The organism is Streptomyces sp. NPDC051664, assembly GCF_044453545.1.
GTDB lineage: Bacteria > Actinomycetota > Actinomycetes > Streptomycetales > Streptomycetaceae > Streptomyces.
In genome coordinates, this window is the sequence record NZ_JBITCU010000027.1 from 54184 (window position 1) to 103509 (window position 49326).

Consider the following 49326-nt stretch of genomic DNA (forward strand, 5'->3'; position numbering starts at 1 on the left):
GAAGCAGCACACGGCGATGGTGTGGTCGGGGAAGTGGTCGGCGTAGAAGTGCAGGAGATCCGGGTCGAGGTCGGGGCGCCGGTGCGGCGGCACCTGCCACAGCGCGGCGGGGACCGCGGTGGGGTCGTCTGCCAAGAGCACCGTGTAGACGTCGTGGTCGAAGACCTGGACGGGCCGCGGTTCCGCGCTCATCCACGCGATGCCGTCGGCTGGGGCGGCGACGTGTTCCGCGGCCGCGACCATGCGGTGCAGGATGTCGCCGGCGCGCCCGGCGGAGAGGAAGTGCCGGGGTGTGAGCTGCCTGGTGGGAAGGTGCAGCAGCATGGCGTTCGGGCCGTCCGCCAGGTTGACGGCCGTGTTCTGGTAGCCCAGGACGTGGACAAGGCCGTGCACGCGGTGGTGCTGACGCCCGCAGTACACGATCGTGCCGGAGAACGCGGCCTCACCTGTCGAGATACACATGGCGGCAAGGTATCGCCCCTGTCCGGCGGGCGCCGAGGGCGTCTGGCCTGCTGAGGACCACTACCGCCGACTGACGGCCCCGACGCGGAGTCTAGATGCCCGGCCGGCCAGGTGGTGCTGCTCTGCAGGTCGGGGCGGAATCGTCGCCTGCGTGATTCTCTCGGGACCCGCACCAGTCAGCCGTCCAGGATGAGTCCGGTGCCAGCCAGTCAGCCGTCGACACGCCTCCGAAGCCACGCCCTCGCACTCGGATGACGGGGGTCTGGCCGATCCGGCCCCAGGTCCTGGCACGACAGTGGCGTTCCTGCGCACCTGCGCCCACCGGCCCGCATCCCTCGTCTGGCTGAAGGGCACGCCCTATGCGCTCCTCGCCCGTCATCCGACCTGCAAGTCTGTTTACGGAGCCGCGCGGGCTCGCGCAGGCCGCCACGGTCATCAGCGTTCGGACCGATGAGTCTCTGCGCGCCACGGCGTCCAAGGAGTGGAGACGGTCGCGTCTCCCCGCAGAAGCGGCTGAATCGGCCTCGCGGTCGAAGTGGTCGAAGTGGTCGAAGTGGTCGAAGAGAGAGTGGTGCGCGATGAAGCTGGTTGTACAGGAGTTCCTGACGCTCGACGGTATCTCCCAGGGGCCGGGGTCCCCGGACGAGGACACCAGCGACGGGTTCACGCGGGGTGGCTGGTTCGTGCCGCACCTGGACGAGGAGTTCGAACGGCTCGTCGGCACCTGGCTTGGCGAGGCGGACGCATTTCTGTTCGGCCGCCGTACTTACCAGAACTTCGCGCGGGACTGGCCGAAGATGACCGACCATCCTTTCGCCGGCATCTTGAACGGACTGCCGAAGTACGTGGCCTCTCACAGCCTGACCAAGGCGGAGTGGACCCCGACCACGATCCTGTCCGACGACATCCTCGCCCAGGTCGCCGAGCTGAAGCGGCAACCCGGCCGGGAACTGCAGATCCACGGCAGCGCCCAGCTGGCCCAGTCCCTGCTGGCCGTCGGGCTGATCGACACCTTGCGGCTCGTGATCGCCCCGGTCGTGGTGGGCCAGGGCCGACGCCTGTTCCCGGACGGCGGAACACCGGCCGGCCTGCGGCTCGTCAGCCATCGGACGACGCCGGGCGGCCTCTCGGTGCACACCTTCGAATCGACGGGGCTTCCGGAGTACGCGACCTACGGGGCCGACGCGTAGCCCCCTGGTGCCGGATCGGCATCGACGGAAGTGATCGCCGGTCGAACTCCCGTACCTCGACTGGCGATCACGGTTGAGCCCATGTACACGCTCCGCAGAACGCGGCGGTCCCAGGCCGCGGGCACGCACGCGGTCTTGTTGGCGTGTCCATGACCTGGGAACCTCTCTTCGCGTCGGCCTGCCGCCCGAGTGGGCCCATCGACACCAGGAGTGTGCATGCACCCCCACTCTGCCCACCGCCCGGCGCTCATCGCCGCGATCGCCGCCGCCCTCGCCGGGCTGCTGATGGCGCTGACCCCCCATCCTGCCGAGGCCTGGGGCTACGGCGTCAACCGGATCCAGAGTGCCGCCGAGGACGGCCACGCCCAGACCGGAATGGGCCCCGGGTGGGTGCTGCTGAGCTACAAGGCCAACGGCCCGATGGTCGGCTACCTGTTCGGCCAGGACTTCGCCTTCGCCGACGGCAGCGTCAAGCCCGGCCCCGACCACATGGACATCCGCGACACCGGCGACGCCACCGCCGGCAACACCGAGGGCATCGACCGCTGGCCCTGGGGCTATGCGGGCGGCAGCTTCGATGGCTGCGCATACGCATACGGCACCAGCAAATTCGCCTTCGAGCACGGCGGCTTCACGTCCGGCAGCTGCGCCGGTGGCCCGAACGTCAGCGGCTCCAGCAATGCCGACAGCAGCCCCGACCAGCTGAACTGGTGGCATTCCGAGAACGTGTTCTGCACGGACACGGCCGCCGATGCGCTGTGTAGTCCGTGGGGCGTATGGAGCGAGAACAAGGGCGGCGGCCTGAAGGTCACCACCTCCATCACCTCCTGCACCGTCTATGGCAACATCGGCGCCGCCGCGGCCTACGGCTCCGGCGCGGCGGTGCCCGCACACCCGCTCGGCACCGTGCCGCCCGGCCAGCAGATCGACGTGCGCTATGTTGCCAAGAGCCGCCAGTGGGTGATGGCGAAGTGGAACGGCCAACGCCTGGCGGGCGGCATCGCCTGGGCGTTCTTCCCCCGCAACTGCCTCGCCTGAGCGGGTGGGTGACTTCACGCCGGGGCTCAGCCTTCGTTCCTGTATCCAGACCCGCACTTCGCAGGCGTTGACTGGGGCCGGAGCGCTGGGTGCCAGCACGTAATGCGCTTCGGGGTCCCGTTCCTTCCCTCATCGCCTGCCGTGGACAGCACGGACAGCTCCGCTGCTGCGGGTTCGATCGATCAGTTCACCACCGCAGGACGGGCACGTATCCATGGCCTCAGCATGACTCACGATCTGAACACCTTCGGGGGCGGGCATGGAGAACATCGATCGGTAGCAGCGCCGCAGCAGCGGAAACGCTGATCTGAGGCGTCGGCCCAGCTGGAGTCGGGACGTCGGCGAGCCGAGCGAGGAGCTGGTCGAGGGCGAGCTGGACGTCGTCGCTCAGGTGCGGCCGTATGCGGCGGGGCGCGGGTCGACATTGATGATGGGCGTACTGCTGTTGCGGGTGGCGGTGCCGTCGATGCAGGAAGCTACGAGGAAGTCCTGTCCGACGGCACGGCCCGGGGTTGTGGCCGCTGGCCCGCGCATGCGACCCTCGCCCCCTACGGGCAGGGCGTCGACGACGTCTGGCGCACAGTGCACGAGTGCCGCCTCAGCGACTCCGCCCTCCCCCGCCGCAGCACGCGACACCAGCTGACCGGGTACGCTGCCCGTCGCTGAGAACCGCTCCGACGAGGAGCAACAAGGGGTGCGACCATGGGCAGAGCTACGGAAATCAGGCAGAGGGGCATAGTGGCCGTCGCCGTACTGGCCGTTGTGCTCACGGCTGCCGGGTGCGGCACGGACTCCGAGTCGACCGGCTCCCGGACCACCGGCTCCGCCGACACGGCAGACCCCGGCGGCAAGGAATCCCCGCCGAAGGCCCCTTCGAGCACCCTCACTTGGGAGTTCGAGCACATCGCGGACTTCAGCGGAGAACTCACCGACCTCGCCGTCCTTGCCGCGGACGACATCTGGGCGGTCGGAACCGAGAACAACGGCGCGTCCAACGCCCACCTGCTGCACTACGACGGTACGCAGTGGAAGCGCGAGCCCCTTCCCGAAGCTCTCGGCACCACCGACTACCCGCCCACGCTCGAAGAGGTCGGCGAGGAAGCCCTGTGGCTGCGACCGCAGACCTTCAAAAAGGGCACCGGCGTGACCCCGTGGGCGAGGTGGGACGGCACCCTCTGGTCCGCAGTGCCGAACCCCCCGCCGGGCCCTGTCGGGGACTTCGAGGCCGCGGGCCCGGACGACATCTGGGCCCTCAACGGCGAGCAGACCGCCGAGCACTGGGACGGCACCCGCTGGACCACGACCCGGCTGCCGTACGGCGCCTCCGACCTCGCGATGGTGGGACCGGACGATGTCTGGGCGGTCGGCAGCCGATCGACCGGGCCGGGCACCGAGCTGAGCTACGGCGAGCCGTACAGCCAGCCCGTCTCGATGCACTGGGACGGCACCTCCTGGAAGTCGGTGGAGACGCCACAGGCCCGCTTCGAGGAGCCGATCCCGCCGGAGCCCAGCGCCGGTCTGGGCCAGGTCTTCGCGCTCGACAGCGGTGAGGTGCGCGCGTACGGCAACAACACCTTCAACCACGGCGAGGTCGATAACGAACCCGCGGACGAGTCCATCCGGCTGCGCTGGGACGGCTCCCAGTGGGTCGAGCAGGAGCGCGCGCCCGGCGGGTGCGCTCTGCGGACCCCGGTGGGCCAGGACGACGAGGGCCTGTTCCTCGACGGCAATTGGTACCTGACCGATGACGGCCGGTGCATGAAGATCAAGCGTCACCGTCTGCCCGTGTCAACAGGTGCCCGTAAGGGGTCGAACCAGTCGCTGTGGCTGAAGGAGATCCATCGGGTGCCCGGCACCGACGAGTGGCTGGGCGCCGGACACGTCCAGGTCAACCAGTCCGGCGACCCTTTCGGCGCGCCCGTCGTCGTACGCCTGAAGCGCGGCGGCTGAACCTCTGATTTCCCATGGGGGCATCCCGCCGAGCGTCGACCCCTCGAAGCGCCCGGCGCCTCCTTGGGCGAACCTGCCACGCAGGCAGTCGCGGTCCACGGCACGGTCCGCGGACGGCACGACTTCGCCGGCCGCAGAAGGACCCGGCGGCAGCTGGCCGGCACCCCGCCGCGGGTCCTGCTGCACGCCATCGGCGGCATCGGCAAGACGAGCCTGGCCGCCGAACTCGTCCGCCGTTTCACGGCTGCCGCAGCGGACGGCGTCGGGTGGCCGGCGCCGGCACAACGCCCGCCGTCCCCGAGGCCGTTGCGCGCTCGGTGGACGGCGGGGGCCACTGACGTTACGGCGTGGCATCAAGGTCGCGGGCGAGAAGTGCGGCCAGCTCCTCGACCGCGGCTTCCGCGCCGTCGCCCTCCGCGGCCAGTACCACTGAGTCGCCGTACTGGGCCGCGAGGGCGAGCACAGAGAGGAGACTCCGGGCGTCGACCCCGCTCTGACCGTCCCGGCTGATAGTCACCTTGACCTGCTGCCGAGTCGCTGCCCGGACGAGCAATGAGGCCGGGCGGGCGTGCAGACCGCTGCGGGAACCCACGGCGACAGTGCGCTGATGCATGGTGAACTCTCCTGTTTGGTAGTGGGGGAACGGAGTTACGTAGCAGGCCGTCAGGCGGCGACCGAGATCTTGGGCTCTTCGATCGCCGGGGCCGGCGCCTCCGCGGTCCTGCGCATCCCCTTGAGGAGGACAACCAGCGCGGTCGCGACGGCCGTGCCGGCGGCTATGGCCAGCAGGTAGAGGAACGGATCGCCGATGAGTGGTACGACGAAGATGCCACCGTGCGGGGCGCGCAGTGTGCAGCCGAAGGCCATCGACAGGGCACCGGTCACCGCGCCGCCTGCCATCACCGACGGGATCACCCGGAGAGGGTCGGCCGCCGCGAACGGGATCGCGCCCTCGCTGATGAAGGATGCGCCCAGGACCCAGGCAGCCCTGCCGTTCTCCCGCTCGGTCTTCGTGAACAGCCTGCCGCGCACGGTGGTTGCGAGTGCCATGGCCAGCGGCGGCACCATGCCGGCTGCCATGACTGCGGCCATCACCTTGAGGCCGCCGGGCGTCGGGGCGGCCAGGCCGCCGACTGCGAAGGCGTAAGCCACCTTGTTGAGCGGCCCGCCCATGTCGAAGCACATCATCAGGCCTAGGACGATGCCGAGAATGATCGCGTTCGAGCCGGAGAGCCCGTTGAGGCCGTCGGTCAGGGCCCGTTGGAGCGAGGCGATCGGCTTGCCGACAACGATGAACATCAGGAAACCGACAACCACCGAGGCGATCAGGGGAATCACCAGCACCGGCATGATGCCGCGCAGCGTGGGATGGACTTTCACCCGTTGGATCGCCATCACCACCGCACCGGCCAGCAGACCCGCCGCGAGGCCTCCGAGGAAGCCCGCGTTGATGGTGAGAGCGATGGCACCGCCGACGAACCCGGGGACGAGCGCGGGACGGTCCGCCATGCCGTACGCGATGTACCCGGCCAGTACCGGCACCAGGAAGGCGAATGCGGCGGTGCCGATCTGGTTGAGCAGAGCGGCCCAACTGTCGGCTTCCCCCCAGACGAAGTGGTCCGCGACGGATTTGGCACTGGCGATTTCGTAGCCGCCGATGGCGAACGACAGCGCGATGAGGAGGCCGCCCGCGGCGACGAACGGCACCATGTAACTGACGCCGGACATCAGGTAGGTCCGCAACCGGATCCCGAAGTGCGCGCGGTCACCGCCGGTCGTGACTCCGTCGTCCTGCTGAGCGGAGCCACCCGCGACCGTGCTGGTAGCGCCGCGCTCCGCCTGCCGCTTGGCTTCGGCGATCAGAGCGGCGGGTCGGTTGATACCTGCCTTGACCCCGGTGTCGACGATGGGCTTGCCGTCGAACCGTGCCTTCTCGCGCACCTCGACGTCATGCGCCCAGATGACCGCGTCGGCAGCGGCGATGAGCCCTGGATCGAGCCTTTCGAACCCGGCTGAGCCCTGCGTCTCGACGTCGAGCACCACGCCTTCGGCGCGGGCCGCGGCTGCCAGCGACTCGGCGGCCATGTAGGTGTGTGCGATGCCCGTCGGACATGACGTGACGGCGACGATCCGGAAGGGTTCGTCGGCGGGTGCGGCGCTGTCCGCGGCAGGGCCGTCCACTGCTGCACCCTCCGAAGGCGAGGCGTCCGAAGTGGAGCCGGCCGACGTGGCCTCCTCGCCGCGGATCAGGGCCGCGGCCGCGTCCGGGGTGCGCTCCGCGCGCAGTGCGCTCGTGAAGTCGGGGTCCATCAGCCGTCGTGCCAGGGCAGAAAGGATGGTGAGGTGGTCGTCGTCGGACCCGGCCGGCGCCGCTATCAGGAAGATCAGATCCGCGGGACCGTCCGCCGCACCGAAGTCGATGCCCCGGTCGCTGCGGCCGAAGGCGAGCGTGGGCGCGGTGACATGCTCGCTGCGGCAGTGCGGGATGCCGATGCCGCCGTCCAGACCGGTCGGCATCTGTGCCTCACGGGCCGCGACGTCGGCGAGGAAGCCGTCGAGGTCGCTGACGCGGCCCTCGGTGACCATCCGCTCGGCGAGCGACCGGGCGGCGTCGTACTTCGTCTCGGCAGACAGATCGAGATCGACCAGTGCCGCGGTGATCAGTTCACTCATCGCGGGGCTCCTTGCTCGTGGACCGTCCTGCGGGCGGCTCGGGGGACTCGGGGCGGTGCGGGCTGGGTAGCGGATGCACGGCAGTCATGAGGCCGGCTCCGTCAGGGGGCGGTCCAGGGCGATGTCGGTGGTCGTGGTGACCGCCGACAGGTCGAGTTCCGCGGGTGTCGGCATGACGCTGCCCGGCAGCTGCACGGCCGCCGCGCCGTGGGCGACCGCCGCGGCGAGCGCAGCCGGGCCTCGTCCACCCGCGGTGAGGAAGCCCGCCAGGGAGGCGTCGCCGGCTCCGACATTGCTGCGGACTGCGTCCACCCGGGCGCTGCCGAAGTACGTACCCGTACCGTCGACCAGCAGCTGTCCGTCGGCCCCGAGGCTGGCCAGAACGGACCGGGCACCGCGCTCGCGGAGCTCCTCCGCCGCCTTCACGGCGTCGCCCACCGTGTCCAGGGGGCGACCGACGGCCCCGGCGAGCTCCTCCGCGTTCGGCTTGATCACATCGGGGCGCTCCCGCAGCGCCGCTATCAGCGCTGCGCCGGAGGTGTCAAGGGCGATCCGGGCCCCGGCACGGTGGCTCCGCGCCACCAACTCGGCGTACCACTGCGGGGACAGCCCGCGCGGCAGACTGCCACAGCAGACGATCCAGTCCGTGGTCTCCGACCGGGTACGTACGGCATCCAGCAGGGCCTCTGCCTCGGCCCCAGTGATCTCCGGGCCTACCGCGTTGACCTTGGTCAGCGTTCCATCGGGTTCGACGAGCGTGACGTTGACACGCGTGCTGCCGACGATCGGCACTCCGGCCGCCTCGATGCCGTGCTCGCCGAGCAGCCGGGCGAGCAGTGCGCCCTCAGGCCCGCCGAGCGGTGCGACAGCGATCGTACGGTGGCCGGCTGCCGCAACCGCGCGCGAGACGTTGATGCCTTTGCCGCCGGGGTCGACTCGGTCGTAGGTGGCCCGCAGCACGGCACCGCGGGTCAGCCCGGGCAACTCGTACGTACGGTCCAGGCTGGGATTGGGGGTGACGGTGAGGATCATGCGCGTACCACTTCCGTGCCCTGGCCCTCGACGGCGAGGACGTCGTCCGAGCCGAGTCCGGTGTCGGTGATGAGCAGATCGACCTGCGCGAGATCACCGAAGCGCGCGAAGTGTTCCTGGCCGAACTTGGCGGAGTCGGCCAGGAGCACGACCCGCCGGGCGGCAGAGATCATGGCGCGCTTGACGGCGGCCTCGGCCAGGTCCGGCGTGGTCAGGCCGCCCTTCGGTGAGAAGCCGTTGGTGGCGAGGAAGGCGACATCCGCGTTGATCTCGCTGTAGGCGTTCAACGCCCAGGCGTCGACGGCGGCGCGGGTACGGTGCCGCACACGGCCGCCGACGAGGTGCAGGGCGATGCCAGGGTGGTCGGCGAGCCGGGCGGCGACCGGCAACGCATGGGTGACCACGGTGAGGTGGGCGTCGAGCGGGATCACCGCCGCCAGCCGGACGGCCGTGCTCCCCGCGTCGATGATCACGCTGCCGTCGGTGGGGAGCTCACCGAGCGCGGCGGCCGCGATGCGCTCCTTCTCATCGATGGCCACCGCATCCCGCTCGGCGAGATCGGGCTCGAAGTCGAGCCGCCCGGCCGGAATCGCACCGCCATGCACGCGCCGGAGCAGTCCGGCCCGATCCAGCGTCTTCAGATCACGCCGCACGGTCTCGGCAGTGACCTGGAACTCCTCGGCCAGGGACAGCACATCGACCCGGCCGCTCTCGCGGGCGAGGCGGAGGATTGCTTGCTGCCGCTCCGGTGCATACATGTTGTTTTGGATCCGTTCCATGCCCGACTGTGTGGATTCGCGGTCACGTTACGCCGATAGTTCGACGATGTAAACAGATTCGGGCACATGCGGGCACGAACGGACAGGAGGCAGCCCTGGGTGCGATACGAGCACCCAGGCCCGAAGGAGAACACACCATCGACACCGATCCAGGACAGCCTCTCCTTTCGGTAGGCCACGCCTCTCGATCGGCGAAGAAGCTGAGGACGACCGCCAGGCGGGCCCGCGGCGCGACGCCCCAGCGTGCCGGTAGTCGCCGAACACCACGGGAGGGGCGCCCGACCATGCCAGACAGGCCTGCCCGTCGGCGGCCATTCGTACATTGATGTTTGAGCCCTCGGGGCTCTTATGTCCTGAATCTCCGCGTATGACCTACGAGAGCTCTAGTGTCGTGCGGAGCAATCGAAGGAGCAGACAGTGGCAGGTTCTTTGCAAGGTGAGACGGTCCTTGTTGTCGGGCGTGGAAGCGGCATCGCACGGGCGATCGTCGACGCGGCGATGGCCGAAGGCGCACATGTGGTCGCCGCGGGTCGTAACCGGGAGGCACTCGAGACCGCCTACAAGAACACAACCGTCTCCGTGAAGAGTGTCGACGTCACGGACGAAACCTCGATCGCCGCCCTGGCCCACCAGGTGAGCACCGTCGATCACGTGGTGTCCACGGTATCGGCCAGGGCCCGCGGCGCTGTCGGGGAACTGAGCCCGGAGGCGATCCTGTTGTCCTTCCACACGAAGGTCGTGGGCCCGATCATGCTGGCCAAGCACTTCGCACCGAAGATGCCGAGGACAGGGTCGTTCGTGCTGTTTTCCGGGGTGGCGGCTCTCGAGCCGGATCCCGGGTTTCTCGCGGTGGCGGCGACCAACGGCTCGGTGAACGTGGTGACCCGTTCGCTGGCCGTGGAACTCGCCCCGCTGCGGGTGAATGCGATCTCACCAGGAACCATCGACACCGGGGCGTGGGACGGGCTGGGCGCGAAGAAGGATGCGTTCCTCGAGAAGAAGTCCGCAACCAACCCCGTGCGACGTATCGGCACAGTCGAGGACATCGCCCAGGCGGTGGTCTTCGCCATGACCAACACCTTCATGACGGGCGTCAGTCTGGCGGTCGACGGAGGACAACCGCTCGTGTGAGCAGACCGGTCTTGTCACGCTGCGGGGTCCAGGCTCGCACCAGTGGCCCGGGCCCCGCAGGTCGCAGGTCGTGTCGGTGTACGGGGCGCGGGAAAGACCACGCGCACCGGGGCTGCAGCGGCATCGCTACAGCATTCGGCCTGCTCCGGCCGGACGCTGTAGCCGAGGTAGCGGATGCCCTCGCCTTCCGGTGCACTGTCGGCGTACGGGCGCGGAGCTACGGGCGCCAGGTGCGCAGCAGTTCGGCGATGCGGCCGGCGGTGCAGCGGGGGTCGTACAGCTCGCGGGCCAGGCCGGCGAGCTGCTCGCGCGTGGGGTCGACAGGTATCCCGCTGGCGTTCAGGTACATCACGGCTACGGTGCAGGCGACGGTGAGGTTGGATCGCTCCAGCCAGCGGCAGCAGCCGAGGGTGTGAACCAGTGCGGCGGCGCGGGCATAGGGCCCTCCGTACACCGGCTGTTCGAGCAGTTCAGCGCGGTGGCGGGAGACGGCAGCAATCGGGACGCCGAGATCGTCGGGTGCAGGATCGCGATGGCCGGCTCGTTCGGCGACTTCCAGGATCCAGGACAGGTCGACATGCAGGGACATGCTCACGCAGCGGCGCCCCGGGCGTTCGGGGCGGGGGCGTACTGCGCGTCGAGGTCGGCTTCCAGGTCGGCGAGGAAGTCGCCGTGGTGGTCGATGAGGCGTTGGGCCGCGGCCATGCCGGCCGCACGGGCGCCACTGGTGTCCTCGGCGATGAGGCGCTCCACGTAACGGTTGAAATCCAGTCCACGTGCGGCCGCGGCATCCTTGCCGGCGGCGAGCACGCCCGGCTCCAGCCGCAGCTGTGTCTGCTTCTTCGGGCTGCTCATACGATCAAGGTAGCAGGGTGGTAGCAGAAGCGCGAGATGTTCAGGAAAACAGCGAAGGCTGCCCGGGGCCCGGATTCGAGGACGGGCGCGCCGAGCAGCGCCGCCCAGGATCGCCGCAGGGCTGCAGCCACCGCCCGTACGCCCGCCGTGCTGCCCAATCCACATGGTCAGCGCCCCACCAGCACACCTGGATGGCAGGCACACGAGCGAAAGGGGTGCAGCCGGCCACTCAACGATCTGCCGACGTCGGCTTGCCCCGGTCAGCCGTCCGCGCGCAGTCTGACCACGCGCGGGAGTACGGCGTGACGCGTGATGCCCTCTTCGACTTCGGCAACCGGACCGGGCGACGCACGGGCCGAGCTTCGCCACGGCGGCGGACGCACAGCCTCCAACTCGCCCGACACAGCGCAGGGGGCTGCGGATCTTTCGTCCGCAAAGACCATCCGGCCATGCCCCGTACGGGGCATGGCCGGCGCCCGCACGAATACCGGCGGTCGCCGGCTGGTGTGCCGACACTTGTCTTCGTCCAGGCGGGGGCGCAGGTGGTCGTCGACGTTGCAGGCGGGGGCTGTCGGTCGCAGTGATGTGAAGCGATCTACCTTGCTATGGATCTTGGGCTGGCAGGATCGGTTGCATGTCTTCGTCTCCGAGAGCCGACCTCTGGCCTGTTTCGCTGTCCACGGACCGGCTACTTCTGCGCCCGATCGAACGAGCTGACGTCGCCGCCATATCGCGCCTCTGGACAGATGGCGAGGTGCGCCGGTATCTCGGTGGGCCTGTGGCGGGGCAAGCACTTCGTGCCCGCGAGCAGGCATGCATAGGACTCCTCGGCGCGTTCAGCGTGGTCCTGACCACGGACATGTCCGTGGTCGGCTTGGTGTCGGTCGATCCACGCTCGCGCTGGGACGAGCGGACAGAGGTGTCGTATCAACTGCTGCCTGAACACTGGGGCTGCGGATATGGCCGCGAGGCAGTCGTCGCTGCACTGTCTTGGGCCCTGGACACGGTTACGTCCGAGCAACCTGAGGTGGTGGCGGTCACCCAGAAGGCCAACGATCGTTCACGCCGGCTGCTTGAGTCCGTCGGCATGCGAATGATCGACAGTTTCGTGGAATGGGACGCACAGCAGGTCATGTACTCCATCGACCGCGGCGGTCTTCCAGCCCGGCATTGACCGGGCCAGTAACCCGTCCTCAGCGGCCCATGGCTGCCAGGAACTCGCTCCCGCCGGCCGCCCTGGTCGATCTTCGCTGGTCGTCTGCCGTCAGGTTCGGCGGCTTTCCCTTGGTCTGTGCGAGTCGGAACGAGACAGTGCCGATTTCAATGGTGTGGGCGTTGAAGAACACCTGGTCCACGATCACCGCGCAGAGTCCGAGGTCGACGAAGGCCTGCAAGGGCCGGAGTTCGTTCAAACTGTGGTGCGTTGGCGCCTGCAGTCCGTGCACACTCCACGTATGCGCGCTGACACTGCTGTATCGCTTCAGGAGAGAGCTCTGCGATATGTCGCGGCTTCGGCCAGGGGAGAACCACTTGCTCACGACCTACGGGTGACGATGCACTTTCATCCCGATCGCGCAGCGGGGAACCGTCCCATCCTCGCCAAGATGGCAGAAGATGGTGTCTATCGCTCGCAGTTCGTGACAGGTACGAGCAACGGCGGTCTGACCGCTCATCCCGGCGGGGATCGGTGGCGCTGGGAGAGTCGTATCTTCGCCGGCGCATACGACGGTTCTACGGCCGACCAGCGTCCCGTGTACGGGGCGTTGAACTATCGTCGTGATCCGATCGGTGGCGCGCCGCGGTTCGGCTCCTCGTACTTCCGGCTCACCGCTGAGGCTCTAGCGCGCGCCACGTTCTGCTACCCCGACAGCTCCACCGAACCTTCCGCCTTTGGTGTCGCCGCCCGCTGCTCGCTCGTCGAGCTGGCTGAGGCCGAGGATGTGGATGCCTTGGACTGTCATATCGAGGCACAGATTCACGGTCCGGTCCGGCTCGACCGTGACGTAGAGGCACTGGTGTTGGATCCCAGTTATCGCGGCACAGGGGTCGAATCCGCAGCTCGCCGCCTGTCCTGCCCGATCGAGTGGCACCCAGGTTTTCGGCTCGGCGTGGATGAACTGCGCCACCATCCGAGCTATCGCGGACAGGAATACGTTGACCTCGGTGCCGAGATCGCCGTTGGTGGCCGGCTTGATCCGAGGATCATCGGCGACGCTGCTCGGACGGGCCTGTACGCCCTCCAGGATCTCAAGAAGGTTTGGCACTGCCTGGCACGCTTCGGCAGGGGCGGCATCTGACGACAAAGCGATATTCGGCAACTCTCAGGGCCGCGAGGTAGCTTGACCAGCTCTCCTGGGCAGGCGCCGCCCACTCATTGTCGGGGAGGACCACCGGCAAGGCCCGGGGACGTCCGGGACTCCAAGTTCAAGGTGCCCCGGCAGTTCGTCCGTCTGACGAAGGTGAGAGCCGCGCGCAGTCGGGACGGCTCGGCCTGGCGTGCAGTTGGCAGGTCGGCCGGGGTGCCGTCGAAGCATTCGAGTCAACTGCCCTTGCTCTTCAGCAGTATCGACGGAGAGCACTTGTTCCGCAGCGGCCGAATTGCTGTCGACGCGCGCATGGAGGACCCCGGACTCGGCCTCGGCCTGCAGGACGCGATCAACCTCGGCTGGAAACTCGCCGCCGAGATTCGCGGCAGCGCCCCACCCGAACTGCTCGACAGCTACGACACCTAGGCCGTTTCGTTTGGATCACCGGGCGGACCAGAGGAAGATGCCCGCGATGTGGAGTCCGGCCAGGTAGATGATTGCGGTCTTGTCGTAGCGGGTGGCAATGCCGCGCCACTGTTTCAAGCGGTTGATGCAGCGTTCGACGGTGTTGCGCTGCTTGTATGCCTCGCGGTCGAAGGCTGGTGGTCTGCCGCCCCGGCTTCCGCGCCGCAGCCGGTGGCCGCGTTGATCGGCCGGGACAGGGATGACCGCCCGGATCCCGCGTTTGCGCAGGAGCTCACGGATCGCGCGCGAGGAGTACGCCTTATCGGCCAAGACCACGTCCGGCCTGGTGCGGGGCCGCCCTCGCCGTCGCGGAACGCGCAGACTGGCCATGACGTGAGTGAAGGCGGGTGCGTCGCCGGCCTGTCCGCCGGTGAGCACGAAGGCCAGTGGCCGGCAGTCACCATCGGAGGCCAGGTGGACTTTTGTGGTCAGTCCGCCGCGGGACCTGCCGATGGCGTGGTCTGCGGGTTCGCCAGCTGGGGCCCCCTTTTGCGTGCCCCTGCCGCGTGCTGGTGAGCGCGCACGATGGTGGAGTCGACCGAGACAACCCAGTTGAGGCCGCCTTCGGCGTCGGCCTGCGCGATCAGCGCAGTGAATACCCGCTCCCACGTGCCGTCGATGGCCCACATTCGCAACCGGTTGTAGACGCCTCGCCAGTTCCCGTACTTCTCCGGCAAATGAGCCCACTGTGCCCCGGTCTGGAACTTCCAGGCGATCGCGTCGAGCACTTCACGGTGATCCCTCCACCGGCCACCTCGTTTCGGTGTCCGGTCCGGGAGCAACGGCTCAATTCGAGCCCACTGGGCAGCAGTCAACGACATGTATAGAGCAACGACCAGATGGCGAGAAGGAGACTCGCTGGCCTCATGAGTGCTGCGGGGCTCCGATGACCTTCTGTCCGATCTGTTCGGCAAGCCACTCCGCGAAGCGGTAGCCATCGCCGTTGTGGCGCCGAACGTGGACGAGCACCAGGTGCGTCTCGGCACGGGCGTCGAGTTCACGAGAGTCGCAGTTCAGCAGGAGCGTGACCTCAGCGTGCTTGCTCTCGCCATACAAGTCACGCTCGGGCGCCTCGGGCCAAGACAGTGAGGACCAGTGGATCTCAGCCGGGTGGGGGCCTATCACCGCGGCGAAATGATCCTCGATGCTCCCTAGGGGCTGGTCAAGCATCGAGACGGTCAAAGGAAGATACGCTTGTGTGTCAGCCAGGTTGGCAGGAAGCTCACGGGCGGGAGCCGAGCAGGTCAGGTCCGGGATGCCGGGCGGCGGAACGACAGGCGCGTCCATGTTCCAGCACGTGAACCACGAGTCCGGCAGAGCGTCACGCAGCCGCCCCACCTCGGCCACGGTAGGCACCCCGGCCTCCACCGACACCTCGGAGTAAGGCTGGGCACCGAAGGCCACCATCCGGCGAGCCACACGCAGGGCCAGATCATGGTCGGGTGTCCGGAAGACGGGGTAAGCAACGTCGTTCGACATGGGAAGACTCTGCCACGACCTCAAGCGAAGAGACCTTCCGTTTTCCACCGCAGGCAAGATCCAAACGACATGCCCTAGCGCCGACAGGCCGCACACCGCATGGTCATATACGCCCAGGCACAGGCCGTGCTGACCGCCCCAGGCAGCGACGTCACCGCGCTGCGCGAGTTGTTCACAGAACTCCTCGGCCACCCGAGCACCGTCCAGCACCTCGCCGACCTAACCGCGGGCACCGACATCCGCTACGACATGGCCGACCCCCACGCACGTCCCCTGGTCGGCCGGTTCGCTCCGGACATGGAACTGCACACCCCGACCGGGACGATCCGACTGGCAGAGCTCACCGGAGCCGCACACGGCCACTGCTGCTCGACAGGTCCGAAGGCGCATCGGCATCGGCCTCACCCTGTCCTGACCCGGCCGACCTGGACGCCCTGCAGGCCCAACCCAGTCCCCCGCCCCTGTGACCACTGCCCTACTGCTTCGCCCGGGCCGCGCGGGCCTCATGAGCGCGGGATCTGTGGTGGTTTTTCCAGGGCACTCAGACTCCTCGGATGGTTGTGCGCGGTTGCCGGGGAGATCGCACAGTGGCACGACCAGGTGCACATCGTCATCGCTGTGTGCTGCCCACGCTCGCGGGCCAGGCGGCGCAGCTCCACCCGAGCCGCCGGCGCGCGGCCGGCGCCGGCGGTGAAGAAGGGATGCCACCAGATCTGCGCCGAGAGCTCGAGGAGCCGCCGACGCAGCGCGGTGTTGTGGGGCAGGCCGGGATGCGCAAGGGCTTCATAGGTGCGGATCCAGTCTCGCTGGGCCTGCACCAGGTCCTGGGGGAAGGCGGTGGGCTCCATACCCTGATTAGATCATGTGTTCGATTTTTGATGCACACCGGGACCCACCCTCCGCATCGCCCCGGCGATCATTCGACATTCACGGCGGGACGGAACGGCGCTGCCACGCACCGCGAGAGGCCCGTACGTGATCAAGGCCCAGGGCTCCGGCGCAAGGTCGAGTCCGCCGGGAAATCAGTCGCCGAAGGGCGGCGCTGCGCACTGAGCGGCTCGGCTGCGACGCCAGGGAGCGCTCACCATGCTCCATCCGAGCGATTCGCCGGAGCTGCCCGTCGTGCCGCTCGCGTCCAAAAATCGAACATGCGTACCATTCACGTGTGCCCACGTACGACTTCCCCCAGGACCTGCGCGACGCCCAGCTTGCGCTGCACGAAACCCGTGCTCACTACGAGCAGTACGCCCGGACCCTGCCGTGGTCGGCTGAGCCGATGCCCGGCTGGGAGACGGAGAAACAGCCCTACACCAGCTTCCGCTCCGGAAAATCAGACAGCCCCGGCTACACCGACGAGCAGCTCGCGGAGATCGCACGCCTCAAGGCCCGCATCCTCGAACTCGGCATCATCGTGTCCACGCACCCGTTCTGGCGCAGCGTGGAGAGTGGCCTCGTCGATGCCCGTATGGCGCTGAAGCACGTCCACGAACAGCCGGCCGAGGCGTAGTGGTGTCCGAATCCGGCGGGATATCCGACCTGGACAAGAACCGAGCTCTGGCCGACTGGCTGGAGTGGCAGCTGCGCCGGACCCGGAACCGGATCCGCGAGCTGGAGGTCGAGGAACGGCAGGAGCGGCGGGCCCACGAACGGGCGCAGGCGGGGCATTCGTGGAAGATCCAGCCGAAGCGCTCGAGGGGCACGGCGACGCTGCACCGCGGGGACTGCTCCCTGACACCTCAGCTCGGGTTCATCAACCGCGAAGAGGCGATCATCGCGTTGAACGAACCCGACATCGAGGCATGCCGGATCTGCCATCCGGAAACGGACCTGAGGGCCGCATAGGGCTCGTTCGGACCGCCCGTGGCACAGCAGCTCACGGGAGACGGCACCGCCCTGCTGACCTGTCGCCCCGTGCACCAGTTACAGGCACGACCGGGAAATGCGGACGAAAGGGTCGACCGGGCCGGACTGGCGGGGTCAGTCGTCCAGGCCCCAGCTGTGAACGGTATTCGGGTGGATGCGGATCGCCTCGGGGCTGAAGCCCGGGCCCAGGGCGTCGGAGCTGGTGAGTAGCTCAGCTGTGCCGTGGATCTCCACGAAGCGGGGCTTCCATGGGGTCACGCTCGCGAGGTCGTCGACGACCAGGGAGATCTTCGGGTTGGCCTGCAGGTTGCGCCATTTAACAGGGCACCGGCACAGTGGAACTCGAAGCGAGCCCCCTACGGTGGCCAGTTCCTCCTCGGCGCCGGCCGCCCTCTGCGCACACCCGTCTTCATGCACGGAGGGCCGCTGCAGCTCTTGGGCCTGAGAACGCTGTACGGCCGCAGGAGCACGTCACCGCCCGAGATCCATGCCGACACCCCCGTGGTCGCTGGGGATGAGCGGGAACGAGACGCCCTAGCAGTACCGGTTCTCGGCCCGGTCGAAGCCACTGCTGTATCCACTGCCGTAACCAACCGCGTAGCCTTGGCTGTAGAGACTGGGAGTGGTCCTCAGGTACTGCCCGTAACCTTGTTGGCCTGTCACAACCCGGCAGTCGTCCCTGGCGTCTCCGTACCCATCTCTGAAGCCAACTCGGTAACCAGTTCGGTAGCCGTCCTGGTAGCCACCCTGGTTGGGAACGTGGACGGTCTCCACCGCTGCAGAACTCGGCACGGCTGAGGCTTGGGCCGCGACAACAGCCGGCGAGAAGGTGAGAGCGGCGACAACGAGCGCTGGACCGAGCCGTGTAAGCAGACGTCTGGCAGTCATGAGTCACTCCTCGAATCGGCACTGCTTCACAGCGGCACAACCTCCGGCAAAGGCAGCCGTCTGCCCAGTTCTCCGCACCTGATTGGCCGCCACGTTGCCATCCCGTCTGCCTCTTCCAGCCTGCGCCCCCTCTCAGGCGATGTCATGTCGACAGGGCGTTGAACCGCAAGCTTGAGGGGCTTGCGGAGCGGATACGCGGGATACACGCTGCCTGCCGTGGAGGGCCGTGATCGTGGCGGGCTCGGCGACCGTACTTACCGGGTTGACCGTCGCCGGGCCCGCCTACCTGATGTGGTTGGCCTGCGATGTCCTGCGCCGGCCGCCAATACTGGGGACGTCCACGGAGGCCATGGCCTCCTCGCGGGGGCAGATCATGCTCAAGGGTGCCGGGATCAGCGGCCTGAACCCCCACGGCGCTGTTGCTCTGCTTCTCGCTGCTCCCGCAGTTCATCGACCCCGCGGTCGGCCGGCCCTTCGCCGCTCAGGCGGTCCTGCTCGGCACGCTGAACTTGACGGCTTGTGCCCCCGTGCACCTCGCCGTCGGCGTGCTCGCCCGCAGAGTCCCGAAGACCCGGCTGTCAGCCCCACCGGGCGGTCACCCGCGTCTCCGGTGCCATGATGATCGTCATCGGTGGTCTCCTGCTGGTGGAACGTCTGGCCGGCTGAGGAACCCGCCCCACCCCGTTCACAGACCGTGATGTCCGTCGAAGGAGAGCACGTGGAAGACCAGACACAGCAGGAACAGGCGAGCCCTGAGGTGCAAAAGCGCGTCCAGGACAGCTTCGACCGCCAAGGGCTGATGGCTCACCTCGGTGCACGGATAACCCACATCGGACCGGGACGCGTGCACATCGTGCTCCCAAGTAGGCCCGAAGTGACCCAGCAACACGGCTACTTCCACGCCGGCGCCACCAGTGCCATCGCCGACAGCGCCGGCGGCTACGCCGCCTACACGCTGTTTCCCGAGGACACCGAGGTGCTCACCGTCGAGTACAAGATCAACCTCCTCGCGCCCGCGGTCGGTGAGTACATCGAGGCGGTCGGGACGGTCCTGAAGGCCGGACGCACGCTGACCGTCTGCCAGTTGGAGGTGTTCGGCGTCACGGACGGCGTCGAGCAGAAGCTTGTCGCGAACGGGCAGCAGACGCTGATCCGCGTGAAGCGGCCCGAGCAGTGAGCCCCCAGCCGTCCTTGCCGTCCTGGGCGACGTGGTGGCAGCGGCCGTTCCCGGACGCCAACACGCTGCTTCTCCACGGGCGGCAACCGGCCCTGGTCGACACCGGATTCGTGGGGCATGCCGAAGAGACGGCCGCCTGGGCCCGCGCGCACGCTGGGGGTGTCGGCCTGGTGGTGAACACGCACTGGCACTCCGACCACGTCGGCGGCAACGCCCTCCTCCAGACGCAAGGCGCCGCCGTCGCGGCCGGGGCACTGGAGGCCGAGGCCATCGGGCGCAGGGACCCGGGCTGCTGCGCGGCCGAGTATCTGGACCAGCCGGTCGCCCCGTACACGGTCGACGTGCCGCTCGACGACGGGCAGGTCCTCCGTCTCGGGGACGCCGAGTGGGAGGTCGTCCGGACCCCCGGGCACACACCTGGGCATCTGGCGCTGTGGCAGCCGGAGGAGCAGCTGCTCGTGGTCGGGGACGCTCTGTCGGACTACGACGTCGGCTGGGTGAACCTCGCCCTCGACGGGATCGACGCGGCCACCACCGCGCTCGCTTCCCTCAAGCGGATGGCCGACCTCGTCCCGCGGGTGATCCTGCCCTCCCACGGCCCGATCCCCGCCGACCCCGGTGCCGCCTTCGCCGCCGCCCTGCGCCGTGCGCAACGGCTCGTGGACGACCCGGACGGAACAGTCCGGTACGGCGCCCGGCGGATCTTCGCATTCGCCCTTATGATCCGCGGCGGCCTCCCGGCCGACAACGTCGAGCCGTACCTGCACGCTCGGGCCTGGTTGACCGACGCCGCCCGGCTCCTGGACCTCACGCCCGAGGCGCTCGCCACCGAGCTGGTCACGACCATGCTCGGCAGCGGCGCCGTCGCCCTCCGCGACGGCCGCATCTACGCCGCCGCCGACCACACCCCTGTGGCGGCCGAGTCGTTGCGCGTGCCGTACCCGCGCGCATGGCCGGTTTCGGAGCCGCGCTGACTCGCGGCGGACCGTGGACGGGCGGACCTGCGCAGACCTCTTCGCCTGGCTCTGTCCCCGCTTACCGCAGGCGAGTTGGCGAAGCCGTCCGGTCACGGAGCTCCGCTACCCGGGCATTGAGCAGAAGCGGCTTCTACGCTGTCTGCCCGTCGGGATGGGTGGCTCGGTTCACGAGGGGCGAAGCGGCCGGGGTGGAGTAAGGTTCCTGCCGGACCGAGCAGGCCTCGGCTGTTCCCATGCAGGTGGGCCCGGGTGGTGCACGCCCCCGACGGGAACGTCGACCACACCGCATCGAGGATCAGACGTTGACCCCGTACTCCCTGGCGTTCTACGTGGACGTCGTCACCACCGGCACCGTGCTCGGCGTAGGGCCCCGCAGCCTCTCCCGACCGCGTCACCAGGGTCCTGGGCTCGAACTTCGGTGAGAACACCTTCGGCGACAGCAGCATGTGCCGTGACTACGGCCTCGCCGAGTTCTTCTGGGACCGCGATTCCGCCCACCACCCCTGGTCGGGCCACCACTTCACCCTGCAGGTGCACCGGCTCGCGTACCGGGACCGCACCGTCGTCAACGAGACACTTCGCGCCCGGTACGGACGGTTCACTCCCAGGCTTCGGTTCGAAAAGCTGCAACGCCTACTGGAGCGGCGCGGGGCCCCCTGCTGGAGATCCCGGAAATCCCGGCGAACGCCCCGTAGTTCCGTACTTTCTGGCAGCCCGATTCCCATGTGGCCGTCTCGGTCATAGGCACCTATGGCGAGTACAGCACGCCGGACAATCTGCGGGTCGGCGACGTGTACATGATCCAGGCCCCCATGGCTGCGGAGGAAGTGGAGTGGCGGAGGGCACGGGTCGGGTAGCACCGGGGTCGGCCGGGGGACTTGTCAATTTCGCGCGACTTTCTGGAGCCCCGTCCAATCGCGCAGCCTGAGTCACGCCAGCAGACTCGCTTTCGGGCGCCAGGGCGGCCCCGCCCAGTTCCAGCACCATGCTCTGGGCGCGCAACTCGTCGGGCTGGACGCTGCCAAGCTCGCCCATGCGCAGCTCGTACGGGGCCAGGGGCCCCGTACGAGCGTCACGAAGCCCAGGGCACGACAGGTCAACCGGTGGTGGCGTCTGAGCTGGCGTCAGCCGTTCTTCCGTCGTGCCGACGGCGGATGCGGTTGGTGACGATCAGAAGGGCGGTACCCAGCAGGAGGATCCCCGCGACCAACCCCTTGAGTGCGCCACCGCCGGACGCTTCGGCGTCCACCGCGGCTGCCGGGGCCATGCCCTGGGTGTGCGGGAATCTGATCTTCGCGTGGAACTTCTTGACGAGCAGCCCGCTTCTCAGTTCAAGGGTGGCGCGCCAAGGGCCGTCGGCCACTTCGTCGGTCACGGGAATAGTCACCGGCTCGGACTGATGGGGTGCCAGGCTCGTGCCCAGCTGCACCTGGTAGGGGCCCGCGCTCAGGCTTCCTGACACCGAGGCGAGCTTCAGGGTCCCGGACAGGTCCAGAGCGCGGCCCCCGGTGTTGATGATCTGGGCACGCACGATCGCGCGCCCGTCCCGGCCACGTGCAGCCGTCATCGTGCGCGCGGTGAAGTTCGGGGCCGGGGGGTTGTGGCCGCCGACTGAGAGATACATCCGGATGCCGGTGCGGCTGACCAGGGCGATACCACCACCTCGATTGCCCCTGACTTGTGCCCAGATCACGGCATAGCGCTCGCCGGGCGCCGCGTCCCTGGGCACCTTGATTGTCACGGTGTCGCGGAGGGTGTCGTGGGCGGGAACCTGGAGCGTCCTGCGTCGCAGCCTTGTCCAGGACGAAAGTTCGTTCCGCTTCCTGCCGGCTGCCCCCACGAACGCACCGTGGGTAATCCTGGCGGCGGCCGGATACACCTCGACGTGCAAGGTGGAATCAGTGGTATTCAGCACTTCGATGCGGCGGTGCACGGTCGTGCCCGGTCTCAGGTTGTCGACGATGTAGTGCCGTGCTCGTGGATCGTCGGCCAGGTCGACGGGGATGTCGACGAGACGTACGCCGACGCTTCCCTGGCCGAAGTCCGACGAACGTGGCGGCGCCGCTGCATTGGTCGCAGGTGAGGCAGCGCCGGTGGCCGCGATGAGTGCCGCGGCCACCAGAGCCAGGACGGGAACAAAACTGCGCAAGGTGGAGAACCCCCCCAGTGATTTCGGTGTGCTGGTCAGGCCACGGAATGGGTGATCGTCGAGCTGTAGGTGCCGGCCAGAGCGTCCGCCGGGATGGTGACGGAGATGGTCGGATTCCACACGGCGCTGTTGATACCGGACACGCTGGTGGCGGTCTGGACAGGGCCTGGCGGGTACAGGGGTGACAGGTTGCTGGCGGTGACGATGGCGTTGCCGGTGACCGTGGCGGACGGCGTGTTGTAGCTGCTGGAGCCAGGGGAGGAGACCGAGATATTCTGCGGTCCCGTGAAGTCGGTTCCGTTCGCGGTGACGACCCAGCCGGTCGTACCACCCCGGTTGTCCGTCACGGTGACGTTCCCGAGCTGTGCGCTGACCGTCTGGGGGGTGCTGCTGGCGGCGACGGTGCCCAGGCTCACCGGCCCCGTGGGCACAGTGATGTCGATGGTGCCGGTGGTGATCGAGAGCGTAACCGGCGTGGTCCCGCTCTGATCGGCCGACGCCGGCAGGGGGACGGACAGAGCCGCCACCAGGCCGACTACGAGCGAAGCGGCCGCGATACTTCTGCGCATCTTGATCCTCAAATCGGGGGTCACAGGTGCAGGTGTAAGTCACCTCCCGCCTGCTATCGGCAGAAGACCGCATTCATGATCGCTTTCTTGGCCCTTTCCACCGGATCGGACCATTCGCTCTTTAGAATGATTTTTATGACACTCCGTTGTTTCGCCCAGGATGCCGTGCCGTGCGCTGATCCAGGCATCCGATGACAGTCCTCCCCGAAGACGCCGCCACAGACGGGGCCGGTCAGGTCCCAGCCCGCCAGGACGGGAAGAACCACGCAACCTCCGGGTCTCCTCGTATGCGTACTCCAACTACCGGGTGAGGTCGCTGTACTCGGCGCGTAGCTGCCTGATGCGTGCGCGTGCGACACCGACGTTGTATGGATGCGACCGAAGCGGGTTGCGAGCAAGTCGTTCGCCGGCAGGCTTTGGCGTTCCGTCGGAGGCCGGAGCGGCGGCGTGCCTCGTTGATCAGAGGCGGAGGGATGCGTCGAGCTGGTAGTGGAGCGCGTCCAGCCGACTACGACCAGGGCCGCGAACCGGCATCTGCCGCACAAGCTCGCGAACTGCCGGCGAGGCGTGCTCGATTGCCCGTCGGATCTCCTGGTCACCGGCAGTGGCGTGATCGCCCAGTTCAGCGGACGTGAAGACGTCCTTCGCCTGATCCTTTGCCTCGTCACAAAGCAGCGGAGCAGTGCGAAGGCCACCGCCACGAGTGTGGGTATCAGCGCGTTCTGCGGGCTTCACTCGCGGAAGTTCACGCTTCCGGATGGAGTCGTACGAGCGCCTGACCCATGCTGTTGCTGTGCCGGGCTGTGCACGGAAGTGCGGTCCATTCCGGTCCCTCCTCGATCTCGCGTCGGCTCCTCAACCCTGCTGATGTCATGGCTCGTTGTACGGCGCCCTCGACGAAGGCCATATCGCCGTCGCCGGGGGCTGACGGCCGCAGGGTCCTGGCGGTGGATGTCTCACCGCGGCGACTGGCCCGTCGCGCGTAACAGGCGGAACGCCGCCGGGTGGGGCCGCCGGCTGCGACCCCACCCGGTGGTGCTCCGTCGATGACGTCAGCGCAGGCCGAAGGCCCGGGTGATCGTCTGGGAGACGCTGTTGTCGGCGCTGTCCCGGGCAGTGACCCGAAGCGTGACGAAGCCCGCGGACTTCGGCGCCTTCAGGGCCGTCCGCCATGCGCCGCCGTCCCGGTTGAGCTCGGAGCGCTGCCAGGTCGCCCCGTCGTCGTACGAAACGTCGAGAGACGGCTTCCGGATGCTCGCCGTCGTGCCGGGCAGGTGGGAGGCCGCCACCGTCAGCTCGGCACGCCGGTCCGCCCGGCCCGCCTTGTCGGTGTCCACTCCGTAGTCGAGCTGGATCAGCGGAAGAGACTCGGCCGAGTCGGCTCCGGTGGCCGCGGAGGTGAAGTTCCACTCGGTGAGGGTGTGCGTCGAGTACGGGTTGGCCCAGGCTGCCCGGTCGTTGTCGACCACCAGCCGGTAGGGCAGCCGCTCCGCCGCGAGCTCGGGAACCGGCAGAAATTCCGCGTTGCCCCAGTTGAGCTGCCGGTCACCCTGGTAGAGCGACATCCAGTCCTTGACGTCGAAGTTGCCGTGGGCTTCTCCGACATGGCCGGACCCGGAGTCGCCCCAGCCGGGCGCGGGAATGTAGACGGTGTCGAGATAGCGCACCGGCTGGTAGCCGATCGGACCCATCCGGGGCCGCTGGATCGGCCCGAACCAGCTGACCTTGCCGGTCTTCCCTGCCCGGTAGCGAAGGGCGTCGATCGAGTGCTGCCCGGTCTCGCCGACGATGAAGGCATCGTCCAGCCAGTCGGCGTCGGGGGTGACCCAGTCGGTCCGCTCGCCCTGCGCGGGAGCGGTGAGCTGGTTGCCGACGGCCCAGCCCCGCCAGACATCGGAGCGGTACTCCAGCGCCTTGCCCGGCCGGTAGTTGCGGAACGAGACGTCCACCCGGGCCAGGTCGCTTCGCTTCACCTGCCAGGTGGGGTCCGCCGGGACCGCGCCGGTCCAGTGACGCACCACGTCGTAGAGGTAGTCGGTCGTGGGGTGGGAGGTGACCTTCAGCTCGACGCTGCCCCGCTGGAGCGAGTCGATCAGGTCACCGCCCTGGTCGGCGTTGAGTGTGGCCACCGTCAGGGGGGCCGGGCTCTGTGGGCTCCAGGGAGTCTCGTCCCACGCCTGCAGTCGGCCGATGCCGTCGTTGGCGACCAGGAGTACCCGCGCGCCAGCTGCTGCGGCGGCTTTCGCCTGCTCCTCGATCGCCACGGTGTCGCTACGCCGTACCACCACGGCCTTGCCGCGGACGTTCTGCTGCGCCAGCGCGTCGGCGGAACCCTCGCCGGCGAAGACCGCTGTCAGCTTCCGTGACCCCGCAGGCAGCGGCGTGGCCGCGCGCTTGACCAGCAGGTCGTAGGTTTCCGACTTCGTGCCCACGGTCAGCGCCGGTTCCTCGAGACGGAAGCGGGCACCGAACTCGAACTCGCCGTCGGTGACCTTCTTGCCGGTCGGGAGCGCCCAGATGCTGTCGTACGTCTCGTTGGGCAGCATCGAGCTCTCGACGAGGCTGTCCGTGAACGACCGGTGGACGTCCAGCCGCGGCGCGACCGCTGTGCTCTGCCGCGGCACGTGCGCCATGATCTGGCGGGTCTTGCGGCCGTCGAGGGTGACGGTGCGGTCCTGGTCCAGCTGAACGTCGTTGAAGCTCAGCAGCGCCATGCCGAGCGAGTGCGGCCCGTTGGCCCCCCGTACATCGGCGGTGAGCCATCCGCTGTAGCTACCGACGGGCAGCCGCCCGGTGCCGGTGCCGGACTCGTCGAGCTCGATCGTCGTGAAGAGGTGCTCCGCGGCGAGGACGACCCGGCCGGAGAGTGGCTTGCCCGACCGGTCCTTGGCGACGATGGTCAGATTCTGCCTACGCCCTTCCTTGGCGACGCCGATCAGGGTCCGTGCCCGCACCACTTTGGCGCTGTCCGAGCCGGTGATCATGCCGCTGATCTGCCCGTCTGCGGGGAGTCGGTCCAGTTCCGCAGTCAGGGTGACCGAGGTGGTGCCGTGCGCGGGAACGGTGACCCGGTCGGCGGAGAGGGTGAACAAGCCCGCCGGGGCGTCGGCATCGATTGCAAGGTCCAGGCTGACCGGGGCGTCGCCGACGTTGGTGTAGGTCACCTTCCGGACATCGGTCTCTCCCGGCTTCACGGGCCACGCGTGGAAGCCGGAGAAGGCGCTGGCGGTCGCAAAGACCGACGCGTGCACGGCCGCCGAGGCGTCGAGCCGCCCACTGCCCGCCTCGTACGGGGTGTACGACTCGGTGGCCTTGACGCTGCTGACCAGTGCTTCCTTCAGCTGCGGACCGCTCCAGTCGGGGTGGGTTGCGGCGAGCAGTGCGGCGGCGCCTGCGACGTGAGGTGTCGCCATCGACGTGCCGCTCATCGTCGTGTAGTAGCCCGAGCCGCCCCGTCGGTAGTGGGAGCGGGCCGCGAGGATGTCGACACCGGGTGCGGTGAGTTCCGGCTTCAGCCCGGCGTCGCCGTCCCGCGGCCCCTGGCTGGAGAATTCGGCGAGCTTGTCCGCGGCGTCGACGGCACCGACGGTCAGCGCGGAGTCCGCGGCACCGGGACTGCTGATGCTGCGCGGCCCGCCGTTGCCGGCCGCCACCACGAACAACGCACCGGTTTCGGCGCTGAGCCGGTCGACCGCCTGGCTCATCGGGTCGGTCGCGTCGCCGCCGCCGCCCAGGCTCATGCTGATGACCTTGGCCTGTGCGTCCCGGGCGGCCCATTCCATGCCGGCGATGATCCAGGACTCCTGTCCCCCGCCCTCGCTGTCGAGCACCTTGCCGATCTCCAGCCGGGCCCCGGGCGCGACACCCCGCTCCTTCGCGTCGGAGGCGCTGCCGGTACCGGCGATCGTCGAGGCGACGTGGGTGCCATGGCCGTTGAAGTCGGCGATGTCCTCCTCGTACGGAACGAAGCTGGTACTGGCGTCGATCTGTCCGACGAGGTCAGGGTGTTCGGTGTCCACCCCGGTGTCGAGGACAGCGACCTTCACGCCCTTGGCGGTGTTGCCCTCCGCCCAGACCTGCTGCGCGCCGATCTGTGCGGTGGACTCTGCCAGGTCGGCTTTCACCTTGCCGTCGAGCCAGACTTTGGCGATGCCGCCCGCCAAGGTGGGGCGTGCAGATCCGCGGCGTGCCTTTGCTGCCGTGGAACCGCCGGTGAGCGCGGACCAGAACGCCGGGGCCTTGTCGCGCTTCTGCGCGACTGCCGCGCCCTGCATGCTGTCCAGCCGACGGACGACGGTCGAGCCGTTCACGTTCGGCGCGGTCCGCAACTTGGCGGCGGCGTCGGTGTAGCGGACGATGAGCGGCAACCGTTTGGCGTGCGTGTCGTCGTACCCGTCGGCGATCAGCCGGGTCACGTTGAACAACTGCTTGTCCAGCAGCCCCGCGCCGACATAGGGCAGGGCCGCATCGGGGTAGACGTACGTCGAACCGTCCATGACTGCGCGGTGGAAGCCGGCGGCGGTTCCGTTCGGGCTTTCGACGGACCGGATGACGGTGCCGTCGGCGGCGGTGCCGATCGTGACCTTGTCACCGGTGATCAGGGTGACGCTGTGGGTGCCGCCGCTTGCGGGTGGCTGCGACGCGGCGCCGACGGGCGGCACCGCGTCGGGCGGGTCCGCGGGTGCCGCGGCGATGGCTGGTATGACCCCGATTGCCAGTGCGGCGACCACGCCGAGCGCGATCGGCGCAAGCCTGGGGTTGGGAACAATGGACAAGGAGACCCCTAAAGGGCTGCGAAGAGTGGGAGACCATCCGGAGCATGGGGTTGACCTTCTGCCCTGAGCAATAGGCTCAGGCTGGCGCCGTTTGGCCATGGCGCAGTTATGACATGTCGCCACGGGGATGGATCGCCCGGGAACCGCACGTCAGGTCGGCGGCGGGCAGTCCCCCGCCCGGTCGCGGGAGTCGGACCGGCCCGGGACCCACCGCTTCTCGCCGTGAACGGGTCCTACGTGGGCGGGCGACAGCGACGGCGCACGGACAGGCTTGCCAAAAGTTCTGCTGCAGAAGATCGCCGCAATGCGGACCCGCCCGGACTCGGGAGGCCACAGGTTCAATCACCGTTCTGTCGGCACGACTTGGTCCGGTGGGGCCACGCACCGACCCATCCCGCAGCGTTCCAGGCATTCGTAGGAACAAGCGGCCGCGTGACACCTCACCCGGCTCTGGCAGCTGCTCGCCGGCCGCAGCTGACACGACGGTGGCCGTTGTCACCAAGGACGGATACGTCAAAGGGGAGTTCCTGGCGAGGGAGACGCTCGCCCCCGTGTGTGGGCGCAAGGACAGCACCGGGCTGTCACACCGGCAGACCGCCGCTCCCGAGACTGATCACCACCACCCAGCTTCGCCGACCGGCCGCCGGCAGGAGGCAACACGTACCGCCGCGCCCGTTGTGCCGGGCGCGGCGGGTGTGCGTGGTGCGGTGGAGAAGAAGGTCAGAAGTTGAGGCTCCAGCTGTCGAGGTAGCCGGGGTCGACGGTGAAGATGCCGGGGGTGTTGTCCTGGACCCGGAGCTTCCAGGTGCCGTTGGCGGGGACCGCCGACGCGTCGACGGTGTAGGTGGTGTGCAGCTGGCCCTCGCCGGTGTCCCAGTACCAGTCCTTGACCGGGATCTCCGTGCCGTTCTCGCTGACCAGGCTGACCACCTGACCGCCGATCCACGGGTGGTACAGGTCGATCGTGACCTTGAGGTCACTGGAGGCGTTGCCCTTGCGGCCGCTGACGATGAGCGGGGACTCGATGGACTTCCAGTTGGGGATGTCGAACCGGGCCGGGTTGACGAAGAAGTCGCCACCGGAGGCCAGGACGGTCCACACGAAGCGCACCGTGCGTTTGACCTTCGGGGAGTTCTTGACGGTGATGGCGGCCTTGAAGTCGCCCGCCTTCTTCGGAGTGCCGCTGATCAGACCCGTTTGCGCGTTGATGGACAGGCCCTTGGGCAGCCCGTGCGCGGAATACGACAGGGGGCCCGGCTGGGAACTCGTCGCCTCGATCTGCCGGCTGGTCGGCTGGCCGACCGCCGACTTCCGCGTGGAGGGGGCGATCACGGCGATGTGATTCACGTAGCGGGCGCCGACGTTGACGGCCGCCCAGGCGTTGCCGACGGCCTCGTAGGCGTCGCTGGTCGGACCGAACAGGTCGGCGGCCGCCCGGAGAGTGGCGGCGCGGGCGCCCGCGTAGTCGGTGCTGGTGGTCATGTAAACGGTCAGCGCCCGGTACCAGACGGCGGTCGCGTCGCGCCGGCCGAGACCGACGACCGGCAGGTCGTCGTATGTGGGGCTGTCGTACGCAATGCCGTTGATGGTCTTCTTCCCGCTGCCCTCGGAGAGGAGGTAGAAGAAGTGGTTGGCCACGCCCGAGCTGAAGTGCGGGTCGAGCTTCCTGGTCTCGGGGGTCCAGTAGTCCTGAGAGGTGCCCTTGGCGGAGGCGTCCTTGGAGGGCTGGTCCATGTAGCGCAGCGGCTTGCCGGTGCCCCGGACATCGGCGAGCTCGCCGATCATGTAGTCGGGGACATCTGCGGGGTTGTTCGCGGAGAACTCCACGGAGGTGCCCATGATGTCGCTGGTGGCCTCGTTCAGGCCGCCGGACTCACCGGAGTAGTCCAGGTTCGCGGTGGCGTAGGTGACGCCGTGGGTCATCTCGTGTGCGGCGATGTCGAGTTCGGTGAGCGGCCTGGCGTTGTTCAGGCCGTCGCCGTAGGTCATGCAGAAGCAGCCGTTGTCCCAGAAGGCATTGGCATATCCGTCGCCGTAGTGGACCCGGGAGTAGGCGCCGACACCGTCGTCAGCGATGCCGTTGCGGCCGAACCGGTCGTGGTAGAAGTCCCACGTCTGCCGCTGGCCGTAGGCGGCGTCCACGGCCGCGGTCTGGAGGTTGGCCGCCGTTCCGTCGCCCCAGACGTCGTCGTCGTCGGTGACCAGGACACCGTTGCCGCCGACGCCGGTCAGGTCGTACGTCTTGTGGCCGCCGCGCTCGGGGTCGGTCAGCTCGTAGAGGCTGCCGTTGCGCGTGGTGCCGATCTGCACCTGACCGCTGTACTGGCTGTGGCCGGTGCCTGAGTGGACCTGCTCGACGCTCTGGAGCCGCTTGCCGGTCGTGGCGTCGGTCACCACGCTCAGGCTGCTCGGGGTGCCGTCCTCCTGCACACCGCTGACGACGGTCTGCCAGGCGAGCGTGGGCGTCCTGCCCCCGAGCCAGACGACCAGCTTCGGCGATCCGTCCGTGGCCGCGTCGTCGGTCTTCTGGGTCTTCGCGGCGGCCAGGGCGGACTTCTTCGCCGTCGCGGCCGTGACGGCGGCCTTGGTGGTCGGCAGCGACACCTTGGCGTCCGAAGCCTTGGTGACGGTACGGGCCGCGCCCCGCTCGTGGACCACCAGGTCGCCGCCGATGACGGGCAGGCCGGCGTAGGTGCGCTCGTAGCGGGTGTGCACGGTGCCGTCCGCGTCCTTGACGACATCCTTGGGTATCAGCTTCTCCCGATCGCTCAGCTTCAGCGAACGGGCGGTGGCGACGCGCGCCTGGGTCGCGGCCTCGAGCAGCTCCTTGCGCTGCCCGGTGGAGAGCGCGACGACCCTGGCACCGGGTCTGGGTTCCGCCGCTATCTGCCGTGGTGCTTGATCCGTGCCGACCGAGGCAGGGACAGTGCCCGAGGCGGGGAGGACCGAAACGAAGAGCGTGGCCATGGCGACAGCCGCAATTGCCGCGACGCGCCCGTAACCGGAGATTCCATGATCGGATCGATGGGGTTTGTGACGCGACGTGGTCCTGTTGGTACGAAAGTTGTTGGGCACTGCTCTAACTCCTCTGTCCGGACGTGCGGTGACGACCAGTGGGGTGGGGAACCGGAGGCTGGGTGTGCCTCCGGCGAGAAGGGGTGCGATGCGGCGCGAGTCGTGGGTTCACGGGGTCGCGCCTGCGGTGGTGCGGGACGGTTTCTCACCGCCCGCTGCGAGGGCCGCGAGAGGCGGGGCCGCGGCCGGCTGTCGGCTGAAGCGGCTCCAGCTGCCCCAGGACATCGCCGACACTGTCGGCCTTCCGGCCTTCCTGCTGTCGGACGAGGCCACGTGCGACCTCTTGGCGATGCGGCGAAAGACATGGACTCTTGTGGCGCTGTGGCACCCAGCCACTTGTTCCGACGAAAGGTCGGACGGTCGAAGTCGGGGGCGGCCGACGGGGGGAGATCCGGCGGCCGCCGTAGGTGGTGCGGCTCAGCCGCAGTTCCCGGCGGCGCGGGACCGTGTCAGCGGATCGGTGGCTGCGGCAAGCATTGCGACGATCCCGGAGGTCTGTCTCCCGCGCAGCGGTGCGGGGTTGAGCTGTGGCATGAACGTCTCCAACGTGCCGACATGTCTCGACTGGGTCCTGAGTGACCGAACGGGTTTCGACGCACTTCGCGTCGGCGGCTCGTGATCACCCTGTCCGGGGCGCGATCCGCCAGGCAAGGAGGTCCGGAGTGCGGGTCCGCGCAACTGCGCAGATGTGAACAGGAACAGACAGGAACGGAACGGGTTCGCCCCGGCCGTACGGGGATGTAACGAGCACGTGATCGCTCCGGCCGACTCCACCGCGTACGATCGGCCTCGCCAGCGCGCCGAAAGGGGGACAGTTGTGGCGGTGCCGTCGGATTTGCCGTGGGCCGGAACCGGTCTGGGCCCCTTGGCCGGCCGGGTACTCGAATGCCTGGTCACGCAGCCGGAGCTGAGCAGCGAGGCGGTCGCCGAAGCTCTCGGGGTCACCTCGGCGGCCGCCGAACGCGCCCTGCAGGCCCTGGAGAACGAACACCTGGTCATCCGCGTAGGTGACCGGCCCACGCGCTGGAGCGCGGGCCCACCCCGCTCCACCCTCGGTTCGCTGCTGGCCCAGAGGCGGCAGGAACTGGCGCGGGCGGAGCTGTACATGGAGCAGTTGCATGAGGCATACCGCTCGGCGTCGCATCGTCGGGTCACCTCCGACCTGTTCGAGGTGATGGAGAGCGCCGAGCAGGTCGGGTTGCGTTACGCGCAGTTGCTCGCGTCCAGCCGGCGGGAGGTGCTCCACCTCGCCAAACCTCCGTACATCACCCGGTCCGCGCGGCTCGAGGACTCCTCGGTGCCGACTGTCCCCGCAGCCGTTGCGGACGCACCGACTCCGGAGGTGCCCGTGCCCGACGGAGTGCGGCTCCGGTCGGTGTACGACACCGACGGGATGACCGACACCGTTTCGCTGCGCACCGCCGTGAGCGGCACGGCCCGGGGCGGGGAGCTGCGGCTGTTGGCCGGGCTCCCGATGAAACTGGTGGTGTTCGATGCGACGGTCGGCATCATGCCGCTGCGACAGGAGGACCCGTCTGCGGGTTCGCTCGTCGTGCACTCGACCACACTTCTCGGAGTACTCACTGCGCTCTTCGAAAGCGTCTGGGAACGGGCGACCCCGGTGTCGCTGAACAGCGGCCCCGGTCGACCGCCGATCACTGCGGCGGAACCGGATGGCCAGCCTCCGGGGCGGATGCGCGACATCCTCACTCTGTTGCGGGCGGGTCTGACGGACGACGCGATCGCCCGGGTCCTGGGACTGAGCCGACGGACGATCCAGAAACACATCAGCGAGACCGCAGAACTCCTCGGCGCCCGGACCCGCTTCCAGATCGCGCTGATGGCACGCGAACGAGGCTGGCTCGGGGACGCCCCGGGCGTGGTGGCGGCCTCCGCCGAACGAAGGGCCGGGTGACCGAGGCAGAAGCTCGGTCTGCCATTCGGCCGCCCCGGTTCGTCTGCTCGGACACGCTCGCGTCGTCGACCTCGGACAGGTGCGCGGAGATGTCGTCGTGCGTCAGTCCCCGCGCGAACAGGAAAGGGGCACCTCGTCGACGCCGGTCAGTCGGCACTGCCGCTCCATGACGGTCTACGGCTCGGCACCCCCACCGCGATCCCGGTGGGGTGTCGAAGCAGCAGCTTCGCGCGACTCCCGATGAGTCGATTGGGAGGCTGTGCCTCCCAGCAGGTAGTAAGCCGATCCTGGCTTCGGTACGGATCACGCGCGCATGATGAGCACACGGAAATCCGACGCCGGGGCTCTGATCCTCTGGGGCGCACTCGCTGATCAGCGCATCGAGGGTCGGTTACAGCCCTTGGACCAGGGTCCTGCAGTCGGCGGCACCCATCAGGACACGCCGTGCCGCGTTCTGCGGGGACGTTCGACAGTGCGCACCGGGCAATCGAGGTCAAGCACTTCGGCACTCGGGCCATTCGTTCGTCTCGACCCTGAGGCGAAGTGGCGGCGGCATGCAGTCGCCGGCATTCCATCGATCCAGTGTCCGCACCATGCACGGCCCGGAGGTATCCGATGAAGCGCAAGCACCCTGGAACGGGTCCGCACACTGTGACGGTGTTCGTCTTTCCGGGGGTGCGGCTGCTCGATGTGACCGGTCCCATCGAGGTGTTCTCGACGGCGAACGAGTTCGGCGGGCGCTATCGGGTACAGATCGCGTCCGAGGACGGCACGGAGGTGATCACCTCCGCCGGGACCCGACTCAGCGCTGATCTTTCCGTCGACGATGTGCAGGAGCCGTGCGACGTTCTGGTGATCCCGGGCGGTCCGGAATGGGAATCGCTGATCAAGGACGACGCTCTTCTGGATGTCGTCCGGCAACTGAACGAGAAGAGCCGCTGCACCGCATCGGTGTGCACGGGAGCGTTTCTGCTGGCCGCGGCGGGACTTCTGAATGGCCGTCGCGCTGCGACGCACTGGCGGCATTCACGGGAACTGGCATCTCGTTTCCCGTCCGTGCGGGTCGATCCGGACGCCATCTTCGTGCGGGACGGGCAGACGATGACTTCCGCGGGTGTCAGCGCCGGTATCGACCTGTCCTTGGCCCTGGTCGAAGATCACTACGGTGCGGAGGTCGCTCGATCGGTCGCCAAGGACATGGTCGTCTTCATGCAGCGGCCGGGTGGCCAGTCCCAATTCAGCGTCCGCTCCCGGGCGCCGCACACCCACCAGCAGATGCTCCGCCGGGTCCTCGATGCCGTCGCCGAGAACCCCGGGGCCAACCACACGCTCACGGCCATGGCTCGCAGGGCCGGCATCAGCGTCCGTCACGTGACCCGGCTCTTCTACGAAGAGGTGGGAACCACGCCGGCCCGGTATGTCGAACAGGTCAGGCTGGAAGCTGCCCAGGGGCTGCTGGAGACGGGTGATGACCCCATGCCGGTCGTAGCGCGGCGCACAGGGTTCGGCTCACCCGAGTCGCTCCGCAGAGCGTTCGTGCGACACCTGGGTGTGACACCTGGTGCTTTCAGGGCCAGTTTCCGGACAGCCGGACGTGGACACGAGGGATCTGCTGTTCCCGGCGGTGCCGAGGTCGAGGCACAGCCCGACGACGATGAGCTGTCCGCTGCCTGAGGTCCGCTCGTCGGCGAGATCCCGTACATGGAATACAGACAGCGTTGCATCCGATGCTCATGCCCTCGGCGCGATCGCGGGTCTGCGCCCCTGACCGAACTGGGAGACCAGAGACAGGCCGCGCCCGCCCTCACCGCGTACGCCTGCAGGGAAGGACATCGAGGCGCCGGGTCGTGTGCTGTCCCCCTCTTTGCCCTGCACCCCGGTGCTCCGCAGAGGGCTTGCGTACACCGGACTGCGACCCGTCCTCGGACGAGGCCACCGTCCGAGGGCTGAATATGCGCCTTTGCTGTCCGTAGCTGCGGCCATGCGTAGGCGGACCATGCCGGTTGAACGGGTCAGGAAATGTCCGACCCCCGGGCCGGCCTGAAGCCTCGCCTCGTACGAAGGCGTTTGAGGCGCACGGCGGCGGCCCCACCCGAACAGAAGGCGATCAACAATGGCTTCGATCGGTTCCACTCTCGAACCCGATCCGCGCAGGTGGCGCGCGCTCGGCATCATCTGCCTGGTGCAGGTGATGCTGCTGCTCGACGTGACCGTGGTCAATGTCGCGCTTCCCCCCATTCAAACGGATCTTGGCTTTACGAGCACCGGCCTGGCGTGGGTCGTCAACAGTTACACCGTCACCTACGGCGGGCTGCTGATGCTTGGTGGGCGCCTGGGCGATCTGGTAGGCCGCAGACGCCTGTTCCTCATCGGTCTGGCGATCTTCGCGCTTTCGTCGGCGAGCGCCGGAGTGGCCCAGCAGGCCGGTGTGCTCGTCGCCAGTCGCTTCGTGCAGGGCATCGGCGCGGCACTCGTCAGCCCAGCAGCCCTGTCCCTGGTGACGCTGCTGTTCACCCGGCCACAGGAAAGGGCCCGGGCGATGGCCATCTGGAGCGGCCTGGCCGGAGTTGGCGTGTCCCTGGGCGTCGTGCTCTCAGGCATCCTCACCGACCTCGTCTCCTGGCGCTGGATATTTTTCATCAACCTGCCCGTTGCCGCCTTCGCGTTTCTCGCCACCCCCCACCTCGTCTCCGAGAGCCGGGCCGTCAAGCGCGGCCGGCCTGACATCCTCGGAGCGATCCTGGTCACCCTCGGCCTGCTGCTGGTCGTATTCGGCCTGTTGGAGAAGAGCGATCGCGCGTGGCTCTCGTTCCCCGTCCTCGGTTGCATGGTGATCGGCGTTCTCCTCCTGATCGGCTTCGTGCTGGTGGAGGCCCGGGTGGCACAGCCCTTGATGCCCCTCGCGTTCCTGCACTCGCGCAACCGGAGCATCGCCAACGTGGTCCGCGTCTGCTACTACGTCGGATTCGCCACCTTCTTCTTCTCACTGAGCCTGTACGTGCAGCACACACTGCATTTCTCCGCGCTGGCGACCGGATTCGCCTTCGTACCGTTCGGGTTGGTCATTCTGTTCAGCGCCACTGTGATTGCGCCGCGTCTCCTCCCCCGGTTCGGGCTGCGGACATTGAATGGAGGAGGACTTGCGATCTCCACGGTCGGCTACGTTCTCCTTGCCGGACTGAGCGCCCACGGCACGTATATGGCCGATGTGCTGCCCGGGCTGATCCTCGTGCCACTGGGAGGCGGGCTGGTCCTCGTCGGATCCACTGTTGCCGGAGTGGACGGCGCCACGGGTGAGGACGCGGGCATCGCCACCAGCATGAACAATGCGTCCATGCAGATCGGCAGCGCCATCGGTCTGGCCGCCCTGGTCTCCATGGGCACCAGCCACGCCACCGTCCTGCAGCACGCAGGCGTCGACCCGGTGACCGCCACCGCGCGCGGCTACGCCTTCAGCTTCGCCGTCGCCGCCGGTGTGACGGCCTTCGGCACGTTGGTCGGCTTCCTTGGGATTCACCGGACGGCAGCCGAGGTCCGAGAAGTACGGGAGAACACCGGGCAGCGCGCGGCCTGACGCCGCCACCGGCGAAAGACTGAGCCTGCGGCCGGGGCATGTCGACGGTCGGCGGGGGCCCATCTTTCATGGGAGTGTCCGGCCTCGATCTTGCGTGACGGCCCGCCGGTTCTTCCGGCGGGCCGTTTCGGGCTGTTGTGCGCGTGGTGGGCAGGACCGTGGGCCCGGCTCCCGCGTGGATCAAGGACCTCACACGCGCCACCCCTCTGCCCTCCTTGCGGACGCGGCCGGACGTCTTGACGGCCGTCGGACGCCCAGGCAGTGGTGCTGTGCCGGCATGGTGCTGACGTACAGGCCCCATGCAGCCGGACACCGTTCCTAAGAACTGAGCGGGAGTGAGTCGTGTTGCCAGGACTCGTGCTCAGTCGCGTGTCCCGAACGGTCTTGGGCACGCTGGTTCTCCGCTGTGACCGCACAGCCGGTCGCCGCCCTCTGGGGGCTGGTTCCGTTTCGTGTCCGGCGGAGTGCCTCACGCCCCCGGGCCCCTGACGCGGCCTGGACGGTCCGATGCCCGCCACCAACGCTCTGGCGGTGGCGGGGCGGTTTCGTCCTTCCCCGAGCTCTCAACTCCGTTCGAGCAGGGGAGACCCCATCCCGGATCGGGTGCCCGAGGGCGCGCCTTCCGATCGCGATGCCCGCCGCGTCATGGCGGGTCATCGCACGTCTGCTGTTGGTCAGGGGCGTCTTCCAGTGCTCGGCACCCCATTTCGAGGTGTACGCGGCATCGACGGCGATCAGGGTGAGGCCGTGCTCGGCGGTCATGTTCACCAGCCGGGCCTTCACCTTGGCGGTGGGGATGCCATGGATGAGATGACGGCACCCCTTCTTGCGGCCGAATTTCTCGCGTGTCTTCCCGTTGGAGAAGTCCGGGTCCTCGACCGCGATCGCGGTCACGCCGGTCCGGGTGGCCCAGCGCAGCAACTGGATGAACGCGTGGCGCAGTTGCGCGTCGCGATGGTCTGCCGAGCCGGTGAGGTCGTACGTGAACCGGTGAGGGTCGCCGACCGGGTTGCCGGGCGTATCGAGTCGGTACGCGGCGAAGTGGTCGGCGTTCGTGTCCACGCCGATCAGCCCACCGGCGCGCGCGGCCTCCAGGGGGATTGCCTGGATGGCAGACCGCTTCCAGGATGCGGTCAGGTACCAGCGGCCCCTGAGCACGTCGAGGTGGATCTCGTACGCGACGGCCCGGTTCGCGGTGATCCGGTCGGCCCATTCGGCGCCCCGGTACGGGAACGTGACGCGGGCGGACAGGACGTAACGGCCATGCGGCGCGTTGGCGAGACACTTCAGCGGCGTCGGCAGCTTGATCGAGACTTCGCCGTCGGGGGTGACGCGGATCGTCTCGTTCCCGAACCGCTTGACCCGGGCGTACAGACCCCACCACCGACGACATCAAGGGCCTGGTTGGCCTCGATGTTCACCAGGATCGTGCGCGGACCCACCCGCATCGCAGGCACCGGCAGCGTTCCCTCACGAAACCAGCGGCGGGCGGTCTGCGGATGGACGCCCTGCGCCTTCGCCCACTCGGACCCCTCGGATCCGGTCCGAGGGGTGTCCGGGACAAAAGGGCCGCGGGCCGTAGTGCGTGGGGCCCGTCTTCGGCGCTGTTGTAGGCGGCAGCGTCAGTGGAAGGCTGACTTCACGAGATCCTTCTGTTCCCCGGCATGCCGCCGGGCAGACCCCACGGCGGGGGCCGGTGCCTGCGGGCGGCTGACGCTTTCGACGGGACGACCCGCCAGCCGGTGCACGTAGGGTCCCACGAAGGACCATGCTCCTTGGTTCTCCGGCTCCTCCTGCACCCATCGCACCTCGGCTTCGGCGGGGAAACCGGCGAGTACCGCGCTGATCTCCTCCTCCGGGAACGGGTAGAGCCGCTCCAGGCGGACGATCGCCGTGTCCGACAGGTCAGCGCTTCGCCGATAGGCATCCAGGTCGTAGAAGACCTTGCCCGAGCACACCAGCACACGCCTGATCCGAGCGGTGTCCACCGTCTCGTCCGGTATGACAGGACGGAACGCGCCCGTGGTGAGCTCCGTCAGCCTGGAGGTGGCTGCCTTCGACCGCAGCATCGACTTCGGAGTGAAGACGACCAGTGGCCTTCTGCGCTCGCCGAGCGCTTGCTGCCTGAGCAGATGGAAGTAGTTGCCCGGCAGGGAGGGCATGGCGACGGTCATGTTCCCCTGCGCGCAGAGTTGAAGGAATCGCTCGATCCTGCCGGAGGAGTGGTCGGGCCCCTGCCCTTCCAAGCCGTGCGGCAGCAGCAGCGTCACACCGGAGCGCTGACCCCATTTCTGTTCGGACGACGAGATGTACTCGTCGATGACTGTCTGGGCCCCGTTGGCGAAGTCGCCGAACTGGGCCTCCCACAGCACCAGAGCGTCGGGCCGCGCCAGTGAGTAGCCGTACTCGAAGGCCAGCGCTCCCAGTTCGGACAACATCGAGTCGTAGGGTGCAAAGCTCGCGGCCCGCGAGCCGAGGGAGCTCAGCGGCGTGTGCTCCACCCCGGTGCGCCGGTCGATGAGCACGGCGTGCCGTTGGCCGAACGTGCCGCGGCGGGAATCCTGCCCGGCCAGCCGCACCGGAACTCCGTCCAGCAGCAGGGACCCGATGGACAGTGCTTCTGCGGTGGCCCAGTCGATCGTTCCCGCATCCAGCATCGTGGTACGCCTCCGGAGCTGCGGAAGAACACGCGCGTGCACGGTGAACCCTCCCGGCATACCGGTCTGGGAAGCGATGACGTGCCGGGCGGTCGCCTCCGTGATCGCGGTCACCACCTGGGGGGCGGCTGCATTCTGAGCGTCCACGGGGTTCACAGGCTTCGGGGAGAGGGGCACCGCCGGCGCCCGCGTCTCGGTGAAGGCGCGCTCAAGGTGTCCCTGATAGTCACGCAATGCGCCTTCCACCTGCCGCACACCGATGTCCCCTCGGAGGACCAGTGCCTCGGCGTACAGCTTGCGCACCGAAGCCCTGACGTCGATGCGGTCGTACATCGCCGGCTGAGTGATGGATGGATCATCGACCTCGCTGTGCCCGTGGCGCCGGTAGCAGATCAGATCGACGACGACGTCCTTGTGGAACATCTGACGATAGTCGAAGGCCAGGCGTGCGACCCGGACAACGGCCTCGGGGTCGTCTCCGTTGACGTGGAAGATCGGGGCCTCGACCGACCTTGCCACGTCGGTGGCGTAGGTGCTCGAACGGCCGCCGGCGGGTGAGGTCGTGAAGCCGACCTGGTTGTTGATGACGATGTGGACCGTCCCGCCGGTGCGGTAGCCGGGCAGCTGTGACATGTTCAGCGTCTCGGAGACCACGCCCTGGCCGGCGAATGCGGCATCGCCGTGGACGACGATCGGCAATACGGGGAAGGCTGCGCCACCTTCTGCGGCCGACTCCTGCTTGGCGCGCACCACCCCCTGGGCCACCGGCCCTACGATCTCCAGATGCGAGGGGTTCGCCACGACGGAGACGGCGATGGCGCCGCCGTCCAGGGCACGGTAGGTCCCTTCCGCACCGAGGTGGTACTTCACGTCGCCGGATCCCTGGGCCGACCGGATGTCTGCTGCATCCTCGAACTCATGGAAGATCTCTGCGTAGGACTTACCGATGGTGTTGGCCAGAACATTGAGCCGGCCTCGGTGAGCCATCCCGATGACCGCTTCCCTCACCCCTTGCCTGATGGAGCGGAGCAGTAGGGCGTCGAGCAGCACGATCGCCGACTCGCCGCCTTCGAGCGAATAACGTTTGTGGCCCACATATTTGGTCTGCAGGAACGTCTCGAAGGCCTCCGCCGCGCCCAACCGGTAGAGAATCTGCAATTGTTCGGCGACGTCCGGCCGGGGCAGAGGCGACTCGATCCGCTGCTGGAGCCAGCAACGTTCCTGGGAGCTTTGGATGTGCATGTACTCGGTGCCGACGGTACGGCAGTAGAATTCCTGCAGGGCATTCAGCACGTTGCGAAGAGTCATGGTGGTCTGCCCGGTAAATCCGTCGACGACGAACTCTCTTTGCAGGTCGTCGTCTCGGAGCCCGAATTCCATGATGTCGAGCTCCGGGTGTCCGACCATCTGCCCTGTCGTGAGCGGGTCGGTATCGGCCACCAGGTGTCCACGGGCTCGATACGCCTCGATGAGCGCGGCAACGCGGACCGCCTTGATCGCCGACTCGTCCGTACTGTCATGCGTGGTCGTCGCGTCGTTGCGTGCCTGTCGACCGACCACGGGGACCTGGGAGCCGAAGAACTCCCTCCAGGTCGGGTCGACCGAGCCGGGATCGTGCAGGTATCGCTCGTACTGCTCGTCCACGAGCCATTCGTTGATGCCGAAGCGTGATTGCGACGCCACTGTGTGGATCGCCTTCTTTCCTCATTCAGAACTACCGATGTGGACACGCCCGGACTGCCCGGTCATCGCTCATCGTGCCCGCGGACTTCGCTTCCACTGAACATCCGTCGTGAAGGCGAAACCATCCGAAACCATCCGACCTTGTCGGACCACCGACGCTATGCCGTCGCGGGAGCTTAAGGAGATACCCAGGAATGCCATAACGGCGTCACATCAGGACATTGCAGCAGCGAGGTGGCCTCCGTGTGGAATGCCGCCGACGCACAGCTGAGGCCTTATTGCCGAGCGTCCTGATCCGAGGGCTTGTTGTCCACGCGACCCGACATCACTGCGGTCCAGAGCCTGGTTGTAAGTGATGAGTCGCGACCTCACGGCGCCGCCCGGTCGACCCCACTGCCGGTCTCGCATGCCCGGTCCCCGGTCGGCAATCCGGCGACGTCGGCCTCGGATGGGACTCGTACCGGGTGAGCACAGCACGAGTACCGCTCACGTCATACGCGAACAGGCAGGACGACAGGCATGACAGCGAACGACTATCTCGACTGCTTCAAACCAGAACTCGTCGTCATCCCGTGCGGTAGCCGCAAACTGGGCCGGCGTACACGAGCGGCAGACATGTATGTCGGCTCCTATCACCGTGCGTGCCGTAAGGCGGCTGATGCACTGCAGCCCGACCAACTGCTCATCCTCTCTGCACGCTACGGCCTTCTCGACCTCGACGACGTCATCGAGCCGTACGACACAGCCCATGGCGCTGCCGACGCCATAACGGACCAAGTCCTCCTGAAGCAGGCGACTCTGCGTGACATCGTGCGATTCGAACCCGTTGTGGCACTCGGTGGCGCACGACATGTCAGCCTCGTCCGCGGCATCTGGCCGCACGCCCGCACGCCGCTGGCCGGGACACGCGGCATGGGTGAGCAGATGGCCCGACTCGCAGTGTTGCGCAATGGGCGGATCAGCAGCTGATGTGACGCCACATACGGCTGCTGGAACGTGGCTCGCCCCCTGGCGGATGGCTGTGTGGCCATACGAACACGTGCGCAGCGCATGGCAGGCGACGTACTGGTGGCTGTGGAGCCTCGTGTTGGTGAGCAGGTTCCGCGACGCGCTCGGCGATGGCCTTGAGCGCGTCGCGGAACAGCGCCCTCTTGGTGGCGAACGGCAGCTGCCGGGCGGGTGACCTCGCCAAAGCCACTGCGCCGGTGATCAGGCGAAAGCCACGACGGGGTCCGCCTCAAACGCCCTGTCAGTGACAGGAGTTGTTCATCCCTCGCCGTGTGCCGACCTCGGATCGAAGGCGTCCTGGCCGGTCGACGGGCCGTCGGCGCTCGTGCCCGGCGACAGGCCGGCGGCGCACATGTTTGGCGGCGTGGCGCAGGGAGTGGCCGGCCACCACCACCCAGGCGATGACGAGCAGCGCATAGAGCACGACGGCCGTCCAGATGAATGGCTCCGAGCCGGTCCGCGCAGCAAGGGCGCCGGTAGCAGTCACGCAGGCGCCGACCGGGAAGATGAAAGACCACCAAGTGGGCGCGAAGGACAGCCCGGCACGGATGGTCCGCGCAGTCAGCCCTATGGCGAGCGCCAGCCACAGCATGGCGAAGCCCCACACCACGATTCCGCCGAGCAGTGCGAAAACCGCGGTGCCCCGCGCGTAGGGCGCGGGCAGCGCGCTCGGCGCCACCACGGCCAGCGCGCCGAGCGCCGTCACCGACTGACCCAACGCCCCTAGGCCGATCCACACCGTGGGCACCACCGTTCCGGTGGGTGCGTCATGGTGCACCAGGCGGCTGTAGATCATGGCCAGCACCAGCAGCGTCGCAACGAGGCCGAGCCCGAGCATCGCGTAGCAGCCCAGTAGCAGGGCGAGCCGCAGCTGTCCGGTCGGTGTGTACGGGACGATCAGCGCACCCGTCGCCGCGGAGACCATCGGCGGCACCACCGGCATCAGCCAGCCGCCGAACGCCGCGTCCGGCGCAAAGCGGTGGCGGGTGACCATCCGATAAGGCACCGCACAGGCAGTGACAAGACCGAGCACGGTGCCGAGCGACCAGAGAACCCAGTCCACAGCCAGCGCTGCCTCGAGCCCGATCACCCATCGGCCGAGCAGCAGCGCCCCGGCGCCCACCGTGAGCAGCGCCATCGGCGGTGCGCCGAAGAACTGGACCACCATCGGATCAGCCGCGTGTACGCGCAGTGTCCGCTGCCTGAGGTAGCGGACGGCCAGCAGCATCAGCAGGAGCGCTGCGCCCAGCCAGACCACCGTGGCCGCAGTCCGCAGTCCGTCGAAGCTCCGGGGCAGGGTGACCGCCGCGTTTGCGACGATGCCAGTGCCCATAACGGCCGCGAACCAACTCGGGCCAATTACCGGACGCGTCGTTCTGTTCGCCGTAGGAGACAAAGGACTGGCGGACGAGGAGGAATTCATGACCCGAACCCTATGACCGGGTTGGGTCAGCGCTGTCGATCATGTCCAGATGTGAGGGGCTCAGAGCACATATCGAGCTACCTCGGATACCGACCATCAGATCGGTGGTCCGGTGTGTCGTTGACTGCCGCGCAGAGGGCGCGGACAGAGTTGTCGCCGGACGAGACCCCAAAGCGGGGCGGGCGGCGGCGCGACAGTCGTAACAACGAGTAACCGACCGGTCGTCTGTCGCAGAGTGACGACTGACGCCGCCGAGAAAGGGGCTCCACTCATCGCACCTGGAAGCCCGGCGTGCTCAGCAAAGAGTGGTGACTGCGGTGTGGCGAAGGAAATCCTCGGCCCGGTCCCATGACCAGCCGTTTTCCACCACCATCGTGCGCCAGCCCGTCGGGCCGAACCAGAACCACAGGAGGTCGGCCGTCTCCTCCACCGGGCAAGGAGGCGGCGGCGTCAGGGTGTGCAGATGGCGGGCGGCGGTGCGGAGCGCGTCCCGGTAAGCCGCCGTGGCGCGCTCCCACAGCACCTCGCCGCCCTCATGGACGGGCAGAGCCTTGCGGATCGCCTCGTGCACTGTGAACTGCCCCTCGTTGCCCGTCCGCGCACCGCGCGCCAGCGCTTCCAGGACCGCCTCCGGTGTCCGCAGGGCGAGCACCTGCCGCATGGCCTGCTCGTAACCGGATGCGACCACGCCCTGACCAACGATCCGGTCCAGGATGTCGCCCTTGCTTCCGACACTCGCGAAGACGGTCTTCGACGCGACGCCAGCCGCCGCCGCGATGTCCGCGACGGTCACCCGGCCATAGCCGCGGTCGGCGAACAATTCGGCCGCCCGCTGGAGGATCAGTGCGCGGGTCTGCGCGGCGGCCTGCTCACGCAAGGGGGAGACGTAGGCACGCTTGGACGACATGACGCCATCGTAATCAACATCATCACATGGCCGCACTATTCATTAGGTGACTTGTAACCCTAATATGTGCCCCGACGGATCACACAGCGAGGCGAAGGCGATGGACGTCATGGGAATGGACACCACGGAACTGGCCCACGGGCTCTTCCGGATACTCGAGACAGGGGATCCGGTTCTGGCCGCCGACGTGGTGGGCGAAGACTTCCGCAACCGCGAAGCGTCCGTGTCGCCCCCGGCCTGCGCGATCCCCGGCCCCGCAGGCGTCCTTGCCTCGGGCGCGTGGATGCGGTCGGCCTTCAGCGACCTACGGTTTCCCGTCCTCGGCGTCGCCCGCAACGACCACCAGATCTGGGTGCGGCTGCGCATGCAAGGACGGCACACCGGCCCGTTCGTGCGCTTCAAGGACGAATCCCTCGACCAGGCCATCCCTCCGACCGGACGCAGAATCGATTTCGAGCAGGTACACGTACTCGACCTCCGTGACGGCAAGTTGATCAGGCACGAAGCAGTACGCGACGACATCACCATGCTCGGCCAACTCGGCGTGTTCCCCCCGGCCCCGGCCACCGTCCTGCGCATGCTCGCGTGGCGGATGACCGGACGAGCCGCTCGCGCAGCCGCCCAGGTCGCGACCCAGGCAGCCGACGCGGCCGCCCTGCTCCGCGACACGGCTCACCCGAACCGCTGAGGTCTCCAAGAATCCGTCAACGGCGACCGCTGTGCCCTGCTGGACAGCAACGGCCACGGCCTAAGGGCTCCCGTAACCCCTGGCGGGCGCACGACGACAGCTACGGCACCTCGCCGCGTTGTCGGAACACCCGAATACATCCAGTATGGGGACGTCCCTCCGCCTTGCGATGCAGCGCATCCGACACCGCGCGCCGATCCACCAGGGATTACGGGACAGCCCTTGGCGGCGCAGGCCACATCGCCGGCAGGCCCCCCGTCGGTACGCAAGCCGCGGCGACGCCACTCAAAGAACCTTGAGCAGCCGTTCGGCCAGGACGGCTGCCGAGGCAGGGTTCTGCCCGGTGAACAGGTTGCGGTCAACCACCGTATAGGGCTTCCACATCTCGCCCTTGGTGAACTCGACTCCCAGGTCGATGAGCTCGTCCTCCAACAACCAGCGCGCCTGCGGGCCGAGCCCGACCGCGTTCTCTTCCTCGTTGGTGAACGCCGTGATCCGGTAGCCGGCAAAGGGCGATACGCCGAGGATCCTGGTCGCCAGCATCGCGGCCGGGGCATGGCAGACAATGGCGAGGGGCTTGCCGGCGGCGAGCGCCTCGGCCAGCAGCCGTCCGGCGTCCGCGTCGACGCACAGGTCTTCCATGGGGCCGTGGCCGCCCGGGAAGTAGACGGCGTCGTAATCTTCCAGGCGGGCGTCCGCCAATTGGATCGGCCGCCGCATCACCTCTGCAGAGCGGATGATCGCCTCCAGATCGAGAGCGGTCTGAGCGCTGCCGGCCATCTCGGGGCGCAGGCTCATCATGTCCACGGTCGGGACCACCCCGTTGGGGGTGGCGACCACGACCTGGTGGCCGGCCTCGGTGAGCGCCTTGTACGGGGCCGCGAACTCCTCGGCCCAGTAACCCGTCGCGTGCCTGGTGCCATCCTTGAGCGTCCAGTATGCCGCGCCAGTCATCACGAAAAGTAGCTTCGCCATCGGAAAATCGTCTCCTCATCCATATCTGATCTGGTTGGCGGAGATTGATTACAGACACACCTTATGTCGAAGTATGATCCATGCCACATGTCGCAGCCGATCTGCCGGACTACGAGCCGAATATGCCATCCGGGCAGTTCAGGCGACATGGCGGTACTCATGGAGGGTGCCGCCGAGGACGACCCCGACCCCTGCATCGCTGCGGACGGCGTCGAACAGGTCGGGGAGCCTCCGGAATGGCCGGATGCGCCGCATCGTCGTCATTGACGCCCCGTCCAACGGCCTCCGGCCGCCCACCGAAGGCGCGGTGCCCGGGTGCTACAAGCTCGCCGGCGCACTGCGCGAGCAGCGGCTGGTGCAGCGGCTCGGGGCCTACGAGGGCGACGGCGTGTTCAACGCTGAGGCGATCGCCACGTACACCTGCAAGCTCGCCGACCGCATCGAGCACCACGTCCGGACAGGGGACTTCCCGGTCGTCCTCGGCGGGGACTGTTCCATCCAGCTCGGCGCCTCACTCGCCCCCCGTCGCATCGGGCGGTACGGACTCGCCGTCATCGACGGATCCGCGGACTTCCGGCACCCCGGGAACTCCGACCGTGTCGGTGCCGCGGGCGGCGAAGGGCTCGCCATCGCGACCGGCCCCGGCCAGGCAGACCTGATGAACCTCGAAGGGCTGCAGCCCTATGTCAGGGACGAGGACGTACGAGTCTTCGGCATTCGGGACTACGACGAAGAGCGGGCCGAGCTCACAGAGTTGAAGATCACCAACGCGACGGTCGGGGAGCTCCGGGAGTGGGGCGCCGCGGAGCTGGCGGGCGCGGTGCTGCAGGTACTTGAGGTGCTCGTGACCGAGGGATTCTGGGTGCGTCTGGACGCGGACGTGCTGGACCCCTCCGTCATGCCCGCCGTCCACAGCCCCGACCCCGGAGGGCTCATGCCCGACGAACTCGCCTTGTTGCTTTCAAGCGAACCGAAGTTGGTGCCGACTTCGCGGGGATGGACGACGACGGTGCCTCCCTGGGGTTTCGGGGTGGGTCTGGGTGACGGTGGTGCGGCGAAGACGTTCGCGGGACGGCTGGCCGGTGTCGAAGCAGGTGCGTTCGCCACTTGAATGCGAGACCTCACCAGTCCCCCTAAGGGCTGTCCCGTAGTCCCTGGCGGGCGCACGACGACAGCTACGGCACCTCGCTGCATTGTCGGAACGCCCGAATACGCCCAGTCTGAGGACGCTCCTCCGCCTTGCGATGCACCGCATCCGACGCCGCGCGCTGATCCACCAGGGATTACGGGACAGCCCCTGGCCGGTGGCGCCCATCAATGGCGGGATTGTCGAGCGACGTCCGAGGTTCCTGCCGCGGGTGAGCGGTCCGCGGCGGGCGGGGCGGCCGGGTCGACGGTCAGGGTCAGCAGGGTCGCGGCGAGCGCGCTCGCTCCGACCAGCCCGGCGGCGAGCTGCCGGCGGGATCGGTGGGTGGCGCCGAGGCCGGCCCTGCGGGGTCTGCGGTGACGTGCCATGAGGATCCCTGCCCTAGTAGGAGAAGTTTTCGGAGTGGATGTGCTCTGCGGGGACGCCCGCCCTGGTGAGCGCGGCGGTAGCTGCGTCCGCCATGCCAGGCGGCCCGCACAGATACACGTCGTACTCGGCGAGGTCGGGGAGCAGATTGCGCAGCGCCTGCGGCGCCAGCGGGTCGAAGGCTGCGTCGGAGGGCCCGAGGAGATAGCGCAGCCCGGCCTGCCGGGTACGGGCTATGGCCTCCAGCTCCTCACGCAGCACCAGTTGGGCCGCGTTGTTCGCACGGTAGAGGAGTGTGATGTCGCCCGGGCCGCCCGGCAGCGTCTCGAACAGTGCCCGCATCGGCGTGATTCCGACACCGCCCGCGATGAGCAGCACCTTGCGCCGCGTACGGCGGTGGGCGGTCATCGCCCCGAACGGACCGGAGGCCAGCACACGGGTGCCGGGCTTCAGCCGCCGTATCCGCCGGGTGTGGTCGCCGATCGCCTTGACCGTGATCCGCAGGGTGTCGTCGCGGACGGGCGCGGACAGCGAGAAGGGCAGCGCGGTGCGCCAGAGCCTGCGCTGGAGGAAGCGCCAGCGGAAGAACTGGCCTGATTCGGCGCGAAGTTCGTCCAGCCCGATGCCCTGCACGACGACGGAGACGACATCCGGCCCCTCACGGCGTACATCGAGGACACGCAGGCTGTGGCGCAGCGCCTGGCGTACGGGCACGACGCCTCGGTACCAGAGCAGCAACACGGCGACGGTGGCGTGCAGCATCGCCCACAGCCAGACGGCGAGGACGCTGCCCGCGATGTCGGGTCCCACGAGCTGATGCGCGAAAGCGAGCGCGGCCGCCGAATAGACGAGCAGGTGCACGGCCCGCCAGGTCTCGTGCGTGACCCGTCCACGCACGGCACGCGCGGAGGTGACGCCGACGGCGACCAGGAGTGCGGTACCGAGAGCGGCGGCAGCGATCCCGCCGTATCGGAGAAGGTCCCTGGCGGCGGAGAAGAGATCGGTGCCGGTGTGGGCGGCGTATCCGCACAGAGCGAAAATCATGTGCGCCAGGCACAGTGTCAGGACATGCCGTCCGCCGCGGCCGTGCCACCTCGCGAGCCGGTCGGCGCCGATGCCATGTTCGATCGCGGGCACGCGCGCCAGGAGCAGCAGCATGACGAGCACGCCGTACCCGGCGAGCAGACCGGTGAGATGGGCAGCGGTCGCAAAGAGCGCGTCGAGCCGCGCCGACGGCCTCACTTGGGCGCCCCAGAGCGCGACGACGCCCGCGGCACCGCCGCCGAGCGTCGCCTTCAGACCGTGTGGCGACAGGCGTGCGGGGTCCGGCACGCGGGTGCACACCGGACCTTGTTCCTTCGGTTGCTGCGTCGCCGGATACGCCGCGAGCGCCGGGTCGTCTGCATGCCGGGGATCGTCAGTTGCCTCGATCGTCACGCGGCGAGACTAGAGGCGCAGGACGAGGAAAAGAGGCTGTTCAGAGGCATATTCATGATCCTTAAGGTCCCCTTGAGGATCCTCTGACCGAGGATTAAGCCGAGAGCCCGACAGCCCTCGCTCCGATCACGACGGCGGCGTACAACTCCTATGAGACAGCCGTCTTCTGATCAGCCCGCTGCTACTGAAAGCCGGTCTGACGAGCGGCGCCATGCCGTCGTGGTTGGGGTGCAGGCTTCGTGATGCCGCGTGGTGCTCGCATGCGATCTGCCGATTGGATGGCAGCAGCCGAGCAGCGGAGCTGTCGACCGAGTAGCTGAGGGCGGGGGCGGCATCGAAGTTGACCGCGGTGGCTCCGGTGAAGCTGCTGCCATTCCATGTGACCGTGCTGCTGCCTGCTGCGAGCGCGCTGTTGGGTACGACTGAACCGAGGACGGGGGCGGCGGCTGCGCCGCTGGGCCGTACCGCTTGCTTCGCGGGGTCGCTGATTTCCACGGTGTCTCCATAGGGTGTGGCTCCGCCCAAAAAGGGAGGCGGGGAGATTACTGACCGAATCCGCCTGCCGCCACCCATCACGCAGGCTCCGACCGGGCCGGGAGAACGCTCTCGGTCGGGTCGGGGGTGACTGGTCAGGAAGTGTTGGGCCCCCGGCCCGGGATGGCTTCCGGACCGGGGGCTCGGGAGACGGGCACGGCACCTGTGTGGTCAGCGCG

Annotated in this window: 41 protein-coding genes and 2 pseudogenes (1 of these 43 only partly in view); 18 read left to right on the forward strand and 25 right to left on the reverse strand. The window is 68.2% G+C overall.

What is annotated here, in order from left to right; all coding sequences use genetic code 11:
* Positions 1 to 462: the 5' portion of a hypothetical protein gene (locus ACIA8E_RS32760; protein WP_399303558.1), read on the reverse strand. 363 nt of this gene lie to the left of the window's left edge; only the first 462 of its 825 coding nucleotides appear in the window; its start codon is at positions 460 to 462; the stop codon falls past the left edge of the window.
* Between the two features lie 578 nt (positions 463 to 1040).
* Here ACIA8E_RS32760 and ACIA8E_RS32765 point away from each other — a divergent pair.
* Complete coding sequence (locus ACIA8E_RS32765; RefSeq protein WP_399303560.1) at positions 1041 to 1652, forward strand: dihydrofolate reductase family protein; 612 nt, start codon at positions 1041 to 1043, stop codon at positions 1650 to 1652.
* Between the two features lie 216 nt (positions 1653 to 1868).
* The gene (locus ACIA8E_RS32770) at positions 1869 to 2690 is read left to right on the forward strand and encodes a hypothetical protein (RefSeq protein WP_399303562.1); all 822 of its coding nucleotides are present in this window, start codon (positions 1869 to 1871) and stop codon (positions 2688 to 2690) included.
* Between the two features lie 387 nt (positions 2691 to 3077).
* On the opposite strand, the gene ACIA8E_RS32775 is transcribed toward ACIA8E_RS32770, so the two are convergent.
* On the reverse strand, positions 3078 to 3224 hold the full coding sequence (locus ACIA8E_RS32775; protein WP_399303564.1) for a hypothetical protein: 147 nt from the start codon (positions 3222 to 3224) through the stop codon (positions 3078 to 3080).
* Positions 3225 to 3392: 168 nt separating this feature from the next.
* Here ACIA8E_RS32775 and ACIA8E_RS32780 point away from each other — a divergent pair, with 168 nt between their 5' ends.
* Complete coding sequence (locus ACIA8E_RS32780) at positions 3393 to 4640, forward strand: hypothetical protein (protein ID WP_399303566.1); 1248 nt, start codon at positions 3393 to 3395, stop codon at positions 4638 to 4640.
* A gap of 340 nt (positions 4641 to 4980) precedes the next feature.
* Here ACIA8E_RS32780 and ACIA8E_RS32785 read toward each other — a convergent pair whose 3' ends face one another.
* The 4 genes from ACIA8E_RS32785 to ACIA8E_RS32800 all read right to left on the reverse strand — a co-directional run bounded on the left by ACIA8E_RS32785 (position 4981) and on the right by ACIA8E_RS32800 (position 9103).
* Positions 4981 to 5253 (reverse strand): HPr family phosphocarrier protein, encoded by a 273-nt coding sequence (locus tag ACIA8E_RS32785; RefSeq protein ID WP_399303568.1) that lies wholly within the window; start codon positions 5251 to 5253, stop codon positions 4981 to 4983.
* Positions 5254 to 5303: 50 nt separating this feature from the next.
* Entirely contained in the window at positions 5304 to 7313 is a 2010-nt protein-coding gene (locus ACIA8E_RS32790) for a fructose-specific PTS transporter subunit EIIC (protein WP_399303570.1), read from the reverse strand.
* Between the two features lie 84 nt (positions 7314 to 7397).
* On the reverse strand, positions 7398 to 8345 hold the full coding sequence (pfkB, locus tag ACIA8E_RS32795) for a 1-phosphofructokinase (RefSeq protein ID WP_399303572.1): 948 nt from the start codon (positions 8343 to 8345) through the stop codon (positions 7398 to 7400).
* Positions 8342 to 9103 carry a DeoR/GlpR family DNA-binding transcription regulator gene (locus ACIA8E_RS32800; protein ID WP_399303638.1) on the reverse strand — a complete coding sequence of 254 codons (762 nt, stop codon included), beginning with the start codon at positions 9101 to 9103 and terminating at the stop codon, positions 8342 to 8344. The genes pfkB and ACIA8E_RS32800 overlap by 4 nt, the downstream gene beginning before the upstream one ends.
* A gap of 438 nt (positions 9104 to 9541) precedes the next feature.
* On the opposite strand from ACIA8E_RS32800, the gene ACIA8E_RS32805 reads away from it, so the two are divergent.
* Entirely contained in the window at positions 9542 to 10255 is a 714-nt protein-coding gene (locus tag ACIA8E_RS32805; protein WP_399303574.1) for an SDR family oxidoreductase, read from the forward strand.
* 217 nt (positions 10256 to 10472) lie between these two features.
* On the opposite strand, the gene ACIA8E_RS32810 is transcribed toward ACIA8E_RS32805, so the two are convergent.
* Complete coding sequence (locus ACIA8E_RS32810) at positions 10473 to 10844, reverse strand: hypothetical protein (RefSeq protein WP_030922656.1); 372 nt, start codon at positions 10842 to 10844, stop codon at positions 10473 to 10475.
* A 2-nt stretch (positions 10845 to 10846) separates the two neighbouring features.
* Positions 10847 to 11110: a hypothetical protein gene (locus ACIA8E_RS32815; RefSeq protein ID WP_399303576.1), complete on the reverse strand. Its 264-nt coding sequence runs from the start codon at positions 11108 to 11110 to the stop codon at positions 10847 to 10849.
* A 634-nt stretch (positions 11111 to 11744) separates the two neighbouring features.
* Between ACIA8E_RS32815 and ACIA8E_RS32820 the strand changes: the two genes are divergently transcribed.
* The gene (locus ACIA8E_RS32820; RefSeq protein WP_399303578.1) at positions 11745 to 12284 is read left to right on the forward strand and encodes a GNAT family N-acetyltransferase; all 540 of its coding nucleotides are present in this window, start codon (positions 11745 to 11747) and stop codon (positions 12282 to 12284) included.
* Between the two features lie 19 nt (positions 12285 to 12303).
* Here the strand turns inward: ACIA8E_RS32820 and ACIA8E_RS32825 are convergent, their stop codons facing one another.
* Positions 12304 to 12522, reverse strand: coding sequence for a hypothetical protein (locus ACIA8E_RS32825; RefSeq protein ID WP_399303580.1), 219 nt, complete (start codon positions 12520 to 12522; stop codon positions 12304 to 12306).
* A gap of 141 nt (positions 12523 to 12663) precedes the next feature.
* On the opposite strand from ACIA8E_RS32825, the gene ACIA8E_RS32830 reads away from it, so the two are divergent.
* Together ACIA8E_RS32830 and ACIA8E_RS32835 are read left to right on the forward strand one after the other, a co-directional pair.
* A complete protein-coding gene (locus ACIA8E_RS32830) occupies positions 12664 to 13407 on the forward strand; it encodes a DUF3626 domain-containing protein (RefSeq protein WP_399303640.1) in 744 nt (247 codons plus the stop codon).
* A gap of 324 nt (positions 13408 to 13731) precedes the next feature.
* Positions 13732 to 13836: pseudogene (locus ACIA8E_RS32835) on the forward strand (FAD-dependent monooxygenase); the annotation flags it as partial.
* Positions 13837 to 13857: 21 nt separating this feature from the next.
* Here ACIA8E_RS32835 and ACIA8E_RS32840 read toward each other — a convergent pair.
* The 3 genes from ACIA8E_RS32840 to ACIA8E_RS32850 all read right to left on the reverse strand — a co-directional run bounded on the left by ACIA8E_RS32840 (position 13858) and on the right by ACIA8E_RS32850 (position 16208).
* A protein-coding gene (locus ACIA8E_RS32840) for an IS5 family transposase (RefSeq protein WP_399303582.1) occupies positions 13858 to 14702 on the reverse strand; the annotation gives its coding sequence in 2 pieces (ribosomal slippage) (positions 13858 to 14372 and positions 14372 to 14702; 846 coding nt in all).
* Between the two features lie 43 nt (positions 14703 to 14745).
* Positions 14746 to 15552: a hypothetical protein gene (locus ACIA8E_RS32845; RefSeq protein ID WP_399303584.1), complete on the reverse strand. Its 807-nt coding sequence runs from the start codon at positions 15550 to 15552 to the stop codon at positions 14746 to 14748.
* Between the two features lie 311 nt (positions 15553 to 15863).
* Complete coding sequence (locus tag ACIA8E_RS32850) at positions 15864 to 16208, reverse strand: hypothetical protein (protein WP_399303586.1); 345 nt, start codon at positions 16206 to 16208, stop codon at positions 15864 to 15866.
* 317 nt (positions 16209 to 16525) lie between these two features.
* Here ACIA8E_RS32850 and ACIA8E_RS32855 point away from each other — a divergent pair, with 317 nt between their 5' ends.
* A complete protein-coding gene (locus tag ACIA8E_RS32855; protein ID WP_399303588.1) occupies positions 16526 to 16867 on the forward strand; it encodes a hypothetical protein in 342 nt (113 codons plus the stop codon).
* A gap of 2 nt (positions 16868 to 16869) precedes the next feature.
* Positions 16870 to 17202, forward strand: a complete 333-nt coding sequence (locus tag ACIA8E_RS32860) for a DUF6233 domain-containing protein (protein WP_399303590.1) — start codon at positions 16870 to 16872, stop codon at positions 17200 to 17202.
* A 135-nt stretch (positions 17203 to 17337) separates the two neighbouring features.
* Here the strand turns inward: ACIA8E_RS32860 and ACIA8E_RS32865 are convergent, their stop codons facing one another.
* Entirely contained in the window at positions 17338 to 17640 is a 303-nt protein-coding gene (locus tag ACIA8E_RS32865; RefSeq protein ID WP_399303592.1) for a pyridoxamine 5'-phosphate oxidase family protein, read from the reverse strand.
* A 1270-nt stretch (positions 17641 to 18910) separates the two neighbouring features.
* Here ACIA8E_RS32865 and ACIA8E_RS32870 point away from each other — a divergent pair.
* The 3 genes and pseudogenes from ACIA8E_RS32870 (at position 18911) to ACIA8E_RS32880 (ending at position 21122) form a co-directional block, all read left to right on the forward strand.
* Positions 18911 to 19288 (forward strand): PaaI family thioesterase, encoded by a 378-nt coding sequence (locus ACIA8E_RS32870; protein ID WP_399303642.1) that lies wholly within the window; start codon positions 18911 to 18913, stop codon positions 19286 to 19288.
* Positions 19285 to 20262, forward strand: coding sequence for an MBL fold metallo-hydrolase (locus ACIA8E_RS32875; RefSeq protein WP_399303594.1), 978 nt, complete (start codon positions 19285 to 19287; stop codon positions 20260 to 20262). The genes ACIA8E_RS32870 and ACIA8E_RS32875 overlap by 4 nt, the downstream gene beginning before the upstream one ends.
* A gap of 305 nt (positions 20263 to 20567) precedes the next feature.
* Positions 20568 to 21122, forward strand: a pseudogene (locus ACIA8E_RS32880) (hypothetical protein).
* 239 nt (positions 21123 to 21361) lie between these two features.
* Here ACIA8E_RS32880 and ACIA8E_RS32885 read toward each other — a convergent pair.
* From ACIA8E_RS32885 to ACIA8E_RS32900, 4 genes are all read right to left on the reverse strand, one after another.
* Positions 21362 to 22414, reverse strand: a complete 1053-nt coding sequence (locus tag ACIA8E_RS32885) for a peptidase (protein WP_399303596.1) — start codon at positions 22412 to 22414, stop codon at positions 21362 to 21364.
* A 35-nt stretch (positions 22415 to 22449) separates the two neighbouring features.
* Positions 22450 to 22983: a hypothetical protein gene (locus tag ACIA8E_RS32890; RefSeq protein WP_399303598.1), complete on the reverse strand. Its 534-nt coding sequence runs from the start codon at positions 22981 to 22983 to the stop codon at positions 22450 to 22452.
* Positions 22984 to 24035: 1052 nt separating this feature from the next.
* Positions 24036 to 27758 carry a S8 family serine peptidase gene (locus ACIA8E_RS32895; RefSeq protein WP_399303600.1) on the reverse strand — a complete coding sequence of 1241 codons (3723 nt, stop codon included), beginning with the start codon at positions 27756 to 27758 and terminating at the stop codon, positions 24036 to 24038.
* Between the two features lie 720 nt (positions 27759 to 28478).
* The gene (locus tag ACIA8E_RS32900) at positions 28479 to 30725 is read right to left on the reverse strand and encodes a M4 family metallopeptidase (RefSeq protein WP_399303602.1); all 2247 of its coding nucleotides are present in this window, start codon (positions 30723 to 30725) and stop codon (positions 28479 to 28481) included.
* A gap of 931 nt (positions 30726 to 31656) precedes the next feature.
* On the opposite strand from ACIA8E_RS32900, the gene ACIA8E_RS32905 reads away from it, so the two are divergent.
* The 3 genes from ACIA8E_RS32905 (at position 31657) to ACIA8E_RS32915 (ending at position 36322) form a co-directional block, all read left to right on the forward strand.
* Positions 31657 to 32748 carry a LuxR C-terminal-related transcriptional regulator gene (locus ACIA8E_RS32905; protein ID WP_399303604.1) on the forward strand — a complete coding sequence of 364 codons (1092 nt, stop codon included), beginning with the start codon at positions 31657 to 31659 and terminating at the stop codon, positions 32746 to 32748.
* A gap of 657 nt (positions 32749 to 33405) precedes the next feature.
* Entirely contained in the window at positions 33406 to 34422 is a 1017-nt protein-coding gene (locus tag ACIA8E_RS32910) for a GlxA family transcriptional regulator (protein WP_399303606.1), read from the forward strand.
* Positions 34423 to 34861: 439 nt separating this feature from the next.
* Entirely contained in the window at positions 34862 to 36322 is a 1461-nt protein-coding gene (locus ACIA8E_RS32915; RefSeq protein ID WP_399303608.1) for an MFS transporter, read from the forward strand.
* Between the two features lie 318 nt (positions 36323 to 36640).
* Here the strand turns inward: ACIA8E_RS32915 and ACIA8E_RS32920 are convergent, their stop codons facing one another.
* Positions 36641 to 37384, reverse strand: a complete 744-nt coding sequence (locus ACIA8E_RS32920) for a hypothetical protein (protein WP_399303610.1) — start codon at positions 37382 to 37384, stop codon at positions 36641 to 36643.
* A 560-nt stretch (positions 37385 to 37944) separates the two neighbouring features.
* Positions 37945 to 40662 (reverse strand): multifunctional oxoglutarate decarboxylase/oxoglutarate dehydrogenase thiamine pyrophosphate-binding subunit/dihydrolipoyllysine-residue succinyltransferase subunit, encoded by a 2718-nt coding sequence (locus ACIA8E_RS32925; RefSeq protein ID WP_399303612.1) that lies wholly within the window; start codon positions 40660 to 40662, stop codon positions 37945 to 37947.
* Positions 40663 to 41181: 519 nt separating this feature from the next.
* On the opposite strand from ACIA8E_RS32925, the gene ACIA8E_RS32930 reads away from it, so the two are divergent.
* The gene (locus ACIA8E_RS32930; RefSeq protein ID WP_399303614.1) at positions 41182 to 41631 is read left to right on the forward strand and encodes a DUF6884 domain-containing protein; all 450 of its coding nucleotides are present in this window, start codon (positions 41182 to 41184) and stop codon (positions 41629 to 41631) included.
* 280 nt (positions 41632 to 41911) lie between these two features.
* Here the strand turns inward: ACIA8E_RS32930 and ACIA8E_RS32935 are convergent, their stop codons facing one another.
* Positions 41912 to 43093, reverse strand: coding sequence for a TDT family transporter (locus tag ACIA8E_RS32935; RefSeq protein WP_399303616.1), 1182 nt, complete (start codon positions 43091 to 43093; stop codon positions 41912 to 41914).
* Between the two features lie 295 nt (positions 43094 to 43388).
* Positions 43389 to 44000 carry a TetR/AcrR family transcriptional regulator gene (locus ACIA8E_RS32940; RefSeq protein ID WP_399303618.1) on the reverse strand — a complete coding sequence of 204 codons (612 nt, stop codon included), beginning with the start codon at positions 43998 to 44000 and terminating at the stop codon, positions 43389 to 43391.
* Positions 44001 to 44100: 100 nt separating this feature from the next.
* Between ACIA8E_RS32940 and ACIA8E_RS32945 the strand changes: the two genes are divergently transcribed.
* Positions 44101 to 44688 carry an ester cyclase gene (locus tag ACIA8E_RS32945; protein WP_399303620.1) on the forward strand — a complete coding sequence of 196 codons (588 nt, stop codon included), beginning with the start codon at positions 44101 to 44103 and terminating at the stop codon, positions 44686 to 44688.
* A gap of 285 nt (positions 44689 to 44973) precedes the next feature.
* Here ACIA8E_RS32945 and ACIA8E_RS32950 read toward each other — a convergent pair whose 3' ends face one another.
* Complete coding sequence (locus tag ACIA8E_RS32950; protein WP_399303622.1) at positions 44974 to 45663, reverse strand: type 1 glutamine amidotransferase domain-containing protein; 690 nt, start codon at positions 45661 to 45663, stop codon at positions 44974 to 44976.
* A 244-nt stretch (positions 45664 to 45907) separates the two neighbouring features.
* On the opposite strand from ACIA8E_RS32950, the gene ACIA8E_RS32955 reads away from it, so the two are divergent.
* Positions 45908 to 46774, forward strand: a complete 867-nt coding sequence (locus ACIA8E_RS32955) for an arginase family protein (protein WP_399303624.1) — start codon at positions 45908 to 45910, stop codon at positions 46772 to 46774.
* Between the two features lie 203 nt (positions 46775 to 46977).
* On the opposite strand, the gene ACIA8E_RS32960 is transcribed toward ACIA8E_RS32955, so the two are convergent.
* The 3 genes from ACIA8E_RS32960 to ACIA8E_RS32970 form a co-directional block, all read right to left on the reverse strand.
* Entirely contained in the window at positions 46978 to 47178 is a 201-nt protein-coding gene (locus ACIA8E_RS32960; RefSeq protein ID WP_399303626.1) for a hypothetical protein, read from the reverse strand.
* A gap of 13 nt (positions 47179 to 47191) precedes the next feature.
* The gene (locus tag ACIA8E_RS32965; RefSeq protein WP_399303644.1) at positions 47192 to 48508 is read right to left on the reverse strand and encodes a ferric reductase-like transmembrane domain-containing protein; all 1317 of its coding nucleotides are present in this window, start codon (positions 48506 to 48508) and stop codon (positions 47192 to 47194) included.
* Between the two features lie 231 nt (positions 48509 to 48739).
* Complete coding sequence (locus tag ACIA8E_RS32970) at positions 48740 to 49108, reverse strand: IPT/TIG domain-containing protein (protein ID WP_399303628.1); 369 nt, start codon at positions 49106 to 49108, stop codon at positions 48740 to 48742.
* Between the last annotated feature and the right edge of the window lie 218 nt (positions 49109 to 49326).

Coding starts and splice junctions, on each gene's coding strand:
- ACIA8E_RS32770 (WP_399303562.1), top strand. CDS start 1,869: ATGCACCCCCACTCTGCCCACCGCCCGGCGCTCATCGCCGCGATCGCC.
- pfkB (WP_399303572.1), bottom strand. CDS start 8,345: ATGATCCTCACCGTCACCCCCAATCCCAGCCTGGACCGTACGTACGAG.
- ACIA8E_RS32785 (WP_399303568.1), bottom strand. CDS start 5,253: ATGCATCAGCGCACTGTCGCCGTGGGTTCCCGCAGCGGTCTGCACGCC.
- ACIA8E_RS32780 (WP_399303566.1), top strand. CDS start 3,393: ATGGGCAGAGCTACGGAAATCAGGCAGAGGGGCATAGTGGCCGTCGCC.
- ACIA8E_RS32930 (WP_399303614.1), top strand. CDS start 41,182: ATGACAGCGAACGACTATCTCGACTGCTTCAAACCAGAACTCGTCGTC.
- ACIA8E_RS32790 (WP_399303570.1), bottom strand. CDS start 7,313: ATGAGTGAACTGATCACCGCGGCACTGGTCGATCTCGATCTGTCTGCC.
- ACIA8E_RS32950 (WP_399303622.1), bottom strand. CDS start 45,663: ATGGCGAAGCTACTTTTCGTGATGACTGGCGCGGCATACTGGACGCTC.
- ACIA8E_RS32940 (WP_399303618.1), bottom strand. CDS start 44,000: ATGTCGTCCAAGCGTGCCTACGTCTCCCCCTTGCGTGAGCAGGCCGCC.
- ACIA8E_RS32890 (WP_399303598.1), bottom strand. CDS start 22,983: ATGCGCAGAAGTATCGCGGCCGCTTCGCTCGTAGTCGGCCTGGTGGCG.
- ACIA8E_RS32815 (WP_399303576.1), bottom strand. CDS start 11,110: ATGAGCAGCCCGAAGAAGCAGACACAGCTGCGGCTGGAGCCGGGCGTG.
- ACIA8E_RS32830 (WP_399303640.1), top strand. CDS start 12,664: ATGCACTTTCATCCCGATCGCGCAGCGGGGAACCGTCCCATCCTCGCC.
- ACIA8E_RS32900 (WP_399303602.1), bottom strand. CDS start 30,725: ATGGCCACGCTCTTCGTTTCGGTCCTCCCCGCCTCGGGCACTGTCCCT.
- ACIA8E_RS32765 (WP_399303560.1), top strand. CDS start 1,041: ATGAAGCTGGTTGTACAGGAGTTCCTGACGCTCGACGGTATCTCCCAG.
- ACIA8E_RS32775 (WP_399303564.1), bottom strand. CDS start 3,224: ATGCGCGGGCCAGCGGCCACAACCCCGGGCCGTGCCGTCGGACAGGAC.
- ACIA8E_RS32810 (WP_030922656.1), bottom strand. CDS start 10,844: ATGTCCCTGCATGTCGACCTGTCCTGGATCCTGGAAGTCGCCGAACGA.
- ACIA8E_RS32800 (WP_399303638.1), bottom strand. CDS start 9,103: ATGTATGCACCGGAGCGGCAGCAAGCAATCCTCCGCCTCGCCCGCGAG.
- ACIA8E_RS32820 (WP_399303578.1), top strand. CDS start 11,745: ATGTCTTCGTCTCCGAGAGCCGACCTCTGGCCTGTTTCGCTGTCCACG.
- ACIA8E_RS32850 (WP_399303586.1), bottom strand. CDS start 16,208: ATGGAGCCCACCGCCTTCCCCCAGGACCTGGTGCAGGCCCAGCGAGAC.
- ACIA8E_RS32915 (WP_399303608.1), top strand. CDS start 34,862: ATGGCTTCGATCGGTTCCACTCTCGAACCCGATCCGCGCAGGTGGCGC.
- ACIA8E_RS32960 (WP_399303626.1), bottom strand. CDS start 47,178: ATGGCACGTCACCGCAGACCCCGCAGGGCCGGCCTCGGCGCCACCCAC.
- ACIA8E_RS32935 (WP_399303616.1), bottom strand. CDS start 43,093: ATGAATTCCTCCTCGTCCGCCAGTCCTTTGTCTCCTACGGCGAACAGA.
- ACIA8E_RS32870 (WP_399303642.1), top strand. CDS start 18,911: ATGGCTCACCTCGGTGCACGGATAACCCACATCGGACCGGGACGCGTG.
- ACIA8E_RS32955 (WP_399303624.1), top strand. CDS start 45,908: ATGCGCCGCATCGTCGTCATTGACGCCCCGTCCAACGGCCTCCGGCCG.
- ACIA8E_RS32945 (WP_399303620.1), top strand. CDS start 44,101: ATGGACGTCATGGGAATGGACACCACGGAACTGGCCCACGGGCTCTTC.